The organism is Bifidobacterium anseris, assembly GCF_002860345.1.
In the GTDB taxonomy this organism is placed as follows: domain Bacteria; phylum Actinomycetota; class Actinomycetes; order Actinomycetales; family Bifidobacteriaceae; genus Bifidobacterium; species Bifidobacterium anseris.
The window spans coordinates 173,014-220,996 of record NZ_NMYC01000003.1; the positions used below are offsets into that span (position 1 = coordinate 173,014).

Sequence of the window (47,983 nt, forward strand, 5' to 3'; positions counted from 1 at the left end):
TTGCCGGCGTAGGTCAGCGCGTCGAGCACCGTCACATGGGTCTCGGGATGGTTGTTCACCACGTAGTGCACGAAATTCGACCCGATGAAGCCGCAGCCTCCGGTCACGATGATGTTCTTGGGTTCAAACGCATCAGTCATGGTGTTCATCCTAGCAATCACCGGCTATGTTTAGCCTTTCCTCCGAATCAGCTTCCTCAGGAAGAACAGCGCGCTCTCGTCGCGCAACGCCAGCAGCGTGCCCGCGTACACGACCGCATACGCCGTTCCCCGCACCGCGAAGTCCACGAAGATGTTGTCGAACCGCACGGTGCGCGCGAACACCGCGTTGCACAGCAGCACGAGCAGGCATCCCGCCACGGCGTGCATGATCGACCCACCGAGCCGCAGCTGCTTCACCTGATCCCACGAGAAGACCAACGCCAACGCGAAGACCGTGCACTCCGCGACGACGATGCTGACGCATGCGGCCGGCGCGCCGAAGGCGCGGATGCCCACCACATAAATCAGAATGTTGATCGCCGCGCCGCTCGCCGTTGAGACGACGACCTTATTCTCCCTGCGCAGCGGAATCAGGATGCCGTTCATCAGGAACACGCCCGGCGCCGTGAACGCAAGCGCGAAGGCGATGATCTCGAGCATCGGCACGGCCTCGATGTAGTTCGGTCCGCTGATGATCAGCACGATCGGTCTGCTGAGTGCGAACACCATGACGGCGGCCGGCAGACAAACGACGATGACGGCGTTGAACAGCTTGTTGAGCAGCCGCCGGTAGCCTTGCGGATCGTTCGAGGACAGGTACGACAGGCGCGGCATCGAGACGCCCGTCAGCGAATTGATCGCCTGCCGGATGATGACGTAGACCTTCATCGCGACGCTGTAGAGGCCGACCTGCACGTCGCCGAGCATCGCGCCGACGAAGGTCGTGCCGGCGTTGCTGTATATGGCGGTCGCCACGTTGTTCATGAACAACGTCATGATCGGGTTGAAATGACGCCGGATCTGCGGGGCGCGTGTCAATGCGAGCTTTGCGTACCGGCGCGAATAGAAGAATCCCCAGACGTTCGCCGCCGAGGTGGCGAACACGCTGATCGCCGCGTAGATGATGTAGTCGGAGGGCTTGTGCACGAACGCGAACATGAGAATCAGCGATGCGACCTGCACGAGGATCGTGCGCACCGAGATGTAGAGGTAGTCCTCGAAGATCGAATACAGCCATTCGACGCCCAGCGTCGTGAAGCCGATCGTCAGGCATTGGATGAGCAGCAGCACCATGTACGCGTGCAGGCTCGGGATGACGGCGACCGTCACGAAGAAGGCCACGTATGCGATCGCCGACGAGATGATGTTGATCGTGAAGATCTGCTGGGCGAATCTCGTCAGGCTTTCGGCGTCCCGTTTGATTTTCGCGCCTTCGCGAATCGCGTAGTTCGTGATGCCGAGTCCCGCGAACAGCGCGAAATACGACACGATCGACTGCGAATAGTTGATTTTGCCGATGTTCTCCGCCCCGAGGATGCGGGACACATAGGGGAAGGTGATCAGAGGGAACAACAGGCTGGACACGGTGCGCATCGAGTTGAGCAGTGCGTTGCGCGTCAGCGATGGGAGTTTGGTCTGTGCAGCCATTTCGATCTTCTTGTGATGGGCGCTTCCTGTGATGAGCGTGTGGTGCCGTCCGCGGGGTCAGACGTATCGTTCGACGACACGCAGCGAGTCGCGGTGGTTGCGCAGATAGTTGATCTGTTTGCGCCGCTCGTCGTGGTTGACCTGCGCTTCGGTCGATGCATCCTCCGCGTGGCGTACAACGATGCGCGGGTCGTAATACAACGTCAGCCCGTGCCGCCTGCATCGCAGGACGAGGATGTCCTCCTCCATATACAGGAAGGTGCCCGGGTCGAAGGCTTCGTCGAAGGTGTGGAGGAACGTCGGCGTGAATATCAGGCACGAGCCGTGCAGTTTCACCGCCATGCTCGGCTGTCCGCTCTGCACGCGGGCCGTCCGCTCGGGCGTGCGCGAGTCTCTTTTGAGTCGTGCGAGCACGCCGTCTAGATGCGTGTGCAGCAGCAGCAGATTGCGCCGGATGTGCTTGCGCAGCGCATGGATCTGCTGCGGCGAATCGACGACTTCGGGCATCGGGTTCTGATGGCTGCCGTCCTTGCCGGAGATGATGTCCGGCCCGATCACCGCGCAGCCGGTGTCCTCATGATCCGTCACCGCCTGCCGCATCAGGTTGTCGCTCACGAGCGCCACGTCGTTGTTCAACGTGACGATGTAGTCGCAGCCGAGCTCGTTGCGGCAGTACGCGTAACCTCTGTTGTTACCGCGCGCGAAGCCCTCGTTGGCGTCGTTGTGCAGCAGCACGACGTCGCCGTCATGCCCGTAGCGCTGCTCAAGCCGCTCATAGCTGCCGTTCGCCGAATCGTTGTCGACGATGACGATTGTGTACGGGTTGTCCGCCTGCGCGCAGTGCCTGCGGATGGATTCGACGCATGCGACCGTCTCATCATCGACGAGATAATGCAGGATCACGAAGCCGAAACGCGGCGACATCGCCATCTCACACCTCCCCGTCGAGCACATGACGGAACAACGTCGGCGCGCCACCCACCTGCGTCGGATAGTGCAGCTTGTACGTCAGCTTGTTGATGTAGGTGTCCGCCGGCAGCGCCGGCTTCGCTTTCACCTGATCGAGCTGCTCGGACATGTCGAAGCTGGCGCTGTTGTTCTCCGGGACGGCGTCGATCATCGCCTTAACCTGCGGGATGTGCGTGTAGGCGTTGTAGATGAACGAGTCGAACAGGAAGTATTCGGGGACGGCGTCGATGACGGAGAACACCTTGACGAAGCAGTCGTAGATGTATTTCATGAACGGGTTGCCGGGCACCGAGGCGAGGCAGTAGGTCGTCCACGGATACTCGGCGTGCTTCGAATTGATCGAATAGAACGGGTATTTGCCGAAATCGTCGGACAGATCGCCGGTCAGATACAGCGTGGAATCGAGCCACACTCCCCCATGCCGGTACAGCAGCATGACGCGCAGCGCATTGCAGAACGCGTTGATCGTCAAGGTCCCGGCTTCGCGACGCCGCACGAGCACCGGATCGATCTGCGCGTATTCACTGTAGTTGTCCTTCGTGATGATGATGACCTTGCGGCCGTTCGCATGCCTGACGATGCTGTCGATGCAGGCGCGCACAACCGGTGGCGTATGCTCGTCGAGCCCCTGCCACCAAGCCACCCAGATCGGGCCGTCGTTGGTCGTCGGCAACGACGCCATCCCCTCGGCGTCGAAGGGGATCGTCGCCATCTCCTTGCGCCACAGCGCATTATTGAACATCGCGTAGTAGCGGTCCTTGCATCGATGCGTGCAGTGATACAGCACGCCCCATGCCGCGATGCCGGGCCCCAGCAGCTTCGTGCAATTCTTCGCGGCGGACGCGATCTTGGAGAGCCGGTCAGGAAGATTGTGCAATATCGACATGGGCACCATCATACGTTGGGCGTTGTCTTAGCGAACAGGACAAGAGATTGGCAGAGTATCAGCCTCGCCGCAGCTTGGTCCACAGCAACGTCGCCATTGCGCCGTTCATCATCGGATTAGTCAGCGCCGCATAGCGGATGCGTTCGCCGCGGGACAACGCGCGCTTGTCGATCCTGCGCATCCTCGGACGCAATGCGCGCATGCACTGCGCGCAGGCGCGGCGCGCGTCGCGCAGCCGGCGCGGATGGCCGGCGGCCGCGGCCTTGAGCTCCTGGAAGTACAGGTTGAGCTGTTCGGCGTTCCACGCCCGGTACAACGCCTCGTCGTCGAGCAGGCCGTAGGCGTCGAGCAGGGACGCGCACTCGTCGATCGCATGATGGAAGGTGCCTTGGCGGATGCCGCCAAAGGTATGCGCCATCAGATCGCTGACGCGGTAATAATAGCCGGCGTAATCCAGATACACGATACGGTGCGCGTCATGGAAGGCCTGAATGTTGAACAGATTGTCCTCCATGCGCGACAGCTGCGGATCGAAACGCAGCGCGTTGCCGGTGATGAACGCGTGGCGGTACAGCTTGCCCCACGGCACGCCGATGGCCGTCACGAAGCCGTCGGGCTGAAGATGGGAGCCATCGAGCAACTGGTGGAACAGCGGCTTCTTCTCCTCCATCGTGCACGCGGTGAACGATGCCGGGAAGAAATGCTGGCGCACTTTGCGTTCGCCGTCGCATGCGATGCAGGTGCTCATCACGATGTCGGGGACGTCGTGTGCGACGTCGCATGCGTCGTACAACGTGCGCAGATAGTCGTCCGCGACGTAGTCGTCCGGGTCGATGAAGCAGATCCATGCGCCGCGCGCATGCGCGAGCCCGGTGTTGCGCGCCGCGGAGACGCCGCCGTTGGGTTGCCGTACGAGCCGGATGCGCGCATCGCGTTCGGCGATCTGCGCGATGATGGCCGCGGAGTCGTCCGTCGAGCCGTCATCCACGGCGAGCACCTCGAAATCCGTGAAGGTCTGCCTGAGCAGTGATTCCAGGCAGTCGCTGATATACGCCTGCTGGTTGTAGACCGGTATGACGATCGACACCGCCGGCGCGGCCGCCTGATCATCCGGATGCGTCGCGACGTTCGCGTCGACGTTGCCGTCGGTCATTTGCGATACTCCTCGATATGCATGCGCACGCCATCGCGGATGCCGCGGCAGTATGCGCTGAGTTTGGCGACGCGGTGGCCTTCGAACACCAATGACAGCACCATCAGCATCGGAATCTCCGTCAGTCCTTCCAGACCGGTCCACCGATGGTACTTCTTCCAGAAGATGATGCGGTTGCGTGCCTGATAGTAGCAGCGTATCGGACCGTAGCCGAGTTTGTACAGCGGCTGCCACACGATCTTGCCTCCGGGACCGCGTCGCGGCACCCTGACGAAGGTCTTCTCTGATTTGCCTTTCTCATGGATCAGGCAGGCGCGGTTGTCCTTAACGATCGTGTATCCGTTGAGCAGCAGCCGTTCGTTGAAATCGAAGTCAACATAATCGATGAACAGCGCATCGTCGAAACCACCGACGGCGAGCGCCGCCTCGACGTCGTTGAGCGTGCCGGAGGTGATCGCGCCGTGCTTGGCCGCGTGCGTGAGCCGTTCGAGCGGCGGCATCGTCATCGCGCGGTATTCCTCCATCGTCATGCGGTTGCGGTCGAGGATGAAGGGGCTGACCATCGCCACGTCGCCGCTCAGATGCCGTTCGAGTTCGTCGCACATGCCTTCGGTCGGCACGCTGTCCTGATCGAGCATCAGGATATGTGCGTATCCGCCGTCATGCGCGGCCGCAAGCAGCTGGTTGAGCGCGAACGCGATGCCGCGGTTCTCGGTGTCGGCGATCACATGCACATTGTCGAATTCGCCTTCGCACAGCGCATGCACGTCCTGCGCGTTCGCGGAGCCGTTGTCGTAGACGAACACCTGCCGCACCTGCGGCGCGGTGGCGCGCAGATTCGCCCGCAACCGTTCGATCTCGGGGTTGAAGGCGACGATTCCAGCACAACGCATCAGCGTGGTTCCTCGATTCTGTGAAGACTGTTTGGGCCGCTCGCGGACATCAGATCCTGTGCAGATACATGAGCGATTTGACGCGCGACCTCAGATTCGCCTTCCATGCCGTTTCGTCCGGCATGTACACCGGGTAGCGTTTGACGTTCAGCTGCTGGGCGTCCACCCAGATGTTGAGCAGACGTTCGGCGAGGAAGCCGTACAGACGCCTGTTGTAGGCGTCGTATCCGGAGACGTCGAGCATCGCTCGTGCCTCGTCGAGAATGCCGAACAGCCATGTCATGTAGGCGTCGAAGCGCGGTGCGGACATGACGAACATGTTGTAGCAGCTCAGGTCGTGCCTGCGCATCAGCGCGTCGAAGGCTGGCACGAACTGGGGCGTGCGGCGGTTGACGATCGCGCGGACTGTCTTGAGGTCGTCGATGTTGTGGAACTGCGCGAACTGCGTGCCGATCGTCTTCGTCAGCACCCACGGCTCGGGCAGTATGATGTCATACCGCTGCAGATCCTGCGAGAGCACCGATGCGGGGACGATCCGTGTCTTGTGGTGGTCGGTGTAAAAGTAGCGGCGGTAATGCACGAATCCGACGTTGTCGTCGCCCAGATTCGCGTTCTTCCACACCCAATACTGCGCCGTCAGTTCGCAGAACTCGGGATTAAGCGCGGAGATGTTGTCGCCCGTGTCGTCGCGCACCGCGATCGACGCAGTGTTGTTTGCGGCGCCGGCCAGGATCGGCGTGTAACCTTCCAGGTTCGGGGCGTCGAAGTCCTTGTGGGAGACGATGTACATCTGGGTGGGTTTCAGCTCCTGCATCGGTTGTCCCCTCATGCGCGACGCGCCGCGCGTTTGGCGTCGATCTTGCCTTTGCGGTTGCCGACATAGCGGAACACGCAATCGATGAAGAACGAGCCCATGTCGATGATCCTGCCTTGGGCGAGCAGTCCCTTCATCGTATGGCCCACCATCGCGAAGCCTTCGCCGGTGATCGGCGCCGAGCCGAGGATGTCGCGGTGCTTCTCCATCTCCACGCCCTGCAGATAGTTGCGCTTGTACTGCTGCCGCCATGTGAAATTGTGCGAATGGATGACCGCCGCCTGTGCCTCGTAGACGACATGCCACCCGGCATGCAGCAGGCGCGCCGCGATGAACATGTCCTCGTTCGTCAGCACCGGGTTCTCGAAGCCGCCTACCTCAAGATACGCGGTGCGCCGGTAGGCGGCGCAGACGTCGGAAGCACGGAACGCGTTGATGCCCAGACGCCGCACATCCTGCGGCGTAATGGTGAAGGAACTCGGCCCATAGGTGAATTCCCTGACGAGCGTCTCCGCCGGGCGCGCATCGGCGCGTGGTATCTGACGGCCGTAGACGAGCGCGACACGCTCCTGCTTGAACGGCGCGAGCACGGCATCGATGTATTGGTCGCTTTCGGGAAGCGCGTCCTGCGTAAGGAACAGCACAAAATCGCCGCTGCTTTCGCGTAGGGCCATGTCCCTCGTGCCCCCGTGGTTGAAATCCTTGCGGTCGATGACGATAAGACGCACTTCGGGATGACGGCGCACGAGGTCACGCGTGTCGTCGTCGGAGGAGGAGTCCACGACGATGATTTCGTCGGGCACCCTGCGCTGATGCTCCAAGCTGGTCAGCAGATCGTCAATCATCGTTCCCGCATTCAGCGTGGGGATGATGACTGAAACATTCGTCTGAGGCATCCTGGATTCCTTTCGGGAGCACCTATCACTTCTGCGCGCACCGATTGCGTATTCGTCCTGTACGTCACCAGTGTAATCAACGCACGGTATGCAGCCTGCGTATCGCCATGAGCATGGCGGCGCGGCATGGCGACGAGCCTTTCAGGCGATGATTACGAGTGGCCATCGTAGCACACGAAGCTCGAATGCCTCCATGCCGGCGGCTTCGTCGGCATATCCTTGGCATATTGTGGGCACATCGTCAGCACATGGGAAGCGCCGTATCGTTCACAGCGTGCCGTCGAGCACCGCGCCGTACACGGTATGCGCGGCGGGAATCTGCTGCACGTTCTTATAGGAGAGCTTGTACGCATAGGTGTCGGCCGGCAGGTCCACGCTCGCATCGGCGAGCTTGCCCGCAAGATACAGCCGATGCAGGTTGTTGACCGGCTCCGCGTCGATCATCGCGCGCACCTGCGGGATATGCGTATACGCGGCGGAGAGCATCACGTCGATCATGAAATAGTCGGGGATGTGGTCGGTCAGCCCATACAGCGCGACGAAGGCCTGCAGCATATAGGAGAACAATGGATTCCCCTGCTTGCCTCCCATGAAGTAGCCGGTCCAGTTGCGCGTGGGCGCGCTCTGATGGTTCGGAATCGAATAGAACGTGTATCGCCTGACGTCGTCGGACAGGTCGGCGGTCAGATACATCGTCGCGTCCATCCACATGCCGCCATGCTCCTTCAACACGGCGAAACGGACGATGTCGGACAAGGTCGTGATCGTGACCTTGCCGTCGTGCACCTTGCGCATGATCGACGGATCCAGCGACGCGTACTGCTCGACCGTGTCCTTCGTGATGAGGCGGACCTCGCGCCCGCTGGCGTGACGCTTGATGCTGTCAATGCAGGCGCGGACGATCGGGGGCTCGGAGCCGTCCAGACCCTGCCACCACATGACCCATATGGGTCCGTCATTGGTCACGGGCATCGTGGCGAGCGCGTCGGCGTCAAAGGGGATGTCCTTCATGAAGCGCTTCCATGACGCCTCGACGAGCTTGGCATAATATGCACCGATATTACGATGTGCCAGATGATGCATCAGGCTCGTCATCCCCATCCGCGGCCCGAACAGGCGGGTCGCGCTGCACACGTACTGCAGCTTCGTGCGGATCTTCCCCATCGTCGACGACCATCCCATCGCGTTCCCTCGAATTACGTTTACATTCCAACAGCAAGATGCAAGATGGATGGACGCCACGCGTTGACCAACACTCGACGTCCATCAGCTGAATCACAGCTCAATCGCGCTTGAACAGGTCTCGCGTATAGACCTTGTTCGCGACGTCGGTGAGTTCGTCGTTCCAGCGGTTGGCGACGATGATCGTCGCCGCGTCCTTGAACGCGTCGAGGTCATGCGTGACCGGGCTGCCGAAGAACTCCTCGTCGTCCAGCGTCGGCTCGTAGACGACGACCGGAACGCCCTTCGCCTTGATGCGCTTCATGATGCCCTGGATGCTCGACTGGCGGAAGTTGTCCGAGCCGGACTTCATCGTCAGGCGGTAGATGCCGACGGTCGGCTTCTCGGCGCCTTCGATCTTCGCGAGGATCTGTTCGGCGATGAAGTCCTTGCGCGTGCCGTTGGACGCGACGATCGCCTCGATGAGGTTCTGCGGCACATCCGCGTAGTTCGCGAGCAGCTGCTTCGAATCCTTCGGCAGGCAGTATCCGCCGTATCCGAAGGACGGGTTGTTGTAATGGCCTCCGATACGCGGATCGAGGCAGACGCCGCGGATGATCTCGGCCGTGTTGAGGCCGCGCGATTCGGCATAGGTGTCCAGCTCGTTGAAATAGGCGACGCGCAACGCCAGGAAGGTGTTGGCGAACAGTTTGATCGCCTCGGCCTCGGTCGTGCCGCACACCAGTTCGGGAATGCCGGTCGTGCCGTCCGCATTCACGCGCTCATGCTCCTCCGGCGCCGCGCCCTGCGCGAGCAGATTCGCGAAGACGTGCGCCGCTTCGACGGCCTGCTCGTCGTCCATCGGCGCGCCGACGACGATGCGCGACGGATGCAGGTTGTCGTACAGCGCGTGACCCTCGCGCAGGAACTCCGGGGAGAAGATGATCTTCTCGTCGCCGGTCTTCTCGCGCAGCTGCGCCGTGTAACCGACCGGAATCGTCGACTTGATGACGATCCAGCAGTCCGGGTCGTATTCGCGAATCGCCTTGATCGCCGCTTCGACGCTCGAGGTGTCGAAGTAGTTCTTCTTCGGGTCGTAGTTCGTCGGCGTCGCGACGACCGCGTAGTCGGCGCCGGTGTAGGCCACGGCCGGATCGGTCGTCGCCTGGAAGTCGAGTTCCATCGTACCGTCACGCTTGCCATCGAGGAAGCGCGTGATCTCCACGTCCACAATCGGGCTCGTGCACTCGTTGAGCATCTCGACCTTCTTCGGGACGATGTCCAACGCATGCACCTCGTTGTGCTGCGCGAGCAGCAATGCCACGGACAGGCCCACATAGCCGGTGCCGGCAACCGCAATCTTCATCATGTTCTCGATTCTTCTGGTTTCGGTTTGGTTGGTTTATTGTTGCTCAGTACGCGCCGTGCGGATGCACGACGATGCCGATCGTGCGCAGGATGTAGACGACGTCACCAAGGACGCTCCAATCCTGCACGTAGCTCACATCGAGCTGACGGCTTTCCTCTTCGTTCAGGTCGTTACGGCCGGAGACCTGCCACGGACCGGTGATGCCCGGCTTGACCAACAGGCGCGTCGCATAGACCTGATCGTATTCCTCGACTTCGAAGTCACGCTGCGGACGGGGGCCCACGACGCTCATCGAACCCGTGAACACGTCGAAGAACTGCGGCAGCTCATCGAGGCTCGTCTTGCGGATGAAGTTGCCGACCTTCGTGATGCGCGGATCATGCTTGAGCTTGTAGCGTGCGCCCATCTCCTGACCATTCGCTTCGAGCACTTCCTTGAGATGCTTGTCGGCGTCCACACGCATCGAGCGGAACTTGTGGATATAGAACGGCTTGCCATGCAAACCGATGCGTTCCTGCTTGTAGAAGATCGGGCCGCCGTCCTCGATTTTGATCGCCAATGCGACGATGAGCATGATCGGCGACGACAGGATGATCGCGATCGACGAGACGATCAGGTCGAAGATGCGCTTCTTGATGCGCGACGCCGGCGAATACTGCGGCAGGCTGATCGTCATGATGCTCATGCCCTGGATGTTGCGCATCTGCGTCGCGTGCTCGGCGATGTCGAGCGCCGACGTGATCAGCGCGATCTCCAGATTGAGGGCCTCCATCTGCACGGCGAAGGTGCTCAAGTTGTCGGAGAAGCGATCGAGCACATCGGTGACCATGACGGTCTGCGCGCCGGTCTGCGCGATGCGCGCGGCGAGGTCGTCGCCGTAGGTGATTGGCTGGATGAACTCGCCCCAGGCCTCCTCCACCTCGGCCTTGAGCAGATTACGGTCCGGATCTGCCTCGATGAGTCCGGAGACCGGGTTCACGCGAATCGGGCAGACACGAACCGGCTTGTAGTTGAGCTGCTTGCGCTGGTTGAGGAACTTGAGAATCTGTCCGATGCCCTCCGGAGAGCCGACGATAACGGTCGGATAGGCGTATTCGCCCTTGCGGTGGCGCGCCGTCAGGAACATCCTCGCGACCATGCGCACGATCATCTCAACGATCCAGACACACAGGCAGGTCACAGTGACATCGGCCAGCGAAATCGTCGTCTGCATGATGTAGTTGACGGCGCAGATGCTGATCCAGCTGATGCACGTCGCCTTGAGCAGCAGGACATTGAGCTGGTAGCCGTCGGCGAACACATGACGGTGGTAGACGCCGGCAACGCGCGCGCAGAACACCCAGATGATCGCGCATACCGCCGCGTACAGGTACGGATTGATCGTGACGTTCCACTGCAGGCGCGTTGTGAAGACGCGCATCTCTCTGTACATCGCCATGACACCCAGATTCACGCAGAAGAACACCAGCGCGTCGAACACCATGAGCGCAAGGTTCATGACGAATCGCCATTGCAACACCTTGGCGGATTGGCGGTCGACCTGCTGAGCCAGTTGCGCGTCGCTCTGCGTTCCGCTCATCATTCTCCCTCTGATGAAATGACATGGTCATCTGATGCGTAAACGACGTCGCATCACGGCACGGATCACAAGTCCCCGCGCATACGAACATTCATCATAACGCGAACCATGTTCAGGCCGTCCCCGTTGCGCACGCGTCCATACATCCGCGTAGACACCTCCGTTCGTTTCTCGAATAGTGAATAGGGAATGCCCCCTGTCTAATATTGTGTCGAGGTATCTCAACTACGCCGAGCATCCCACAGCATCCATGCGCCCACGTCAAGGCCACCACCGACACGCCTTGCACCGTTGCACGCATGACGACGGATGCCGATTCGAAGGAGGCCACGATGGCAGAACATACGGAATACGTCGAGGATGGGGCCGACGACGTGATCGAGGAGACGACGACCGTCACGCCGGACACGCAGGACGACATCCAGACCGGCGAAATCGACGCCGTCACCACGCAGGACGAAAGCGACGACACAATCGAGGACGACGAGCTGCATCAGTTCGAACGCCGCATCGACGAGATCCTCGCCACCGGCGAACTCGACGAGACGCTGCGCGTCATCGACGAGAAGGGCGTCGCGCAGGTGCTGCCGGTGCTCGACACGGAGCCGATCTCGCATCTGCTCGAGGGCATCGAGGAGATCGGAGGCCGCGCGAACGTCTTCGTGCGCACCGCAGACGGCATCGCCGTGCTCAGCGTCGCCGAATACAGCCCGCAGAATCAGGAGGACGCCGCCTCGTCGGCAGACGACACCCCCACCGGCGAGACGCCGGTCGTCGACGAAGCGCAGGCCTCCGTGACGACTACCGAAGAAGACTGAGTGAAGCAGCGGCCACCGGCGCCGCGATCCCGATAAGAACCTAGGAACGCATGGCAGCACACGGACAACAGGAGCATCCACAGGACGAACGACCCGGCGGCATGCCCGCACCGCACGGCGGACGTCCGTACACGCGCGAAGTGCATCACGAACCAGAGCCGGAGGTGGCCGCACACCGCGGCATAGCCGGCCTGTCCACGGTGCTCACCCGCGAGCGCGCGTACCGTAATGGCCATCTGACGCGTCCTGCGTTCGTCTCGCTTGCGATCCTGACCTTCATCACCTTCGTCGGCAACTTCACCCAGTTGCAGCTGAGCGCTGCGTTGCCGACGCTCGTCGACGACTTCGGCATCTCGGTGACGTTCGGCCAATGGATGACGTCGATCTTCCAGCTGACGATGGGCGTCATGGTGCCGCTGACCGCGTATCTGACGCGGCGTTTCTCCACACGGCAGATCGTCATCACGTCGATGGTCGTGTTCACGGTTGGATCGGTGCTCGCGTGGCTCAGTCCGACCTTCCCGTTCGCGCTGTTCGGGCGTTTCCTTGAGGCGGCCGGCACCGGCGTCATGTGGCCGGTGCTGCAGATCACCGTCTTCTCGATCTTCCCGTTGGACCGGCGCGGCATGGCGATGGGCGTCGTCGGCATGGCGATGGCCGTGGCTCCGGCGATCGGTCCGACACTCGGCGGCCTGCAGACCGATATGAACGGATGGCGTTCGATCTTCCTGACACTCACCGTCATCGGCTGCATCTCGATCGTGCTCGCAGCCTGCGGACTGCATAACTTCGGGGCGTCCGACAAGACGGCGCATGCGGATTTCTTCTCGGTGGGATTGTCGATCATCGGCTTCGGCGCCCTCATGTTCGGCTTCACGAACATCCAGGCCTATCCGCTTGCGGCTCCGGTCGTCTGGCTGCCGATGGTCGTCGGCGTCGCCGGCATCATCTGGTTCGTGCTGCGCCAGATCCATAGCGAGCAGCGTTTCAAGGCCGGCAACGCGAGCCGGCCGGCGCTTCTTGACCTGTCGGTGCTGCGCAACGCGCATTTCTCGGTCGGTACGCTCATCGCGTCGCTGAGCTTCTTCGCGTTCAGCTCACTCGTCGTGCTCATTCCGTTGTACATCCAGAACTGCCGCGGCTACACGGCCACGATCAGCGGTCTCGTCATGCTGCCCGGCGCCATCGCGCAGGCGATCGCCCAGTTCTTCGGCGGCCGCGCGCTCGACCGGTTCGGCGCGCGTCCGGTCGCGATGGCCGGCACGATGCTGCTGTGCCTCGGCACCGTGATGATGAGCATGATCGGCATGCACACCTGGATCTGGTACATCTCGATCTGCCAGTTCATCCGGCAGATCGGCATGGGCTTCGTCATGATGCCGGTCACCACATGGTCGCTCAACTGCCTCAGGCCGGCCGAGGTCTCCGCGGGTTCCGCGGTCACGAACACGGTGCGGCAGATCGCCGGCGCGATCGGCTCGCCGGTCATGATCCTGACGATGTACTCGATCGCCGCGGCGCAGATGTCCTCCGGACGCACCGAGATCGCCGCTAACATCATCGGCATCGAATGGGCGCTACGCATCAGCGCGATCATCAACTTCGTCATGATTCTGCTCGTCGTCTTCGGCGTCAAAGGCGAGGACGCCGGCTCCACCCGCGACGCGGTCCGCCGCGCGCTGCGCCGTGAGAAGGACGGCAAGGCCGTATCCGCATAGCGCAGGAGCCGGCCCCCATGATGCACAGGGAATCCGGCTCCTACTTCCATTTCCTCCGCAGAGGTTGGCTCTTATCAAGAATGATAACCTAACCCTCGGACTGTATCCACCTGCAGTTTGCATGTAAGCAGAACTACTTTGGTCCACCCGCACTTCGCTCAGCAAAGGCGAATGCTTCTCAAATCGATACAATCCGTCAGCTCCGGGAAGTGCATCGTTCCCATATACATATCGCCAACCGCTCCGAGAATTTGGTCCGGGATCCACAAACGCGCATCAGACGTCCCTGGCGCAAAAGTGACACGAAGATTGCTAATCATCTGACGACTACGGAGTCCCATGATGCATTTAAGATCTCGATCATCTTGACTGGCCTCTCTCGATTCAAGTACGACGTCAGTTACACCGTAATCTTGCTCCAACACCTGAAGCAGCATCTCTAAGCATTTTCTACGTGCCCGTTCAGGTTTAATTGTTCCATCTAGCGGCGCAGCTTTTACGATAAGATACTTTAACGGTAATCTCGCTATACTTTGGATAGATTTTTTCTTCTCCGTACGAGTCATTTGCCGCCAGTGCAATTTTTTGACTTTCTTCTTTATTACAGACAGCAAACGACGACGAACGCAATCTTCTTCTATCGCGCATATGCATACCCCTAAGTAATAAACCCCCTCTCTGTCATGCATAAGGTCTTGACTATGCATACTCTCATCGCCCCATGCAGTCATTTGAACCAAACCTTTCATTCTTCCACCTCCTTTTGCCTCCGACGAAGCAAATTCAAAGTATCGTTATCAAATGGTTTTTTAACAGTGTATTCATTTACAACCGCATATCCAGAAGGACTCAGCGCCGCCTCTCTTCTCATTTTCTTTTTACAAAGCACTTCCTTCTCCACCAGTTCCCTCAATCCTCTTTCCGCAGTATCCGGAGACCAGCCATACCAATCTGGCATCCGTTCAGCAGGGAGGACACATGGTTGCTTCTCACCCAAAACCACCAAGAGCATTGCGATTGCGGCAAGACTTAATCTCTGGTCATATCTTTTTCTCCAAAAATCATAAGACAGCCTCACAAAACGCTTTTTTGGCCTAGAATATTGACCCCCAGATCCATCCTGAGACAGCAACTCTACATCCAACTCTTTTCCACCGGATAAACGAGCTTTTTTTATCAAGTTGTAATTCTGCAGCCTATTAAGTATTCTAGATGCGGCATTTTTCCCAACTATTATTTTTTCAGTAGTCTCATAGCATCCAAAAGCACGTGCCCATGCTTGCAAAGGAAGCGAGGTATGCCACTTACCATTTTTATCAGCACTACTAATCGAAGCCGAAATCAATAGATATGCTTTAAGACCTCTCTCGTCGCCATTATGTACAAACTCCGACAAGATACTCTTGCGCTTTTCGCTTCCCCGCGGAAGTTGTATGAACGATTTATCAATAGGGACAAAAGCTCGGCGCGACTTAGACAGTAGCGCTTCAACCGTCTTTCGCCAATCGATCTGTACAGGTTCCGCCATCGCCCGGACCTCCATCACGAACATCATCATTTCCAACGCCCTCAGACTACCAGACAAACCCACTATCATCACACATTCAACTACTTTGATATCATCATCACAGCGGGTATATGTATAGATTTTGTTATATCTGTTTTGAGAGTTCTTATGTTAGTGCTTGCTAGAACGATACGCCACCAACAAATCAGCTCGCGAACTACCACAGGCGCGACAACCATGCTTATGCGCCGCACAAAGAAAACTGAGGCATTTCACCGCCTGTTCATGAGGAAAACGCAACTTGAGCAGAATTCTCCGCGGTTGCCCCTCCAAACCGTTCTGAACTACGTCAGCATTGCCTCTATCGCCTGCTCTTGCCCCTTCTTCTTAAAAAGTCTCATCGAATATCTCAGAAGTCCGCTACGCCTTGCCCATCGCCGTGAGGACGATGAGCACCAGGTTGAGCAGCACGATCACGGCGCATACGGCGAGGCAGATGATGTGCTTGACCGTGCCGTCGGCGTATTTGCCCATGATCGCGCGGTCGTGCGTGTAGCGCATCAGCGGGATGATCGCGAAGGGGATGCCGATTGAAAGCACCACCTGACCGATGATCAGCGCCTCGGTCGGATTGTTCGCGAAGGCGAGCACGACGAGCGCCGGCACAAGCGTCACGATGCGGCACGCCCACATCGGCACCTTCACCCGCAGCAGCCCCTTCATGATCTCGGAGCCCGCATAAGTGCCAACCGACGTGGAGGACAGCGAGGACGCGAGCAGCCCGATCGAGAAGATCGTGCCGACGGCTGGTCCGAGCACCTGCGTGATCGCATGCTGCGCGCCTTCGATCGTGTCGGTGCCGCCCATGCCATGCAATGAATTCGCCGCGATGACGAGCAGTGCGATGTTCACGCTGCCGGCGATCGCGAGCGCCCACACGACGTCGATGCGGCTGCCATGCATCATCTCGGGCACGCTCGGCCGGTCGACGCCTGTACCGAAGTGGTCGTTCACGAGCGTCGAATGCAGATAGATCGCATGCGGCATGACCGTCGCGCCGAGCATCGACGCGGCCATCAGCACCGAGGCGCCATCCGAGAAGCGCGGCACGAGTCCTTCGGCCACCGCAAGGGGGTTCGGCGGATCCATGAACAGTCCGGCGATGAAACCGAAGGTGATGACGAGCAGCAGTCCGATGACGAGCCGCTCGAAGATCTTGTGCGTTTCGCCGCCTTGGAGGAACAGCAGCAATGTGGAGACGGCGCCGATGATGCAGCCGCCGAGCAGCATCGGTATGCCGAACAGCAGGTTGAGCGCGATCGCGCCGCCGATCACCTCGGCCAGATCGGTGGCGATCGCGATCACCTCGGCCTGCATGAAGAACAGGAAGCGCCCCGCGGCGCCCATGCGCTCGCCGAGGATCTGCGGCAGGCTTTTGCCGGTCACGACGCCGAGCTTCGCCGCCTGATACTGGATGAGCACGCTCATGCAGTTCGCGACGACGAGCACCCAGACGAGCATGTATCCGTATTTCGCGCCGGAGGTGAGGTTCGCGGCGACGTTGCCGGGGTCGACGTAGGCGACGGCTGCGACGAAGGCCGGCCCGAGCATGCTGGCGAGCGCATGCGTCGCCTTCTCCGGCCTGCCTTCGTCCTTGCGTGCGATGGCGATGTCCTGCGCGGCTTCCGCGTCGAGTCCGAGCGTATCGATGTCCACCGGCTCCTGCACGCCGGCCGCTGTATCGCACACTATGCCGTCCGCCGTGCCATCCGGTTTTGTTTTGCTTCGCCGTGCCATCGCCGCTCCTCGTCGCCTCGTCCTATCAAGCAGTCCTAGAGGGCCAACATAACGAATCGACGTCTGTTCGCGGCTCGCTCAATCGTCGTCGTCATTCCTCGGGCACCGCCTGCCCGGGGCAGCTGTGCAGCACGGCGAGCATCGCGCGTTTCTCCTGTGTGGTGACCGTCAGTCCGTACTTGTCCTTGACACCGATCTGCCGCGCGACGTATGCGCAGCGGTACCCGCTGTTCTCCGGCAGCCAGTAGGCGGCCGAGGCCGAGGATTTCTCCTGGTTCGCCGCGCCGTCCACGGCGATGAGGTTGTACATGTCGTTGCCGAATTCGTAGCGTTTCTTCGCGCTCCAGGCGCTCGCACCCGACTGCCAGGCGTTCTGCAATGCCACGACATGGTCTATCTGCACGGCGGCGCTCGTGTCCTTGCCACGTCGGAAACGGATCTCGTCGCCGGTGTACGGGTCTTCGAGGACGCCCGATTGGACCTTGCAGCCGCCGCGTTTCGTGTAACGCACGTCGTCGAGATCGCGGCCCAGCACGTCGTCGCGCACGTCACAGCCGTTGCCGTCGGCGTCGGTCTGCCGGTAGCCGAATTTCTCGCGGTCGTAGCCGCGCGACGACGGATGGTCGTCGACGGTGAGCGAGGCGAGCGTCTGCGCGGCCGTGCCCGTCGCACGGTATCTGCCGGTCATCTCGGCGAACCTCGGGCTGACTCGCGGCAGCACAAGTCCGATCGTCACCCCGATGACGACGAGGATGACGAGCAGGATGAGCATACGTTCGAACAGGCCGGCGCCGTTGAGGTACTTGCGGCCGAAATGCTGGGAGCGTCTGCGTGTCATGCCATTACGTCTACGCGTTCCCGTCCCCGAACGCAAATCGCCGGCCCCGCCATCGCCGCGCGGCCATCAACGTCCTTGGTATTCGGCGGCGAGCGCGTCGAGGCGTGTACGGAACCGAGGCCAGTCGGTGCGCATCGCCGTGAGCAGCCTGTGGTCGGGGACCTCGTCGATCGCGACCCATTCGATCTCCATGCTTTCGTCGTCGTTCGCCTTCGGATGCACGGCATGCCCCGGTTTCTCGAACGCGAACACCGTCGTGTAGGACCATGGCCCGTGGTCCTCGCAGTAGGAGCCGACGACCTCGATGTCCTCCGGCGTGATGTTCGCCTCCTCGTTGGCCTCACGCAGCGCGCCTTCGAGCGTCGACTCGCCGTCGGCGATCGCGCCGCCGGGGATGCCCCACGTGCCGCCTTCGGCGCTCCATTCGGCGCGGTGCTGCATGACGATGTGCGTGACGTTGCCGGTTGCCGCGTCGCGGCGCGCGAGCAGCACCCCGGCGGCGCCGTTGGTCCCCCAATGCCGCCTTCCGCATGCGCATTCGACCCAGCCGTCGCCCGGCTGGTGCACGTTCGTCTTCGGAGCTTTCGCCGAGGATTCCTGGAACCGTTCGTCGCGCGACACGTTCCACAGGTCGGTCCATTCGATGCCCATGCGTTCGACGAGTTCGCGCGCCAGCGGCAAGCTCAGGCCGATGATGCCGCTCGGCGCCCCGGTGATCGAATCGATGAACGCGCCGCCGAGACCGTCCAGAGTGAATGAGCCGGCCACCTCGAGAGGCTCGCCGGAGGCGATGTAACGGTCGATCATCGTCTCGGTGAACTCGCAGAACGTCAGCGTCGCCATGCTCGCCGCGGTCTCCATGCGCCCCGTCGCGAAATCGATCAACGTGTGCCCGGTCCACAGTTCGCCGCTCGCGCCGCTCATCGCCCGCAGGCGTTCGCGCGCGACCGCCGCGGTGTGCGGCTTGCCGTACGCGTGGCCGTCGAGCAGGAACATCGAGTCGCAGCCGAGGATAAGCGGACCGACCTTGCGGTCAGAAAGACCGCCGGTCGTATCGATCGGCTCGCATTCGGTCGGGATGACGACGCCGGAGAAATCGCGCGTCTGCGCCGAAGCAATGGCTTCGGCCGTGTATTCGGCGGCCGGCGACCCCGCATCGGTCACCATCTGCTCCGCGGCCACTTCGAGCGGACGGCCGATGACGCGTTCGCCAGTGGCCTCCGAGGCCGTGCGTACGACGTTGCGGTAGATCTCATAGACGGCCATCGCCTTCGCACGGGACAACGTGCACACCTTATCGGCGATCGGCAGCTCGTCCACGCTCACGCCCTGTTCCCGCGCCCTGCGCTCAATCACGGCGTCCTCGTCGACATGCGACACGCGGATCGTCGGGCAGATGCCGGCGTTGAACAACACATCACGACGCGGCTGGGACTTGGAGGCAAGAATCAACGGAATGCTCATGCAGTCCACCTTACTGCACGTGTCATATCGGAGGCAGAGCCACATGCATGCTGCGCCGTCGATATGGTTCGGCAAGATGAGCACGAGAGATTTCCAGAGATTCCTGAAAAGAAGAAGGGCAGTTAATGACCGCACAGAACGACGTTGTCACGAAGGGGCGGCACAGCACCGCCAAACGCAAGCAACGCAACTCCAGTATCGAACTGCTGAGGATCATCTCCATGCTGATGATTCTTTCCCATCATTTCATATGGCATAACGGAAGCCCTCTCTCCGACTTCCCGCTGACACCCGGCAGAGAAGTATTCTCTTTCTTCTTCCTCAGCGGCGGCAAGATAGGTGTGATCACCTTCTTCTCCATCTCCACCTGGTTCCTCATCAGCTCGGAGCAATCCGTCAAGCAAAACTTCAAGCGCATCTGGCTCATGGAACGCGAACTGCTGTTCTGGAGCATCACGTTGCTCGCGGTATTCCTGGTCGCGAAGAGGTCCGCGGTCTCTTCCTCCACGCTGATCTCCAGCGTCTTCCCGGTGATCACCAATCTGTGGTGGTACGCGACCGCATATGCCATGTTCCTTGCCATACTGCCATTCCTGCAGTACGCACTGTTGGCCATGGGGAGCAAACGCCATTGCCAGCTGGCGCTGTTGCTGCTGCTTACGCTCGGGCCGCTGAGCATGATACCGATGTCCATATTCAGCCTCTTCACCATCAATGTGTTCGGCTTCATCTACATCTTCATCGTGCTGTCCTGCTACAAGCTGTACCTGAAGAAAATGAATACCAAGCAGCTCTGGACGCTGCTCGGAGCGGGCGTGGCGATCGGAGTCATCGGCTATCTCGTGAAGTATGGCGCGATGCTCTCCACCAGTGGCTCCGTGCAGGCCACCATCAGCAACAAATACACGCCGTTCAGCGATTTCTCGTTGCCGACGCTCATGATCGGCATCCCGATCTTCCTGCTGTTCGATCGCATGCATTTCTACAACAGACCCATCAATTTCATCGCTAAATCCGCCTTCGCCATCTACCTGATCACCGAATACCCACCCATGCGCAGTCTGCTGTGGTCCACGTGGTTCAACCTCAAGGACATCTACGGCAAGCCCTTCATGTTGCTGCACGTCATCGGCGTATTACTCGGCGTGTATGTGGCCTGCACGTTGTGCGACTTTGTACGCCGCGGCCTGTTCGCCATCACCGTGGATCGCCATCCAGGCCGTTGGTTCGAAGCACTATGGAACGCCGTCGCCCGCTGGCACTGGGTGCAGTCGCTACCAAAGCTGATGTTGGTTCCCTCTACGTCCGGTACCGCAACTTCCCCTACAACCGCGCAACACGAGTAGCCGCATCTCCGGCATCGTCGTGGGGCCGCATCACCGATGCGGCCCCACGACCACACACATTCCTGCATATTCCTACGAATCTCCACATACCTCTTTCATTTCTGGGTCGCCTTCTTCCTGCATAAACCGCCCTCGTCCTGCATAAATCGATATTTCCGTCATAACTTCGCTATATGCAACGGGGGCCTCGCTTCACTCACACGAACTCGAGAATCCATGAGAAGATATGGCGCATTGTGAGCGATTCCTGCACTCATTTTGTATGTACTTGCGCGTTTTTCACTGCAATCAATCCACTCACGACTCACTCACCCACGACATTTCGCGCATATCTCAATATTGCATCCAAAATACTGAGATATGAATCCCTGCACTTCGTACCTGCCCCGACCATGAGTTCCCACTCACCTTGTGCTCATCCATTCTTCCCTGCGCGCCGCGGATCCGCGATCCGCGCATAGGTCAGTCGTGTGATCTGCGGCGGCCTGCCGGTGTGCTGCGCAATCACGCACATGATGCGCATCGCGAGACGATCCATTGCCTCCTCGGAATTTAAATCATCCTGCGTCACCTCGATTACTCGCCAGCCCAACGCGGCCAACGCGCCAAGCTTGTCGCGGTCACGTCGGTACTGCCTATAGTCCGAACGATGCTGATCCCCTTGGTATTCCAGCCCGACGCGATACCGCTCGAGCGCAAGGTCCACCGTCTGCTCCACGCGTGAATCGTATGCGGCGCCCGGCACCGCGAAGTTGATCTCGAACTCCGGCAGTCCACGTAATTCCAGCCGCACCCGCAGTTCGGTCTCCTTGACCGATGCGCTGCCCGGTTTCGCGATCGCGAGCGCAACCCGACACCGATGCTTGCCGTGGAAACGCCGCGCCTCCACGAATGCGCGCAGTTCGTCGAGCGTCGCCAACCCGTAGCGTTCCATCGACTCTGCAATCTGGATGAGCTGCAGCATCGTCGCATCCATCGCGACCGACGACCATGCGGCCGCCGGCTTGAGGCAGCATATGCCGTTCGCGAGCATCTGCACGCAATCATCGGCCAGCCCGTTCCACACATGCATGCGCACACCCGGCAACGCGCGCCGTTCGGACGCCGTACGGACGACGACGTGCAGCGCATCCGCATTCGACCGCCGTTTCGATTGCCGTCCCGGTTTGCACGGCACCGCATTGTCCCACGCGTTGCCCGGCCCCGCCAGATCTTCGGGCGTCTCCACCCCGAGCAATCTCAACGCCGTCGATTTGCAGTACGCGTATGGAAGATCGGCGTCCCTACAGCGACGCATCATCTGCGACGTGCGCTCCCGCAGATTGGCGCGCAGCATCGGATACGACCGCTGATTCCCGTATCCGCGCTGTACAAGACCTTCATCCACCGGCGAATCCATGGGCACGGCGTCCCATGGATATCCGTCATCCGCATATTCCCCGTTGGCACCGAATATGGTGACTCCCATCCTCTCTCCTTCCAGCAACCCCACCATCACGGATTGCACAATCCGTGCGCGTGAATCCGCTCACCGTACGTCCGGATATTCTTCACCTGCAAAACCATTTATGACTTCTGTGGAAATGTGGATTCACATGCCAACCTCTACCCCCACATGTGCACAACGTTGTGGATACGTGCATAACCCAAAAGATGTCCTGTATTCCCGACGTATGCGTTCATGTGCCGGCGCGGCATGCATACCGGCTCCATCGATACGCACATTTGCGGACATGGCGCATGCCAATCATGCCAATTCCTCGCAAAATCAATGATTTCCGATCATTCCCTTTGCATTCAGATCATCTCTCCCTCACCCGTCAGTGCATAACTCGATATTTCAACCGAAATATCGAGTTATGCACTTGTGCACCATGCATGCACCCGCACGCCCAGCTGCGCAGCACCCATGCACCTGTTCATCTGCTGAACACCGCCCCTGACCCATGCACATTCATGTGCTATTTCTCGAGAGAGGCCGCGCGCCAGCGCACGCCGAAGAGGATTCCCACGCCGTAGTCCGCGCACATCCGCGCACCTTCGACGGCGTACCATGCATCTACAACCCAAGAAGGTCATCGATGGAAACCACGAGAAACGAACTCAACAAGAATCTCGCCCAGATGCTCAAGGGCGGCGTCATCATGGACGTCACGACGCCCGAGCAGGCGCGCATTGCCGAGGACGCGGGCGCTTGCGCCGTCATGGCGCTTGAGCGCATCCCTGCTGACATCCGCGCGGCCGGCGGCGTGAGCCGCATGAGCGATCCCGCGATGATCAAGGGCATTCAGGAGGCCGTCTCAATTCCCGTCATGGCGAAGGTGCGCATCGGCCACATCGCCGAGGCACGCATCCTGCAGGCCATCGAGATCGACTACATCGACGAGTCCGAGGTCCTCTCCCCCGCCGACGACGTCTACCACATCGACAAGAACGAGTTCGCCGTCCCCTTCGTCTGCGGCGCGAAGAACCTCGGCGAGGCGTTGCGCCGCATCGAGGAGGGCGCCTCGATGATCCGCACGAAGGGCGAGCCGGGCACCGGCGACGTCATCCAGGCCGTCCGCCATATGCGCACGATGAACAAGCAGATCCGCGAGCTCGTCTCGCTGCGCGACGACGAGGTCTACGAGTTCGCCAAGCAGCTCGCCGTGCCGTATGAGCTCGCGAAGTTCGTGCATGACAACGGCCGTCTGCCGGTCGTCAACTTCGCCGCCGGCGGCGTCGCGACCCCGGCGGACGCCGCGCTGATGATGGAGCTCGGCGCTGAGGGCGTCTTCGTCGGCTCCGGCATCTTCAAGTCCGGCGATCCGGCGAAGCGCGCCGCCGCGATCGTGCAGGCGACCGCGAACTGGCAGGACGCCGATCTGCTCGCCCGCCTGTCCGAGAACCTCGGCGAGGCGATGGTGGGCATCAACGAGGACGAGATCGAAATGATCATGGCCGCCCGCGGCGAGTGACGGGCGTCCTCCATGGTTGTTGACGTTTCCTACATCTCCAAAGAGCATTCCGACGGCGTCGAGGGCGTGGCGCATGGCGTCACCGGCATCCTCGCCGTACAGGGCGCTTTCGCCGAACACGCCGCGATGCTCGATCGTCTCGGCGCGCCGTGGAAGCTGCTGCGCGCGGCCGAGGATTTCAACGATTCGATCGACCGCGTCATCCTCCCCGGCGGCGAAAGCACGACGCAAGGCAAGCTGCTGCGTTCCACCGGCCTGTTCGACCCGATCGCCGCGCATATCGCGGCCGGCAAGCCGACCTTCGGCACCTGCGCCGGCATGATCCTGCTCGCCGAACGGCTCGACAACGATCCGAACGTCTATTTCGGCGTGCTCGACGCGACCGTCCGTCGTAACGCGTACGGCCGTCAGCTCGGGTCGTTCGCCACGACCGAGGATGTGCAGACCTTCGCCGCCAATGGCGATCCCAACGGTGTCATCAGCGATTTCCCGCTTGTGTTCATCCGCGGCCCCTTCGTGGCCGAGGTGGGTCCGAAGGCCCATGTCATGGCGAGCACCGGCGGCAACGCCGTCGCGCTGCAGCAGGGCAACATCCTCGCGACCGCCTTCCACCCGGAAATCACCGACGATACCCGCATCCACGAGTATTTCCTGAGTCTGTGATTGCAGCCAATACCGGTGAGGGCGGCCCGTGCGATGCACGGGCCGCCCTCATAACGTCCTATCCGCACTCGGACAAATCACGAGTTCACAGATTGTCACGCACTGCGGTCACCACATCGTAGTTGACGTCGTGAATGCGTTCATCTGCAAGCATTTCCGCAATGGTCATCCACTTGCATCGATGACCACCGACCTCGAATTCTCCGTCCAACTCCCAATGCTCAGGAAGCGTCTGCACATCACCCGAGTAGATGCGGTAGAGGTAGTGTCGTTCCTCGTCGTGCTCAGTGGAGTATTTCGTGCTTTCCTCGGTACCGCGCATAGCGAGGTCGCAATCCCGCATGGGGATCTTGAACTCGACGTTCAAATAGTTCCCCAGATCACGCTCATCATCCTGAATGTTTGGGGTGGAATGGCGATTTGGGAAGAACCAACAATCCCAGCCGGAATCGTAATACAGCAGATACTTATTCGAGTCAGGAACGCCGGGCTGTCTAATCGCGACGATGGAACTACTGATCATCTTCATTCCGGCTATCTCCTTATACAAAATCTCAACGGTGAAACGGTGCCTTACATGCTCCACTATTTCATATGCCCCATATCCCGTAACCAACAGACCGAAGCCAAGCATCATCCATTTACAGATTGCGTTAGACACTGCCCATGCCGCGGGGATATAGAACACACCTGTGATGAAGATGAGGATTGAGTCCCAAAGGGGACGCACACCGATTTGCGTACGATGCTTATCAAGTACTGCACGCAAATCGCTCTCTCGAATCATCAACATCATGCGTCACCATCTTACACAGGCTCTTCCGGCCTATGCGGAGCGCGCATTAAAGTCGTCCTCACATCACGCGCACTTCGTCGGCGATCTTCATCGTTGATTCCCGGTGCGAGACGAGCACGACGGCGGCGCCGCTCTCCTCGACCAAGCCGTTGATCGACTGCAGGATGTACGCCTCGTTGAGCGAATCGAGCCGGCTCGTCGGTTCATCGAACAGATAGAGCCGCGCATCGCGCAGGAACATCCTCGCCAGGCCGATGCGTTGGCGTTCACCTTCTGAAAGCCGGCCGCCGAGTTCGCCGACCGGCGTCTCGACGCCTTGCGGCAGGCTTTCGACGAGCCGCAGCACCGATGCCTTGTGCAACGCCTCGCGGATTTCGCCATCGCTCGCCTCCGGCGCCGCAATCCGCAGATTGTCGGCGATCGTGCCGTCGAACAGATACGTCTCCTGGCTCATCATCGTCTGCAGCCTGCGCCGCGCATGCGCGTCGACAGTCGGCAGCGTGTCCCCGGAAAACGTGACGACGCCCGATTGCGGATCCCAGTAGCGCATCAGCAGCTTGAGCATCGTCGACTTGCCACGCCCGCTCGGTCCCTGCAGACCGAGGATGCCAGACACCGGCACGTCGAACGTCACGTCGTCAAGCACCGGCGTACCGTCGCCGTAAGCGAAGGTCACATCATCCATCCGCATGCCGTCGTACTGCGGCGCGAGCGTGCCATATTCGACGACCGCAGGCGTCTCATCCATCAGCGCGAACAGACGCCGCGCCGACGCGAAGGTCTGCGTCAGGCTCGCCGGCAACGCGCTCAATGCGAGCGTCGGTCCGAACGAACTGACGACGAGCACGAGCGCCGTCACCGCGGCAGCCATATCGGCGGTCGTCGTCAGCGCCAATGCGAGCGTCAGGAACGCCGCGGCCGCCGAGACGAGCACGATGATGACATGATCGAGTCCGCCGTAGGTCGCGTTGCGCGCGCTGAGCTCGACGCGCTGCGCCCACAGCGCACGCGAACTGCGCTCGATCCGAGACAGCCGCGCTTCGCCCTGGCCGAAGCGGATGATCTGTTCCAGACCGTGCATGTCGTCGAGCACCATGTCGTCCAACCTGGCCGATTCCTTGCGGATACGGCCGCCGACGCCGTGCAGCGCCCCGGCGAACAGCTTCGGCACGACGACGCCGATGAGCAGATGCGCCACGACGAGCAGCAACGCGAACCACGGACTGAGGAACAGCAGCGCGACCGTGTAGATGAGCGTCGTGGAGATTGCGATGACGGTTGGCGAGATCGTATGCGCGAAGAAGATCTCAAGCAGCTCCACGTCGGTCGTGACCATCGAGACGAGGTCGCCCTTGCCTTTGCCGGCGAGCTTCGCCGGCGCGAGCCTGCGCAGCGCCGCGAACATCTTCGCGCGGAACAACGCGAGCAATCGGAACGCCAGATTGTGGTTCATGTACTGTTCGCAGTAGCGCATCGCGCCGCGGATGAGCGCGCAGACGATCATCAATGCGAGCGCCCACCCGGCCCCCATCCCCCACACCGGCCTGCCGAAGGCCGCGAACAGCGCCATCGTGCCGAATACCGGCAGGAAGGTCGCGGCGACGTGCCCGAGCGTGCCGAAGACGCAGGCAACGATCATCATCGGCCGCAGGGAGCCGACCTGACCGAGCAACCGCCCGAGGAGCCGCATCGTCGACACCTCCTCGTGCGGCGCGTCCTTCTTGGCCGCCTGCGTCGTCACCGCGAGGTCGTCGGGACTGTCGGCTTCCGCAGCGCGCGACTGCGGTGTCGGATTTTGCGCATACCGGATGCCGGCGTGTGCCCTGCGTTTGCCGACCTGTTCGACGTCCTGCTGCGCCCGGAACATCGTCGCATACACGCCGTCGGCGGCGATGGCGTCGGCGAGACGATGCGTGATGAGCAGCACCGTCTTATGCGCCGCGAGCTTGTGCACCGTCTCCATGATGAGCCGTTCGCTGTCCGCATCCACCGAACTCGTCGCCTCGTCGAAGATCATGATCGGCGTGTCGCGCAGCAATGCGCGCGCCACGGCGACGCGCTGGCGCTGGCCGCCGGAGAGGTTCGCCGCGTCCTGTTCGATCCGCATGTCCAATCCGTCGGGTTGCGCGTCGATGAAGTCGAGGATGTGGGCGTCGGCGAGCGCGCACCGCAGTTCCTCGTCGGTCGCGTCCGGCTTCGCCATCAGCAGGTTGTCGCGCAGCGTGCCGGCGAACAGATGGCTGCGGGCGCCGACGATCGAGACGGCGCGCATCAGCGCGTCCTCGCTGCAGTCGCGCAGCTCGACCGTCGCGCCGCCGTCGACGAACCGCAGCGAGCCCGTATATCCTTCGAGTTCCCCGGCGACGAGCGCCGCCAACGTCGATTTCCCCGATCCCGACTCGCCGACGATCGCCGTCAGCGAGCGCGCCGGCACCGTCAGCGTGACGTCATGCAACGCCGGCTTGGCGTCGTCCTCGCCGTACGTGAATCCGAGCGATTCGGCGTGCACGCCGAGATCGGCGCCGGCAGGCAGCGTTTGCGTGCCGTATTGCGGTCCGGGTACGTCGAGCAGCGCGAAGATGCGTTTGCTGGAGGTCATGCCGTTCATCGCGACGTGGAAGTACGAGCCGAGCTGGCGCAGCGGCAGGAAGAAGTCGACGGCCATCAGGATGACGAAAAGGACGCCGGACAGGCCGAGCAACGGATCGGCGAGGCGCGGCTCCGAGACAAGCAGGTCGCCGAAGGCCTGATTGCCGCCGTGCATGAACTGCCAGACGGCCACGAAGATGCCGGCCGCGGCGCCACCGTAGGCGACGACGTCCATAGCCGTCAGCGAGCGCAGCTGGATCTGCAGCACCCGCATCGTCATGACGCGGAACTCCTCAGCCTCACGGTTCATTCTCTCGGCCGCGCGTTCGTCCGCGTCGAAGGTCTTGAGCGTCTCAAGCCCCTGCAGGTCGTCAAGGAACACGGCGCCCATATCCGTGTATTTGCCCCAGTATTTGCGGAAGGTCTTCGCCGTGCGCATCGCGATGAGGCCGACGATGATGACGATGAGCGGCGCGCAGACGAGCAATGTGACGGCGGTCGGCATGTTGATCGGCGCGATGACGGCGAACAACGTCAGCGGCGCGAGGATCGCGAAGCCGAGCTGCGGCAGGAACGATTCGAAGAAGCTCTGCACCTGGTCGACGCCTTCGCCGGTGAGCTGCACGACGTCCGACGTGCGCGTGTGCTGCGCGTACGACGGGCCGAGCGACAGCATCTTCCTGTACAGCGCCGAGCGCAGGCCGAGCTTGACGCGCTCCGCGGCCAGGGTGCCGAGCTTCGTCGTGAACCTATGCGCGACGAAGCGCACGGCGGCGATGACGAGGAACACGACGATCGACGGCCAGAACTCCGTGACGTCCGCCGCAAACGCAAGATTGTCGCCGGCGTAGCGGACGAGCGGCGCGACGACGCCGACGATGCTCGCCGCGAGCGCGATGTCCGCGAGCAGCCCGATCCACAGGAAGACAATCTTGCCTATGACGAGTTTCCTGACTCCCGGTACGAGCGTGAAAAGCCGCTTGTCGACCATCGTTCCTCCTGAGCTTCGATTGTTCGTTCCTCGGCGCGCGATGCGAGACCATTCGTCAATCTAGCAGCATCGCGCCGCGCTGAACAGAGGCGCTGTGCGACTTTTTCGTGACGCCGGGCACGTTCCGGGCGCCGCAGATCACTTGTCCATTCACACAAAGTGGTTCTCGCGATTCTTGTTTCTTCGTACAATGCCGCGCCGCGTGCATGCCGGTTACGATGGCGTAGCTTACGCGAACGTTTTCAGGACAGGACCCTCCATGCTTACCGAATACACGACGCCCGGCGCGGCGCTCACCGTCTCCGATTCCGCAACCGTCTACTCGATGCTCACCGACCGCATCGCCACGACCGGCCCCGACCTTCCGCTCGCGGAATATAAGAACGCTGCCGGCGCATGGGCGACGATGACGACCGGCGATTTCAATGCTCGCGTCCGTGCGATCGCGAAGGGGCTGATCCAGTTCGGCATCGCGAAGGGTGACGCCGTCACGATCTTCTCGGCGACGCGCATCGAATGGGGACTGTTGGATTTCGCACTCGCCGCGATCGGCGCCGTGACGGTGCCGATCTACGACACCGATTCCGCCGCGCAGGCGCAGCGCATCCTCAACGACGCCGACGTGAAGCTCGCGGTCGCCGACAACCAGCAGCGTTTCGACGCGCTCGACTCGGTGATCGACTCCTGCCCGACGCTCGAACGCATCCTGATGCTCGACGCGAAGGCGCTCGAGGCGCTCGAAGGCATCGGCGTCATGATCTCCGATGAGGAGCTCGACGAACATATCGCCGCTGTACGCGCCGACGATCTGGCGACGATCGTCTACACGTCGGGATCCACCGGCACGCCGAAGGGCGTCGAGCTGACGCATAGGAACTTCACGAGCATCACGCGTTCGGCACAGCAGTGCATGCCGAAGGTCATCGAAGGCGAGGCGCGGCTGCTGCTGTTCCTGCCGCTCGCGCATTGCTTCGCGCGCATGATCCAGTACTTCACGATCGCCTCCGACGAAGGCGTCGTCGGTTATCTGGGAGACACGAAGACGCTGCCCAAGGACATGCAGGTCTTCCAGCCGACCTTCGTGCTCGCCGTGCCGCGCGTGTTCGAGAAGGTGTACAACGCGGCATCGCGCAAGGCCGGCACCGGTTGGAAAGGCCGCATGTTCCTCAAAGCGGCGGATGCGGCGATCGATTGGTCGAAGATGGAACAGGACGGCGTCAAGCCGACGCTCAGGCAGCGCGCCGAACATGCGAAGTACGAGACGACCGTCTACCGCACGATCCGCTCGGCCTTCGGTCCCCGGATCAAGTATCTCGCATCGGGCGGCGCGCCGATCAGCGACGACCTGCTGCATTTCTTCAACGGCATCGGCATTCCGATGATCCAAGGCTACGGCATGACCGAAACGGCGGCCCCGTTCGCGTTCACACGCGTCGAGGATCTCGCGATCGGTTCGGTCGGCCAGCCGGTGCCCGGCTCGTCGGTGCGCATCTCCCCGGACGGCGAGCTCGAAGTGCGCGGGCAGAACGTGTTCCGCGGCTACCACAACCTTCCCGAGAAGACGGCCGAAGCGCTCACCGAAGATGGATGGCTGCGCACCGGCGATCTCGCGCGGATCGACGACGAAGGCCACATCACGATCACCGGCCGCGCGAAGGACATCATCATCACCGCGGGCGGCAAGAACGTCTCCCCGATTCCGATGGAACAGCAGATCAGCACATGCCCGATCGTCGAACACGCCGTCGTCATCGGCGACGGACGTCCATTCGTCTCCGCCCTCGTCACGCTCGACCCGGAAGGCGTGGCGAGCTGGCTGCCGACGCAGAAGCTGTCCGCCGATCTGACGATCGACGAAGTCGCCGCGCTGCCTGAGACGGCCGCCGAGATCCAGCGCTACGTCGACCTTGCGAACGCCGACGTCTCACGCGCCGAATCGGTAAGGAAGTTCGCTGTGCTCCCCGTCCAGCTCACCCAGGACAACGGCTGCCTGACACCCTCGCTCAAAGTCGTGCGGCCCAAGGTGAACGAGGCGTTCAAGGAGGTCATCGATGGGGATGTGTATGCGGGGAAGCGGTGAGGTCATTTAGGCGGCGCGGGAAGACGCGATTTAGACAAGTATTTGCCCACGTTCTTAGACAGTGGGTACAGTTGACGCATTGCTGCATTCTGCACCATCTCGCAGATTGCGGGGACAGCGCTCGGAAGAGACTCATCCTGGGCTTTCGCGATGCATTCTGCCCTAAAGCATCCGAAAAGTGGCATGAACTGCTTATCCGTGAGGACATATTGCGCTATAGTACCCATTGGATCTCAAGCTAAAAGGTGATGGCACAGATGAAATTCCCTTCTCCGCTCGACGCAATCTGTCCTTCAACAAATGGCGCGTCCGCTCAGGAAGTTTCTTGATGTTCCCCGGCGTGAGCATGGCGCGAAATAGCTGCACATGTGCAATTCCGGCGCAAGCGCACACACATTCATTTTCATAAGCATATACACAAATCGACTTACTACCGTCTTCATGGATATCAATGAACGACACAGTGAAATCTATTTCATGCTTGATAGGAAGTGCCATTACCCTCCTCGATGTTCCCCAAACCATCTCCCCTCACCAGTATTAGCGAAGAAGTAATAGTGAGTTTAAACATAGAACTCTCCACAAGTAAAAGCATACACCTAAAAGCATTGAAACCACAACGTTTTATCGGTGTGTCGCCCCATATAGTGACAGCGTGCACGAATGCAATTCACATTCCTAGACTTTATCAAGATTCAAACTATCTTTTCGGATATAGACCATATGCTATTCCGGACTCAAGTATTCCGCTTCGTTTGCCTCGGCGCTAGTTGTATTTCGTCAAATTAACGTCCACGCCACGGACAGGCGATTACCGGCCGATCCTGATATCCGGATTGGCCGGTAGTCTTATCCATGACCGATTTCGGTCTGCTGACTGGCGCTATAGCCCGAAAGGACACCGCATGCATGTACTGTTCGTATGCACCGGCAACATCTGCCGCTCGCCGATGGGCGAACTCATGTTCCCACTGTTCTTTCATGACGATTCGATTGTGACGGACAGCGCCGGAGTGCAGGGGCTCATCGGTAGCCCGATCGACCCGTCGAGCGCACGGCTCATGCAGATGGACGGTATCGATACATCAGCGTTCCGCTCCAAGCGACTTACGCCACAGCTCGCGATGGGCAGCGACCTCGTCCTGTGTTTCACCGAACGTCAGCGCCAGAAGATCGTCGAACTCGCGCCACGCATGCGCAGCCGCACGTTCCTGCTGACCGACTTCGCTGACCTGTGCGGCTACTGTGCGCACAATGACCTGATCGAAGGCGACACGCTCGAGGACCGTCTCGATTCGGTGCTCGCGAACGCGTCTCTCGTACGTCCGATGCTGCCGCCTGCGCATGACATCGACGACCCATACCGCAAGGAGTTCCCCGCCTTCGAAACCGCTCACCAGCAAATCGGCGAAGCCTTCGCGACGATCGCCGCCGCGCTCGAACCGGCCAAAGGCGCGCACGCGATCTGACCGATCAGCGCGTACGCAATGTATCGGCGATCTTTCGGATAATCGCCGAGTCCACGCGCTCGTCGAACTTGCGTGCGAACAACTGCGGCGACGCCATCAGCTCGTCGTAATCCTGCGACCGGAACACATAGGGGGCGCCGCGTTCCCAATCAATGAGCCTGAGATTGTCGCCATGGCCATCGCCGTTCGGGTCGTACAAATTGCCCGCGAACGGCGAGTTGAGCACCATCGTCTGGATGAACAGCTCGTCCGAACAGTAGCTTGATCGGAACGTGCGTTCCACCAGCGGCTCCTGTTCCGTCAGATAGCGGCCGAATTCAGCCGTGATGCTGAACCATTGGCTTCCTTTGCCGATCTCCTTGAGCCCCGAACCTTTGAGCCGGTCCACATGCAGCAGTTTCTGCGCCTTGCTCAACACCCGCGTGGGCAGATCGTCCTTCCTGCCCGTGCGCTCCTGCCAAGGATGATGGAGGGCGATACGCTCCTTAATGGCATCCATGCGCCCGCCATTGGCGTTGCGGTAGACGAAGGCGATGAACTCCTTGCCGTCATGCTCCTGCAGGAACCGGCATATCTCATCGTTGGTCTTGATCGGCAGGTCCGCGCCGGACAGCAGATGCAGATAACCATATGGTTCACCGGATTCCAGTGCCGCCCGGATGAGTCTCATCTCGCAGCGCACCTGGCTGTAGCCTCCCCATGCCACCGGAATCGGTTCCACAATCGTGAGTTTGGATCTGCGCACATATCGTCTCAGGTCGGGAACCTCGGTACGCGAGGTCTTCGCATCGATATGCAGATACAGGTCGTTGCGGTCATCGTCGAGCAAGCGCAGCAACGTGCCGAGCTGGTCGAAGTTGGTGTAGGCCATGATGAGATACGCATGTCGCATGAATACGATCCCCGTTCATCCCAGATGATTGAAGGTCCACCGTGCCGGAGCAAAGGCGCCGCGGTACAGCATGAGCTTGAGATACCCCTTGGGGTTCAACCCATGGTGCACTCCGGCGGCGCGTAGATGTGCGCGGTAGCGCCGATAGTTCGCGCGCACTTCCTCAAGCGGCATCGTTCCGGCCGACACCATGATCTTCTCATTGATGTAGAACACCGTGCCGACCGTCTCCCGGTACAGGTGCACCGGTTCCACATGTGCCAGACCCCGGCAGGCTCCGATCGCATACTCGTGCACCGTCCAGATGTCATTGAGCTTGCCTTGTGAGATCTTCGTCTGCAGACTGCCGGTGCGGGCCATGCGATAACAGTACAGCGGCGCATGCACGACGGCTATCCGGTTCGACGCGCAGATCGCATCGGTGACGGCGGGATAATCCGAGCAGGTGCGCAGCTGCGGGATCGTCATCGACTCCATAGTGGTCCGCGTGAACATCTTTCCCCAGAGCTCCGGCCGCACCGCATGGTCGTCGTCCACGAAGAAGCGGTCGCAGAGCCTGGAGGCGGCCTCCCGGCATCCAATGACCTCTTCGGACATGCTGTCCTGTACAGATAGGGATGGCTCGTCGCCGTCCTCGAAGTTCTGTGCGCGGCATACGGCCATGTCCGCGTCATGCTCCGTCAACGCCCGCACGAGACGTTCCAGATACGTGGCATCCAGCAGATCGTCCGGATCGGCGAAGGTGATGAATGTTCCCCTCGCCTTGGCGAGCGCGGACCGACGCGCTCCTGCGACACCTTGGTTCTCGGCACGGAACAGGCGGATGCGAGAATCCTCGGCGGCCGCCTGCTCACAAATCGCGGCCGTATCGTCACCGGATCCGTCATCCCATGCCACGATCTCGTAATCACCGTAGCTTTGCCGTGCCATACTTGTGAGAAAATCAGGGAGATACCGCGCCACGTCATGCATCGGCACAATGACCGAAACCGTAGGATTTCCACCCTTCTGCATCCGTTTACCTTCCTTCTAGCTGTCGCTTAATCAGTTTATCATCGACACATGCTCTTTTACGACCGGATCGTGCACGCCATCGGATTCAATAGGGTCCATAAGCTCAAGCATCTTCGCCGATATCATGATGGATTGAAGATGCATGGGCATGAGTTCCCGACCTCGCCTGATACCCGTATATGCGTCCTGGTCGGCTCGGCCGATTACGGCAACATCGGCGACATTGCGATCTCCGAGGCGCAGCTGGCGTTCCTGCAGGATCATTTCCCGGGAACCGTCATCGATATCATCGGCATGCGTTTCCTTGAATACCGCCGCGTGCTTGAGCGGCGTCTGACACGTCGTGACGTGCTGTGCTTCCAAGGCGGCGGCAACATGAACGACCTCTACCCGTGGTTCGAATACGAGCGTTGCGAGGCGCTTGCCACCTTCCCGCACATCCGCAGCGTCATCATGCCGCAGACGATCCACTACCGGGACTGGCGTTCACCGCTGCTGCACTACTCGCAGAAGGTCTACGCGCGCTGCACCGACCTGCATATCTTCGCCCGCGAGCGCCGCTCCGAGGAACTGATGAAACGCACCTATCCGCATGCGGATGTGGAGCTTGTGCCTGACATCGTGCTCACGCTCGACCCGTCCCCGTTCATCGAGGGGTCGCCGATCCGTGACGGAATCACCGTCATTCTGCGCTCCGACCGCGAGCGCAGCCTCGATGATCAGGCGCGCGACCGCATCGAGGATATCGTCAGGGCCCGCGGGATGCAGGTGTCCCATACCGATACGGCGAGCAGCGCCAACCATCTGACGGCTGACGACCGCCGGCGTATTCTCGGCGGCATGCTCACGACCTTTGCGTCGTCGCAGGCCGTCGTCACCGACCGTCTGCATGGCATGGTGTTCGCTGCGATCACCGAGACGCCATGCGTCGTGTTCGCGAACAACAACCATAAGATCCAGGGCGTCTACCAGTGGATCAAGGATCTGCCGTACATCCGTTTCGTCGACGACGTGGATGAGCTTCCCGACGCGCTCAACGCCGTCATGGGGGCGCCGGCCGCCTATCCGCGTGAACGGATGCTTGAACATTTCCGACCGCTCATCGAGGTGCTGCGGTGAGCGAGAGGGGAAACGACACTGCGGTGAAAGGCGGCGCGCCGGATATGACAGAGCGCAAGGACGGCCATGAGGTCATGGAGCAGCTGACGAAACCGGAGTCGACGAATCCGGCGAACAAGTACAAGAACCTGCTGCTCAACATCGGCCTGTTCGCGCTCAATACGGTCGCGACGAAGCTCATCGCCTTCCTGCTGGTGCCGCTGTACACGTATTACATGACTTCCGGCGAGTTCGGCGTCACGGACATGTCGACGACGGTGATCAGCCTCGTCATGCCGTTGGCCACGTTGTCGATCTCGGAAGCCACGATGCGTTTCGCGCTCAACGACGAGGAGCACAACAAGAGCTACATCACGGTGGGCTTCATGATGGTGTCGCTGAGCTGCCTCATCGTGCTGTGCTGCCTGCCGCTGCTCAAGCTGCAGATCTTCGGCGGTCTGGACCACTACCAGTGGTTCTTCTTCATCTCCTATATCACGAACGCCTTCCAGATGCTGCTCAACAATGTGGCGCGCGCCGTGAACGAAATCAAGATCATCCCCGTCGCGTCCGTCGTCACCGCGTTGTCCACCGGCCTGTGCGCGTGGCTGTTCATCGGCGTCGTGCATGGCGGTGTCGTCGGCTATTTCTGGTCGATGATCATCGGCAATGCGCTGGGCATCCTGTTCTATCTGTTCGGCGCAAGGCTGTACCGTTTTGTCTCGTTCATCACCTTCGCACGGATCAAGGCGAATCTTCAGGTGATGCTGCGCTATTCGCTGCCGCTCATCCCGAATGCGCTGTTCTGGTGGGCCGGCACAAGCATCAATCGTTTCTTCATCACGTCGATGCTCGGCATCGCCGCCTCCGGCCTGTTCGCCGTGGGCACCAAGATCCCGACGCTGCTCAATCTCGTCTGCGGCATCTTCCAGCAGGCGTGGACGCTGTCCGCGTTCCAGGAGTACAAGCGCACCGACATCTCGTTGTTCTTTACGAAGATCTACCGCATCTTCCAGTCCGGCATGGTCCTCGCCTCCTCCGGCATCATCCTGATCACCCCGTGGATCGCCGGCTTCATGCTGCAGAAGGAGTTCTATACGGCGTGGACGCTCGTTCCCGCTCTGCTCGTGGCGTTCTATTTCAATACGCAGAACGCGTTCTACGGCACCGTGTACACGTCGAGCATGCATACGACGACGTTGTTCACGACGACGATCTGCGGCGCGCTGACGATCGTGACCGGCACCTATTTCCTCATCCCTCCGATGGGTCTGATGGGCGCATGCGTCGCGATGGCGCTCGGTAACTTCATCGTGCTTGTGCTGCGCATGATCTTCGCGAAACGGCTCATCGTCGTGCAGGTGCATTGGGTGACGGTGCTGCCGTCGGTGCTGCTGATGATCGCACAGGCGGTCGTCATGACGATGCAGCCCGCCTTCTACATGCTGTGGTCGGCGGTCATCTTCGTCGTCATCGCGATCATCCAGGCGATCGACCTGACGCCCACGGCGAAGGAACTCTACGCAAGAATGCGCCAAGGTCGCTCGCAGTCGGCCTGACGATTCCCCTTCACTCCGTCGAATCCACAGCGCCGCCCTCCGGCGCTGTGCGACGACGCACGCGACGGCCCCGCACAGCCGCCGCCAAACGGTCGAACCATGCGCCCCGATGCCGGTCCACGGTGAGGCGGAACAGGCCCTGACGCAGCAGGTCCAGCATCAGGCACACCGTGAACACCATCAGGATGACCAATGCGCCGGAGATGATCGGATGTGCGCTGCCGAAGATCTTCGGCAGCGGCAGATACGTCGTCCAGCATCGGAAGATCGGCGGATAGAAATGGATCAGGTATACGCCGAACGCGGAGGCAGCGAGGACGTTGACGAATACGCTGTGGAACCGGCAGCGCAGTACCAGCAGCAGGATGCCGGCGCCGATCATCATCGATGGCAGCCGCCAGTGGTCGAAGATGAACATCTGCATGCCGGCCATCCGTCCCGTGGCCATGAATATGGCGTTGGCCGCCAGCAGATACATCAGTTCGATGCCGATGCCAGCGCCGATCAGCGCCCAGCATGAGCGCACGTCCAGTTCCCGCATATGCCAGCGGTAGTAGGTGATGAGCGCATACCAGTAGATGAACACGAAGACGCTCGCGTCGGTCAGACCGAACTCCACGTGAGGCACCAATCCCCCGACGCCCCACACGACGAGACAGACGGCGGCGAGCTGCCCGTGCCGACGCTTCGACAGTCGCCGCAGACCGTCGTTGAGGAACGGCAGCAGCACGAGGAACAACGCGTAGGCGGACGCGTACCACCACAGATTCGTGCTCAGCGGAAACACGCTGCGCACAGCCGTCATCGCCAAGCCATCGCCCACATAGACGCCCTCATGATGCAGCACCAACGTGACGGCCAACAATATGATGCTCCAGAACAGCAGCTGCCGTTCGAGGATCCAGACGCGGCGCAGGCCGCTCGTCAGCGTATGCTCACGGTCCATCAGGAACCATACGGACATCGCGAAGAACATGAAATTGGCGACCCAACCGCCACCCATATAGACGAACTGGTAGACGAGCTTCGCGATGGACATCGGCTGCCGCGCCAGCCATCCGCCGCCGCCCACATAGACGTAGTGGTATCCGACGACCATCAGCATCGACACGAGCCGCAGCAGCTCGACGCTGGAGTTGCGGCGCGTCTTCGTGGTCCGCGCGCTACGATGGCGTCCTTTCATGGGATCCTCGGTCTTCCCGACCTCCCTGCCCGTCATCGCAGCGCCTTCCTCAGACTGCCCAATGCCGTGGCGTATTCCTTGCGGCGCATCGAACGCAGCGGCAGATGGAACAGGCCGTTCCACACGTAGCCGCGCAACCGTTTGAGCAATGCCCGCTTCTGCGCGTGCTCCTCAGGTGGCACGTCCAACTTGCGAACCGATTCGATGATGACGCCAGCGCCGCGCATGACGTCGAAACGCGCGCAGTTGAGCATCTGCGGGGCGACGTTCCTGACAAAGGCCAGTTCGAGATCCGCGCGCTTCGGCCACCCGAGCCGCGTGCGGATGCTCCCCACACGCGTGACCGACTGCTCGTTATCCTCGTAATGGTATCCGGATGAACGCGGAATCACGGCGACCGTCGCCGCTTTCCACACCACCTGAATCTGCATGAGCACGTCGGCGCCGATCTTCTGATCGGTGAAGGTCAGCCCATCATAGAGGCCGCGCCGCGTACAACTCGTCCACATCGTATGGACGATCCTGTCCATCAGGAACTGACGCAACGGCTCGGGGTGCCGCCACACGCCTACGCCGGTGCCGGTGATGACCACATCCGCGTCCGGATGCCGATGCAGCTGATCGGCGAAATATTCAATCCACCGCTCCTCGATCCAGTCATCGCTGTCCACCCACATGATCCAGTCACCGCTCGCCGCCGCGAGCCCGGCATTACGAGCCGCTCCTTCGCCGCCGTTCGACTGATGCACGACCTTGACGCGCGCATCCTGGGCCGCATAGCGATCGCACAGCGTCGGTGTGCCGTCCGTCGAACCGTCATCCACGAGCACGACCTCGATATCCTTATAGGTTTGTCCCAGCACACTGTCGCAGCATCGGGGCAAATATCGTTCATTATTGAATACCGGGATGATCACACTTATTTTCTGCGCATGACGTTCCATATCCGCACCACTGTTCCTCTCGCAGCACATCTCTCCGCAAACCATCCCATAATACCGACGAGCGACGAAGAGGCGCGACCGGATATCACCGGCCACATGCATTCCTTTGCGATGATTGACACCTTCCTTTGCCGACCGATATAATGTTCGTCCATGTGTTTTCTCAATGGAGAGAGGAACCAACGACAGGGATGGAGGACATCATGGATCTCGCATCGTTGCGCCGGAAGGCGATCGGAATCCTGCTGACCCTCGCGATGGTGCCGTTCACCGCGCTTGGCGCTACGGCGCAGGAGACACCGCACGATACATCGTCATGCACAGTGGGCAGCAATACCTATACGCAATGCCTTCCGGACGCGTCGCTCGCCAAAGCCGTCGCGACCACGGCGAACGCCGACGCGGACACCGTCATCACAACGGACGCGGTCGCCGGCCTGACTTCGCTCAACGCCCGGCACGCCGGCATCAAGGACCTCACTGGACTGGACACGTTCACGAACCTCACGACCGTGCAGCTGTCCAATAACGACATCGTCTCGGTCAAACCGATGGCGACGCTGACAAAGCTCACCAATCTGGAACTCTATGGCAATCTCATCGCCGATCTGACGCCGCTTTCCACGCTCACCGCCCTGACGAAGCTCGGCCTCGGCGACAACAACCTCACCAACGTCGCGCCGCTCGCGCCGCTCACGTCGCTCGTGACGCTCAACCTGTCGCATAACGCCATCACGTCGATCGATGCGCTCGGCGGCATGACGAGCCTCGAATACCTGTGGGCGTCCGGCAACGAGATCTCCAACGCGGACGTCGTCAACAGACTCACGGCGCTCAAAGGCGGCGACCTGAGCACGAACAGCGTGCTCAGCGCCGCAAATATCACGTCCGACCCCGAGGAATACCTCGTCATGACGGGTCAGGCGATCAAGACGAAGGTGACGGTCAAGCATGGCGACACCGTCACGGCCTCGATGCCGATCGGCTACGATGGCAAGCCCATCACGCCCATGGGCATCGACAACAACGGCGTCTTCGACGCCTCCACTGGCCAGGTGTCCTGGAAGACGACCGCGGACATGTACAGCGGCATCACCTTCATCGCGCGGTATGAATCGCAAGGTGGCGGCAAGTCCGGAGACCGTCCGTTCTCCGGCCGCATCAGCGTCAAAGTGGTCTTCGAAAACGAAGCGGACATGACGACGGACACCGGCGTGCCCGCGCAGCCGCGCAAGCACGAGCAGGTGATCACGCAGGCCGTCACGACGACCTGCGACGGCACGACGACGATCGCCGACTGCTTCCCGGACAAGGCGCTCGCTCAGGTCATCGCCAAGCAGCTCGACACCGACGTCACGCATGTCATCACCGCCGAGGAGCTCGATTCAGTCACCGAGATCAAGGCGGACAACACTGGCATCACCGTGCTCTCGGGCGTCGAACATCTGAAGAACCTCAAGACGGTCCACCTTTCGGACAACCAGATCAGCGACCTCACGCCGCTGCGTGGCTGCGAACATCTTTATGACGTGCAGATCTACAATTCCTCGATCAGCGACGTCTCCGCACTGGCGAACAAGACGGAACTGTGGGGCATCGGCTTGGGCAACAACTTCATCAAGGACTTCTCCACGATGACGAACGTGCCCAAGCTCGGCTGGGCGGACATCTACTCGAATCTCATCGAGGACGTCTCCTTCATCGACCAATGGCCGAACTGCGGCTCCATCTGGCTGTCGGGCAATCCCTTCACCGACGTCTCCCCGCTGGCAAGGGCCACACATCTCGACCGCCTGCAGCTGGAGAACAACGCGATCAGCGACATGTCGCCGTTCGCCGGCTTCTCTCCCAAGCAGTATTCGATGAATGACAACCAGGGCATCAACGCGGGCGACGTCACCGTCGACGCCGGCGGCGAGGTCACGGTCGCCACGGCGAAGGGCCGTGCGGGAGGCTATCTGCGCCCGAAGAAGATCTCCCCGGAGGGCGGCGTCTACGATGCCGCAACCGGCACCGTCACGTGGAAAGACGTCTCGGACAGCGGCGTCTACTCGGTCAGGTTCAGCGAATCGGACGACCGCGACTATCTGTACAGCGGCATCGTCTACCGCAACGTCACCGTCGAGCATGCGGACAAGACCCCGCCGGACATCAGCGGTGTCTTCCCCACCTACAGCACGCTCGGCGAACCCTATGACCCGCTCTTCGGCGTGCAGGCGCATGACGACGTGGACGGCGACATCACCGACCGCATCACGGTGCCGCTCAATGAGGTGGACATCAATAAGGAGGGCACGTACCGCGTCCGCTACTACGTCGAGGACTCCGCGCACAACGGCAGCTGGAGCGGCCGCCGGGTCACCGTCACGACGGCCACGATCTCCTCGATCAAGGTGTGGCCGAAGTGGACCGACCCGGGTGTCGCACCGGACATGGGCAACTATGCGGAGGCGACATGGAGCGACGGCAACGTGACCGGCGAAGGCGTCGTCTGGGACAAGATTGACCCCGAGCAATACGCGACGCCGGGCAATACCTTCACCGTCCACGGCAAGGTGCGTGGGCGCGATGTCTCCACGACGGTCACCGTGCGCGGCGAAGCGCCGACGATCGCCGTCGAATCGGTCACGATCAGCGGCGACGGCGTCAAGGACGGCGCGATCACGCTGCACACCGGCGGCACCGTCGCGCTGAAGGCCGTCGTCAAGCCGGATGATGCGACGAAGAAGACGGTCAGCTGGTCGTCGTCTTCGAACTACATCGCCTCGGTGGATGGCGAAGGCAAGGTCACGGCGAACAAGGTCGGCACGGCGACGATCACCGCGAGCGCCGGCGGCAAGAGCGCGAGCATCACGATGACGATTCCGGACCGCTTCTCCGACGTGCCCAACGGCAAATCCTTCCATGATGAGATCGAATGGCTTGCGGCGAACGGCATATCACGGGGAAACAACGACGGCACCTACGGCTACGGCAAATCGCTGTCCCGCCAGGACATGGCGATCTTCCTGTATCGCATGGCGATGCTTGAACATGTGGAGGGAGTAGCGGAGTTCACGCCTTCCGAAGCCGACTATGCGAAATTCAAGGACGTGCGCAAGGGGTCGTTCGCGGCCAAGGAGATTCTGTGGCTCGCCAGCGTCGGCATCACGCGCGGTTCGAACGGCAGATTCAACGGCACCCAGACGCTCACACGTCAGGATATGGCGATCTTCCTGTTCCGTTTCGCGAATCTCGCCGGCGCGCAATCCGTCAAGAATTTCACGCCCACGGACGACGACTATGCGAGGTTCAAGGACGTAAAGCGAGGGACCTTCGCGGCCAAGGAGATTCTGTGGTTGGCGGATGCACGAATCACACTCGGCAATTCGGACGGCACCTTCGGCGGCAACTCGAAGCTGTCGCGAGAAGCGATGGCTGCGTTCCTGTACCGAATCCACAACCATCTCGCGAAGTGACGCGGTAACGCGCCTCAGGACGCCAGCAGACGACGGTAGATGCGCCGCAACGTCTCGCTGGCGTTCTTCGCGTCATAGCCGGCCTGTTCCATCCGTTCGGCCGCGTTCCGCCGCATGGTTCCGTCCAATGCGCGGCCCGATACGGACAAGGCCGCGATGTGGTCCGCCCAGACCGCGTCCGGCGCGGACAGGGACTCGAAGCACATCGCGCCAAGCACATCGGCATCCTTCGTGACGGCATCCGAAGCCAATATCGGGATGCCATTCGCCTGCGCCTCGATGAACGCGACCGGCAATCCTTCGAACAAGGACGGGAATACAGCCAGATCAGCGGCGCTGTAATAGGCGCCGATGTCCTGCTGTCGTCCCGTGAGCTTCACATGCCGTTCCAATCCCCGGCGCGCGATGATCTTCTCGATCTGCGGACGACGCTCCCCTTCTCCTACCAGCAGCAGGAACGCCGAGGGGTCGCCTTTGCGGTATTCATCGAACATCTCGACAAGGCGCGTCTGGTTCTTCTGGTCGCTCAGCCGCGCCACATTGACGAGCACCGTCGCGTCGGCCGGGATATGCCAGGCTTCGCGCACCTCGATCCGCTTGCGCTCATCAAAGGTGAAACGCGGCACATCGATGCCGTTGCGGACGATCGTGGCATCCTGCGCACTTGGTCCGAACAGATAGGAGGCCGCGGTCTGCGAACAGGCAAGCAGACATTGCGCATGCCTGACCACGAAAGGACGCGTCAGATAATGCAGAAACGCGAGGGGTGACTTCGACGACGGACTCGTGTTGTGCGAGTGCAGGATGCATTTGCTGCGCGGCGAGACCTTGCGCGCCAACGTGAGCGGCAGATATTTGACGAGCGAGTTCTTGTTGAGATGGATGATGTCGAATCCACGGCCGTAGATCTGTCGCATATGATGTCGGTACGCCAATGAACCGTACCGTTCGGAGACGGTGAGCACATGGTCATCCGGGATCGTCAGGCGCGCACGGATCGCCGGATCGTCGTTCTGAGCGATGCAGTAGACGTCGAATTCGTCCTGCAGCGGTGCCACCTCGTTCTCGAGGAACGCCTCGATACCGCCCCAGTTGCCGCTGATCTCCGAGACGAGGACCGATGGCTTGTCCGTGCCGCTCATTGACTCGCCTTTCCCTGATGGTGCTCGTCGAGGAGCTTTTCATACCAAGCGTTCACCTGTTTGGCGCTTTCCCTGATGTCGTATCCTGCCTCGGCGAGCAGCCGCACGTTATTTCCGTGCTGCTCGTCATTTGTCGGACCTTTGCCGGCCATCTCGAGCAGCTGTCGGGCCCAGCGCCGCGGCGAAGCAGACAGCGGCAGATTGGCGATCAACCCGGAGACGATGTTGACCTCCCGCGTGACTTCATCGGACACGACCGTCAGGCAGCCCGCCGCCTGCGCCTCGATGAGGCTCAGCGGAAGTCCTTCGTACTTGGACGGGAACGCCATGACGTCGAATACATGGTAGAGTTCGGCTACATCGTTCCTCGCACCCAGGAAGTGCACATGGTCGCTGATGCCGAGCCTGTGCGCCTCCTGTTCCAGTTTGCGCGTATACCGTCCGGAGCCGGCGCCGACGAGCAGCAGCGTCGCGTCCGGCCGTTCATACAGCAACGCCGCGAAGACCTTGAGGGTGAAGATCTGGTTCTTCTGCACGCACAGACGCCCCACCTGACCAACGATGAGACCATCATCCAGACCGAGTTCGCGTTTCTTGGCCTGCACGTCCGGCTGCATGGCGTAGGAATCGAGCTCAATGGCGTTGCGGATGAAATGGACACGACCGCCGTCCACTGCACGGTCCCCGTAGAGCCAGCGCGCCGACAGCTCGCCGCAGGCCGCCAGATCGGTCGCCTTCCACTTGGAGAACGGGCGCAGCATGTTCTTCACCGCCGTCTTGGCGATTTCGCTCGAATGGGCTGTGCTATGGCTGTGCACGACCCGGACGCCAACGTTCTCATGCTGGGCGACGGCGAGCGGTATTACGCTGAGCGCATTGACGTTGGCATGCACGATATCCGGCCGTATCCGATCGAGGACCTGCGAGAGCTCACGAACATAGTGCACCGGATGCTTGTATGGCGCAATCACATGAACAGACCCTCCCAAGGCCTCGATCTCCTCGCGCGGAATGTAGTTCGAGTCCTCCTGCACAATGAAATCGAAGCGGAAACGGGAATGATCCGTGTATCTGAACAGGTTCATGATGGTGGCTTCGACGCCCCCCTTGTTCATACGACCCATCACCTGAGCCACGCGAATTCTGTCATCCATGTCGGTTTTACTCATTTCTCTCATCTCTCAGTTGCTCTCGACACCAATGCGAACGAATGCATACCAGCTACCAGTATACGGTCGAAGTGTCGAAAATAAAGGTGTACGGCAGGACCTCGGAGGACCCATGCACCTGATACACCACCATCCATGCCGCAAAGCACATGATGATGAGCGTCACGGCAAGATAATAGGCCGTGCCACGCAGGACAAATCGCAGCATATACGGAATGGAGATGCATTGGATGATCATGAAATACCAGACAAAGCGGTATCCGACCGGCAACACGGTCTGCAGGAAGCAGAACGCGAGTGCAAAGCTCTGCGCCAGCAGATACCAGTTCGCCTTCTTGTCCTGACGCACACCGTTCGTTCCCAGCAAATAAATCGCGACGAAAATCATGAAAATGGCCAGATTGATCATCGTCAGACGCGTGTCCGAGTACGCAGTGTCGTATTGGCCGGTGATGTAGTAGTCGAATCGCGTGCTCATGCTGAAGCGTTCGGCGAACACGCGCACCACCGACTGCCCCAGGTAGGCACAGCAGGGAAGGATCATGGAGACAACGGCCATCGCGTGATGCGGCAGGAAGAACAGCAGGCAGAACGGGATGACGACGATGCCGCTCAGATGCAGGAAGCAGCTCAGCGCCACCAGCGCGAACGCCTTGATGAACCTGCCTTGCAGCAGGAACACGGTGCCGACGAGGAACGTGACGACGGAGAAGTACTGGGCCACGAAGCAGAACGAACGCAGGTAGTGGAAGGTCACGATGTACAGCGTCACCGGCAGCACGATGAACCGCGACTGCTTGCAGATCGCGTAGTACATCATGGCCGACGTGTACGCGGCCATCGCGAGGAAGAACCACTGGTTGCTTTCGAACTGAGCGAAGATCCAGATGATGAAATTGAACAGCGGATCGTAATGCGGCGTATATCCGACGCGCGTCTCCTCCAGCGAAGGCACATACGAATACATGTAATCGATGCCGGTGTCGTACCGCAAACCGGCAAGCAGGATCAACGCAAGCGCGGACAACGCGATGAACGTCCTACGCAAAGTCCGGGCTCCAGCCAGATCCAGCCGTCGGCTTGTCCGCAACTCCGCATGCGGCGTACGCTGCGCGAGGACGCTCCTGAAAACCGGCATGGCCTCACGTTGGCACAGATCCGCGCAGAACGCGAAGAAGATGGCCACCGCGAATACGATTCCATACAGCATCATCTCCGGAAGTACCCCCCATCACCGATCCACGCATGGTACCATCGCATCGTTCCGCTCTTTCCTCCTAGGCTCGCCGGTGTTGCTTGCACGCCATCAAGACCGGACCTTTTTGCACCCTGATTAGTATAGCCAGTATGGCCGATTGGCGGCGCGAAGCGTTCCGTTCTTCACCTGATGTACATCGGCTCCTGTGAACGTCCTTCGACGACGGCGAGGCCCTCATGCCGTTGCTGTAGGATGCGTAGGGAGAATCGGGAAAACGCATCTGAGGAGAGGATACCGTGCCAAAGAGCCAGCGACCATTGGTGAGCATCATCGTGCCAATCTACAACGTGGAACATTATCTTGACGATTGCGTGCAATCGATCGTCGACCAGACCTACCCCGATCTGGAGATCATTCTGGTGGATGACGGATCGCCGGATGGCTGCGGCGCGATCTGTGATGCATGGGCCGAAAAGGATGCACGTATCACGGCGTTGCACAAACCGAATGGAGGACTTTCCGACGCGAGGAACTACGGCATCGACCGTGCGCACGGCGAGTACGTCTACTGCGTGGATTCCGATGATTGGATCCAGCCGAACCTCGTCGAACGTGCGCTTGGCGTCGCGCTCGGCACCGATTCCGACCTCGTCGTCTTCGAATACAACAGCGCAAGCGACGACGGTAGCGTCGTAAGGCCCTCCGACGACGTGCAGAAGTTCCCTTCCGAGGGTCGACGCAGCTCCGAGCAGGCGCTCAAGCTACTGTGGGACGACAAGGTGCAGAACTTCGCATGGTCCTACCTTGTGCACCGAAACGTCTACGACACCGGCATCCGGTTCCCTAAGGGCTATCTGATGGAGGACATGGGCACGGCGTATCTGCTTTATGACGCGGCGAACGCCGTCTATTTCCTGCCTGAGCCGCTGTACAACTACCGCGTGCGCCCCAATTCGATCCTTGGCGTGAAGAGCCAGGCGATGTGTGAGGGAACCGTGCATTTCATCCAGATCATCGACCGTTTCGCCCAGTCCCATTATTATCCGCAGCTGCGCACCGAGGAGCTCAACTGGTCGATCCGCTATCTGACCGGAGCGATCATCTGGGCTTATGAATCGCGCAAGCGCTTCAAGCCCGGTGAGTACAAGGCCTTCGTGAAATCCACGAGGAAACTCGTCACCGCCCGCATCAAGGCTCTGGGCATCCGCAACATGACGAACACAAATAAGGTTAAATCACTCGCCGTGTATCTGCGTTGCGTGCCGATCATGGACATCGCGTCCCAACGGCGCAGCGGACGCATGCTGTAATCGTGCTGTCCGTACATCAGGAAGCGGAAAAGCCGTGGATACGACGTGATGATTTCCATCACATCGCATCCACGGCTTTTACATCATCGCGAACTGGGTCGTTCAGATGAGTTTGTCGAGGCGGTACAGGAACGCGGCCATCGCCGAACGCGTCAGCTTGTCACCATAGCCGAACGTACCATTCGCGTTACCACGCGTGATACCCACCTTCGCGCACCACAGGATCTCCTTGGAAGCGAACGTGCCACGCTTCACATCCGAGAACCGGGCATACTCGGCATCCGACGGCGCATACGAACCCACACCGGGCACACCCGCCAGCAACGCATAGCGATACAGGAACACCGCCATATCCTGACGAGTCAGCTTGTCATTACCCTTGAACCGGCCATTCGAACCCTGCGAAATGCCATTACGAGCCAGCCACAGGATCTCCTTGGCACCATACGAACCACGCTTCACATCCGAGAACCGCTGGTAATCCGCATCCGACGGCGTGAACGACGCGGCACCCGCCACGCCATGCACCGTCGCCAGACGATACAGGAAGATCGCCATATCCTGACGATTCAGATGATCACCATAACCAAAACGACCATCCGAATACCCATTCGTGATACCCTGCGCCGCCAGCC

General features: G+C 60.7%; 38 protein-coding genes (1 of these 38 cut by a window edge). 11 read left to right on the forward strand and 27 right to left on the reverse strand.

The window, feature by feature from the left end; genetic code table 11:
• The 11 genes from rfbB to CGZ88_RS05000 form a co-directional block, all read right to left on the reverse strand.
• Nucleotides 1-140: the start of a dTDP-glucose 4,6-dehydratase gene (gene rfbB / locus CGZ88_RS04950; protein ID WP_101671299.1), read on the reverse strand. It extends 880 nt beyond the left edge of the window; only the first 140 of its 1,020 coding nucleotides appear in the window; the start codon lies at nt 138-140; its stop codon lies off the left edge, out of view.
• A gap of 30 nt (nt 141-170) precedes the next feature.
• Nucleotides 171-1,628, reverse strand: coding sequence for a flippase (locus tag CGZ88_RS04955; RefSeq protein WP_101671256.1), 1,458 nt, complete (start codon nt 1,626-1,628; stop codon nt 171-173).
• A 57-nt stretch (nt 1,629-1,685) separates the two neighbouring features.
• On the reverse strand, nt 1,686-2,558 hold the full coding sequence (locus tag CGZ88_RS04960; RefSeq protein WP_243390078.1) for a glycosyltransferase family 2 protein: 873 nt from the start codon (nt 2,556-2,558) through the stop codon (nt 1,686-1,688).
• Between the two features lies 1 nt (nt 2,559).
• Nucleotides 2,560-3,483 (reverse strand): capsular polysaccharide synthesis protein, encoded by a 924-nt coding sequence (locus CGZ88_RS04965; protein ID WP_165778715.1) that lies wholly within the window; start codon nt 3,481-3,483, stop codon nt 2,560-2,562.
• A gap of 58 nt (nt 3,484-3,541) precedes the next feature.
• Entirely contained in the window at nt 3,542-4,636 is a 1,095-nt protein-coding gene (locus CGZ88_RS04970) for a glycosyltransferase family 2 protein (protein ID WP_101671258.1), read from the reverse strand.
• Nucleotides 4,633-5,529, reverse strand: coding sequence for a glycosyltransferase (locus CGZ88_RS04975; protein ID WP_026645672.1), 897 nt, complete (start codon nt 5,527-5,529; stop codon nt 4,633-4,635). Before CGZ88_RS04975 ends, CGZ88_RS04970 begins: the two co-directional genes overlap by 4 nt.
• Before the next feature lie 49 nt (nt 5,530-5,578).
• Nucleotides 5,579-6,343: a DUF4422 domain-containing protein gene (locus tag CGZ88_RS04980; protein WP_026645673.1), complete on the reverse strand. Its 765-nt coding sequence runs from the start codon at nt 6,341-6,343 to the stop codon at nt 5,579-5,581.
• Nucleotides 6,344-6,354: 11 nt separating this feature from the next.
• On the reverse strand, nt 6,355-7,239 hold the full coding sequence (locus tag CGZ88_RS04985; RefSeq protein WP_024541152.1) for a glycosyltransferase family 2 protein: 885 nt from the start codon (nt 7,237-7,239) through the stop codon (nt 6,355-6,357).
• Between the two features lie 267 nt (nt 7,240-7,506).
• Complete coding sequence (locus CGZ88_RS04990; protein WP_101671260.1) at nt 7,507-8,421, reverse strand: capsular polysaccharide synthesis protein; 915 nt, start codon at nt 8,419-8,421, stop codon at nt 7,507-7,509.
• Nucleotides 8,422-8,521: 100 nt separating this feature from the next.
• Nucleotides 8,522-9,766, reverse strand: a complete 1,245-nt coding sequence (locus CGZ88_RS04995; protein ID WP_101671261.1) for a nucleotide sugar dehydrogenase — start codon at nt 9,764-9,766, stop codon at nt 8,522-8,524.
• Between the two features lie 46 nt (nt 9,767-9,812).
• Nucleotides 9,813-11,348 (reverse strand): sugar transferase, encoded by a 1,536-nt coding sequence (locus CGZ88_RS05000; RefSeq protein WP_101671262.1) that lies wholly within the window; start codon nt 11,346-11,348, stop codon nt 9,813-9,815.
• Nucleotides 11,349-11,680: 332 nt separating this feature from the next.
• On the opposite strand from CGZ88_RS05000, the gene CGZ88_RS05005 reads away from it, so the two are divergent.
• Together CGZ88_RS05005 and CGZ88_RS05010 are read left to right on the forward strand one after the other, a co-directional pair.
• Complete coding sequence (locus CGZ88_RS05005; protein WP_423734411.1) at nt 11,681-12,166, forward strand: hypothetical protein; 486 nt, start codon at nt 11,681-11,683, stop codon at nt 12,164-12,166.
• Between the two features lie 101 nt (nt 12,167-12,267).
• Nucleotides 12,268-13,884, forward strand: coding sequence for an MDR family MFS transporter (locus CGZ88_RS05010; RefSeq protein ID WP_423734413.1), 1,617 nt, complete (start codon nt 12,268-12,270; stop codon nt 13,882-13,884).
• A 158-nt stretch (nt 13,885-14,042) separates the two neighbouring features.
• On the opposite strand, the gene CGZ88_RS08875 is transcribed toward CGZ88_RS05010, so the two are convergent.
• The 5 genes from CGZ88_RS08875 to CGZ88_RS05035 form a co-directional block, all read right to left on the reverse strand.
• Complete coding sequence (locus tag CGZ88_RS08875) at nt 14,043-14,633, reverse strand: hypothetical protein (protein WP_133120898.1); 591 nt, start codon at nt 14,631-14,633, stop codon at nt 14,043-14,045.
• Entirely contained in the window at nt 14,630-15,412 is a 783-nt protein-coding gene (locus CGZ88_RS05020; RefSeq protein WP_101671301.1) for a hypothetical protein, read from the reverse strand. Before CGZ88_RS05020 ends, CGZ88_RS08875 begins: the two co-directional genes overlap by 4 nt.
• Nucleotides 15,413-15,811: 399 nt before the next feature.
• Entirely contained in the window at nt 15,812-17,002 is a 1,191-nt protein-coding gene (locus CGZ88_RS05025; protein WP_243390083.1) for an Nramp family divalent metal transporter, read from the reverse strand.
• Between the two features lie 277 nt (nt 17,003-17,279).
• Nucleotides 17,280-18,026 carry an HNH endonuclease family protein gene (locus CGZ88_RS05030; protein WP_101671266.1) on the reverse strand — a complete coding sequence of 249 codons (747 nt, stop codon included), beginning with the start codon at nt 18,024-18,026 and terminating at the stop codon, nt 17,280-17,282.
• Between the two features lie 66 nt (nt 18,027-18,092).
• A complete protein-coding gene (locus tag CGZ88_RS05035; protein ID WP_101671267.1) occupies nt 18,093-19,490 on the reverse strand; it encodes a Maf family protein in 1,398 nt (465 codons plus the stop codon).
• A gap of 125 nt (nt 19,491-19,615) precedes the next feature.
• Between CGZ88_RS05035 and CGZ88_RS05040 the strand changes: the two genes are divergently transcribed.
• Nucleotides 19,616-20,836: an acyltransferase family protein gene (locus CGZ88_RS05040; RefSeq protein WP_101671268.1), complete on the forward strand. Its 1,221-nt coding sequence runs from the start codon at nt 19,616-19,618 to the stop codon at nt 20,834-20,836.
• A 415-nt stretch (nt 20,837-21,251) separates the two neighbouring features.
• Here CGZ88_RS05040 and CGZ88_RS05045 read toward each other — a convergent pair whose 3' ends face one another.
• Complete coding sequence (locus tag CGZ88_RS05045; RefSeq protein WP_101671269.1) at nt 21,252-22,304, reverse strand: hypothetical protein; 1,053 nt, start codon at nt 22,302-22,304, stop codon at nt 21,252-21,254.
• Between the two features lie 613 nt (nt 22,305-22,917).
• On the opposite strand from CGZ88_RS05045, the gene pdxS reads away from it, so the two are divergent.
• Together pdxS and pdxT are read left to right on the forward strand one after the other, a co-directional pair.
• Nucleotides 22,918-23,793, forward strand: a complete 876-nt coding sequence (gene pdxS, locus CGZ88_RS05050) for a pyridoxal 5'-phosphate synthase lyase subunit PdxS (RefSeq protein ID WP_101671270.1) — start codon at nt 22,918-22,920, stop codon at nt 23,791-23,793.
• Nucleotides 23,794-23,805: 12 nt separating this feature from the next.
• Nucleotides 23,806-24,456, forward strand: coding sequence for a pyridoxal 5'-phosphate synthase glutaminase subunit PdxT (pdxT, locus tag CGZ88_RS05055; protein WP_101671271.1), 651 nt, complete (start codon nt 23,806-23,808; stop codon nt 24,454-24,456).
• A gap of 85 nt (nt 24,457-24,541) precedes the next feature.
• Here pdxT and CGZ88_RS05060 read toward each other — a convergent pair whose 3' ends face one another.
• Nucleotides 24,542-25,252 (reverse strand): hypothetical protein, encoded by a 711-nt coding sequence (locus CGZ88_RS05060; RefSeq protein ID WP_101671272.1) that lies wholly within the window; start codon nt 25,250-25,252, stop codon nt 24,542-24,544.
• Between the two features lie 58 nt (nt 25,253-25,310).
• Nucleotides 25,311-28,832, reverse strand: coding sequence for a thiol reductant ABC exporter subunit CydD/CydC (locus CGZ88_RS05065; protein ID WP_101671273.1), 3,522 nt, complete (start codon nt 28,830-28,832; stop codon nt 25,311-25,313).
• A 259-nt stretch (nt 28,833-29,091) separates the two neighbouring features.
• Here CGZ88_RS05065 and CGZ88_RS05070 point away from each other — a divergent pair, with 259 nt between their 5' ends.
• Entirely contained in the window at nt 29,092-30,912 is a 1,821-nt protein-coding gene (locus tag CGZ88_RS05070) for an AMP-dependent synthetase/ligase (RefSeq protein ID WP_101671274.1), read from the forward strand.
• A gap of 905 nt (nt 30,913-31,817) precedes the next feature.
• A complete protein-coding gene (locus CGZ88_RS05075; RefSeq protein ID WP_101671275.1) occupies nt 31,818-32,381 on the forward strand; it encodes an arsenate reductase/protein-tyrosine-phosphatase family protein in 564 nt (187 codons plus the stop codon).
• A 4-nt stretch (nt 32,382-32,385) separates the two neighbouring features.
• Here CGZ88_RS05075 and CGZ88_RS05080 read toward each other — a convergent pair whose 3' ends face one another.
• A complete protein-coding gene (locus CGZ88_RS05080; RefSeq protein WP_101671276.1) occupies nt 32,386-33,273 on the reverse strand; it encodes a beta-1,6-N-acetylglucosaminyltransferase in 888 nt (295 codons plus the stop codon).
• A gap of 15 nt (nt 33,274-33,288) precedes the next feature.
• Nucleotides 33,289-34,287, reverse strand: a complete 999-nt coding sequence (locus CGZ88_RS05085) for a glycosyltransferase family 2 protein (protein ID WP_101671277.1) — start codon at nt 34,285-34,287, stop codon at nt 33,289-33,291.
• Between the two features lie 138 nt (nt 34,288-34,425).
• Between CGZ88_RS05085 and CGZ88_RS05090 the strand changes: the two genes are divergently transcribed.
• Both CGZ88_RS05090 and CGZ88_RS05095 read left to right on the forward strand, forming a co-directional pair.
• Entirely contained in the window at nt 34,426-35,406 is a 981-nt protein-coding gene (locus CGZ88_RS05090) for a polysaccharide pyruvyl transferase family protein (protein WP_165778717.1), read from the forward strand.
• A 44-nt stretch (nt 35,407-35,450) separates the two neighbouring features.
• The gene (locus CGZ88_RS05095) at nt 35,451-36,944 is read left to right on the forward strand and encodes a lipopolysaccharide biosynthesis protein (protein ID WP_133120899.1); all 1,494 of its coding nucleotides are present in this window, start codon (nt 35,451-35,453) and stop codon (nt 36,942-36,944) included.
• Between the two features lie 10 nt (nt 36,945-36,954).
• On the opposite strand, the gene CGZ88_RS05100 is transcribed toward CGZ88_RS05095, so the two are convergent.
• Both CGZ88_RS05100 and CGZ88_RS05105 read right to left on the reverse strand, forming a co-directional pair.
• Nucleotides 36,955-38,163 carry an acyltransferase family protein gene (locus CGZ88_RS05100; protein WP_101671280.1) on the reverse strand — a complete coding sequence of 403 codons (1,209 nt, stop codon included), beginning with the start codon at nt 38,161-38,163 and terminating at the stop codon, nt 36,955-36,957.
• The gene (locus CGZ88_RS05105; protein WP_101671281.1) at nt 38,160-39,173 is read right to left on the reverse strand and encodes a glycosyltransferase; all 1,014 of its coding nucleotides are present in this window, start codon (nt 39,171-39,173) and stop codon (nt 38,160-38,162) included. Before CGZ88_RS05105 ends, CGZ88_RS05100 begins: the two co-directional genes overlap by 4 nt.
• 101 nt (nt 39,174-39,274) lie before the next feature.
• Here CGZ88_RS05105 and CGZ88_RS05110 point away from each other — a divergent pair, with 101 nt between their 5' ends.
• Complete coding sequence (locus CGZ88_RS05110; protein WP_165778718.1) at nt 39,275-42,529, forward strand: leucine-rich repeat domain-containing protein; 3,255 nt, start codon at nt 39,275-39,277, stop codon at nt 42,527-42,529.
• 14 nt (nt 42,530-42,543) lie between these two features.
• Here the strand turns inward: CGZ88_RS05110 and CGZ88_RS05115 are convergent, their stop codons facing one another.
• The 3 genes from CGZ88_RS05115 to CGZ88_RS05125 all read right to left on the reverse strand — a co-directional run bounded on the left by CGZ88_RS05115 (nt 42,544) and on the right by CGZ88_RS05125 (nt 45,888).
• Nucleotides 42,544-43,671, reverse strand: coding sequence for a glycosyltransferase (locus CGZ88_RS05115; protein WP_101671283.1), 1,128 nt, complete (start codon nt 43,669-43,671; stop codon nt 42,544-42,546).
• Nucleotides 43,668-44,825 carry a glycosyltransferase gene (locus tag CGZ88_RS05120; protein ID WP_165778719.1) on the reverse strand — a complete coding sequence of 386 codons (1,158 nt, stop codon included), beginning with the start codon at nt 44,823-44,825 and terminating at the stop codon, nt 43,668-43,670. The genes CGZ88_RS05115 and CGZ88_RS05120 overlap by 4 nt, the downstream gene beginning before the upstream one ends.
• Nucleotides 44,826-44,892: 67 nt before the next feature.
• A complete protein-coding gene (locus CGZ88_RS05125) occupies nt 44,893-45,888 on the reverse strand; it encodes an EpsG family protein (RefSeq protein ID WP_165778720.1) in 996 nt (331 codons plus the stop codon).
• Between the two features lie 446 nt (nt 45,889-46,334).
• On the opposite strand from CGZ88_RS05125, the gene CGZ88_RS05130 reads away from it, so the two are divergent.
• The gene (locus tag CGZ88_RS05130; protein ID WP_101671286.1) at nt 46,335-47,348 is read left to right on the forward strand and encodes a glycosyltransferase family 2 protein; all 1,014 of its coding nucleotides are present in this window, start codon (nt 46,335-46,337) and stop codon (nt 47,346-47,348) included.
• 102 nt (nt 47,349-47,450) lie between these two features.
• On the opposite strand, the gene CGZ88_RS05135 is transcribed toward CGZ88_RS05130, so the two are convergent.
• Nucleotides 47,451-47,983, reverse strand: a 533-nt coding sequence (locus CGZ88_RS05135) for an S-layer homology domain-containing protein (protein WP_133120901.1), incomplete at its 5' end; no start/stop codon positions are given.

Bases quoted from the DNA above. Each gene is read 5' to 3' on its own strand.
- CGZ88_RS04990 (WP_101671260.1), bottom strand. From the start codon at position 8,421: ATGGGATGGTCGTCGACGATGGGGAAGATCCGCACGAAGCTGCAGTAC.
- CGZ88_RS04975 (WP_026645672.1), bottom strand. From the start codon at position 5,529: ATGCGTTGTGCTGGAATCGTCGCCTTCAACCCCGAGATCGAACGGTTG.
- CGZ88_RS05085 (WP_101671277.1), bottom strand. From the start codon at position 34,287: ATGCAGAAGGGTGGAAATCCTACGGTTTCGGTCATTGTGCCGATGCAT.
- CGZ88_RS05020 (WP_101671301.1), bottom strand. From the start codon at position 15,412: ATGGCGGAACCTGTACAGATCGATTGGCGAAAGACGGTTGAAGCGCTA.
- CGZ88_RS05090 (WP_165778717.1), top strand. From the start codon at position 34,426: ATGCATGGGCATGAGTTCCCGACCTCGCCTGATACCCGTATATGCGTC.
- CGZ88_RS05115 (WP_101671283.1), bottom strand. From the start codon at position 43,671: ATGAGCGGCACGGACAAGCCATCGGTCCTCGTCTCGGAGATCAGCGGC.
- CGZ88_RS05080 (WP_101671276.1), bottom strand. From the start codon at position 33,273: ATGCGACATGCGTATCTCATCATGGCCTACACCAACTTCGACCAGCTC.
- CGZ88_RS05005 (WP_423734411.1), top strand. From the start codon at position 11,681: ATGGCAGAACATACGGAATACGTCGAGGATGGGGCCGACGACGTGATC.
- CGZ88_RS05010 (WP_423734413.1), top strand. From the start codon at position 12,268: ATGCCCGCACCGCACGGCGGACGTCCGTACACGCGCGAAGTGCATCAC.
- CGZ88_RS04985 (WP_024541152.1), bottom strand. From the start codon at position 7,239: ATGCCTCAGACGAATGTTTCAGTCATCATCCCCACGCTGAATGCGGGA.
- CGZ88_RS05065 (WP_101671273.1), bottom strand. From the start codon at position 28,832: ATGGTCGACAAGCGGCTTTTCACGCTCGTACCGGGAGTCAGGAAACTC.
- pdxS (WP_101671270.1), top strand. From the start codon at position 22,918: ATGGAAACCACGAGAAACGAACTCAACAAGAATCTCGCCCAGATGCTC.
- CGZ88_RS05095 (WP_133120899.1), top strand. From the start codon at position 35,451: ATGACAGAGCGCAAGGACGGCCATGAGGTCATGGAGCAGCTGACGAAA.
- CGZ88_RS05030 (WP_101671266.1), bottom strand. From the start codon at position 18,026: ATGACACGCAGACGCTCCCAGCATTTCGGCCGCAAGTACCTCAACGGC.
- CGZ88_RS04980 (WP_026645673.1), bottom strand. From the start codon at position 6,343: ATGCAGGAGCTGAAACCCACCCAGATGTACATCGTCTCCCACAAGGAC.
- CGZ88_RS04970 (WP_101671258.1), bottom strand. From the start codon at position 4,636: ATGACCGACGGCAACGTCGACGCGAACGTCGCGACGCATCCGGATGAT.
- CGZ88_RS05070 (WP_101671274.1), top strand. From the start codon at position 29,092: ATGCTTACCGAATACACGACGCCCGGCGCGGCGCTCACCGTCTCCGAT.
- CGZ88_RS05075 (WP_101671275.1), top strand. From the start codon at position 31,818: ATGCATGTACTGTTCGTATGCACCGGCAACATCTGCCGCTCGCCGATG.
- CGZ88_RS05100 (WP_101671280.1), bottom strand. From the start codon at position 38,163: ATGACGGGCAGGGAGGTCGGGAAGACCGAGGATCCCATGAAAGGACGC.
- CGZ88_RS04955 (WP_101671256.1), bottom strand. From the start codon at position 1,628: ATGGCTGCACAGACCAAACTCCCATCGCTGACGCGCAACGCACTGCTC.
- CGZ88_RS05040 (WP_101671268.1), top strand. From the start codon at position 19,616: ATGACCGCACAGAACGACGTTGTCACGAAGGGGCGGCACAGCACCGCC.
- CGZ88_RS05025 (WP_243390083.1), bottom strand. From the start codon at position 17,002: ATGCTCGGGCCGGCCTTCGTCGCAGCCGTCGCCTACGTCGACCCCGGC.
- pdxT (WP_101671271.1), top strand. From the start codon at position 23,806: ATGGTTGTTGACGTTTCCTACATCTCCAAAGAGCATTCCGACGGCGTC.
- CGZ88_RS08875 (WP_133120898.1), bottom strand. From the start codon at position 14,633: ATGAAAGGTTTGGTTCAAATGACTGCATGGGGCGATGAGAGTATGCAT.
- CGZ88_RS05110 (WP_165778718.1), top strand. From the start codon at position 39,275: ATGGATCTCGCATCGTTGCGCCGGAAGGCGATCGGAATCCTGCTGACC.
- CGZ88_RS04965 (WP_165778715.1), bottom strand. From the start codon at position 3,483: ATGTCGATATTGCACAATCTTCCTGACCGGCTCTCCAAGATCGCGTCC.
- CGZ88_RS05000 (WP_101671262.1), bottom strand. From the start codon at position 11,348: ATGAGCGGAACGCAGAGCGACGCGCAACTGGCTCAGCAGGTCGACCGC.
- CGZ88_RS05120 (WP_165778719.1), bottom strand. From the start codon at position 44,825: ATGGATGACAGAATTCGCGTGGCTCAGGTGATGGGTCGTATGAACAAG.
- CGZ88_RS05060 (WP_101671272.1), bottom strand. From the start codon at position 25,252: ATGATGTTGATGATTCGAGAGAGCGATTTGCGTGCAGTACTTGATAAG.
- CGZ88_RS04960 (WP_243390078.1), bottom strand. From the start codon at position 2,558: ATGGCGATGTCGCCGCGTTTCGGCTTCGTGATCCTGCATTATCTCGTC.
- CGZ88_RS04995 (WP_101671261.1), bottom strand. From the start codon at position 9,766: ATGAAGATTGCGGTTGCCGGCACCGGCTATGTGGGCCTGTCCGTGGCA.
- CGZ88_RS05035 (WP_101671267.1), bottom strand. From the start codon at position 19,490: ATGAGCATTCCGTTGATTCTTGCCTCCAAGTCCCAGCCGCGTCGTGAT.
- CGZ88_RS05105 (WP_101671281.1), bottom strand. From the start codon at position 39,173: ATGCATGTGGCCGGTGATATCCGGTCGCGCCTCTTCGTCGCTCGTCGG.
- CGZ88_RS05045 (WP_101671269.1), bottom strand. From the start codon at position 22,304: ATGGGAGTCACCATATTCGGTGCCAACGGGGAATATGCGGATGACGGA.